At 34.4% G+C, this 44,778-nt stretch carries 35 protein-coding genes; 26 read left to right on the top strand and 9 right to left on the bottom strand.

Annotated elements, in window-relative coordinates:
- Positions 1-394: 394 nt before the first annotated feature.
- Entirely contained in the window at positions 395-1,045 is a 651-nt protein-coding gene (locus AC3E9W_RS22960; RefSeq protein WP_488770212.1) for an NUDIX hydrolase, read from the bottom strand.
- 7 nt (positions 1,046-1,052) lie between these two features.
- Between AC3E9W_RS22960 and pyrE the strand changes: the two genes are divergently transcribed.
- Positions 1,053-1,697: an orotate phosphoribosyltransferase gene (gene pyrE, locus AC3E9W_RS22955; protein WP_071637185.1), complete on the top strand. Its 645-nt coding sequence runs from the start codon at positions 1,053-1,055 to the stop codon at positions 1,695-1,697.
- 170 nt (positions 1,698-1,867) lie between these two features.
- Entirely contained in the window at positions 1,868-2,260 is a 393-nt protein-coding gene (locus AC3E9W_RS22950) for an SRPBCC family protein (RefSeq protein ID WP_488770211.1), read from the top strand.
- Positions 2,261-2,557: 297 nt separating this feature from the next.
- Here AC3E9W_RS22950 and AC3E9W_RS22945 read toward each other — a convergent pair whose 3' ends face one another.
- Positions 2,558-3,286: a biotin--[acetyl-CoA-carboxylase] ligase gene (locus AC3E9W_RS22945; protein WP_488770210.1), complete on the bottom strand. Its 729-nt coding sequence runs from the start codon at positions 3,284-3,286 to the stop codon at positions 2,558-2,560.
- 92 nt (positions 3,287-3,378) lie between these two features.
- Here AC3E9W_RS22945 and rsfS point away from each other — a divergent pair, with 92 nt between their 5' ends.
- The 8 genes from rsfS (at position 3,379) to AC3E9W_RS22905 (ending at position 10,157) form a co-directional block, all read left to right on the top strand.
- Positions 3,379-3,750 carry a ribosome silencing factor gene (rsfS, locus tag AC3E9W_RS22940; RefSeq protein WP_017496527.1) on the top strand — a complete coding sequence of 124 codons (372 nt, stop codon included), beginning with the start codon at positions 3,379-3,381 and terminating at the stop codon, positions 3,748-3,750.
- 15 nt (positions 3,751-3,765) lie between these two features.
- Positions 3,766-5,691 (top strand): ATP-dependent zinc metalloprotease FtsH, encoded by a 1,926-nt coding sequence (gene ftsH, locus AC3E9W_RS22935; protein ID WP_488770209.1) that lies wholly within the window; start codon positions 3,766-3,768, stop codon positions 5,689-5,691.
- Positions 5,692-5,808: 117 nt separating this feature from the next.
- Positions 5,809-6,417: a lactate utilization protein B/C gene (locus tag AC3E9W_RS22930; protein ID WP_306157510.1), complete on the top strand. Its 609-nt coding sequence runs from the start codon at positions 5,809-5,811 to the stop codon at positions 6,415-6,417.
- A 1-nt stretch (position 6,418) separates the two neighbouring features.
- Positions 6,419-7,309 carry a phosphatidate cytidylyltransferase gene (locus AC3E9W_RS22925; protein ID WP_456891886.1) on the top strand — a complete coding sequence of 297 codons (891 nt, stop codon included), beginning with the start codon at positions 6,419-6,421 and terminating at the stop codon, positions 7,307-7,309.
- Positions 7,299-7,952 (top strand): phosphatidylserine decarboxylase family protein, encoded by a 654-nt coding sequence (locus AC3E9W_RS22920; RefSeq protein WP_306157507.1) that lies wholly within the window; start codon positions 7,299-7,301, stop codon positions 7,950-7,952. The genes AC3E9W_RS22925 and AC3E9W_RS22920 overlap by 11 nt, the downstream gene beginning before the upstream one ends.
- A complete protein-coding gene (locus AC3E9W_RS22915; RefSeq protein ID WP_306157506.1) occupies positions 7,953-8,222 on the top strand; it encodes an acyl-CoA-binding protein in 270 nt (89 codons plus the stop codon).
- A 7-nt stretch (positions 8,223-8,229) separates the two neighbouring features.
- Positions 8,230-9,009: a superoxide dismutase gene (locus tag AC3E9W_RS22910; protein WP_488770208.1), complete on the top strand. Its 780-nt coding sequence runs from the start codon at positions 8,230-8,232 to the stop codon at positions 9,007-9,009.
- Positions 9,010-9,086: 77 nt separating this feature from the next.
- Positions 9,087-10,157, top strand: coding sequence for a glycoside hydrolase family 130 protein (locus tag AC3E9W_RS22905; RefSeq protein ID WP_488770207.1), 1,071 nt, complete (start codon positions 9,087-9,089; stop codon positions 10,155-10,157).
- A 137-nt stretch (positions 10,158-10,294) separates the two neighbouring features.
- Here AC3E9W_RS22905 and AC3E9W_RS22900 read toward each other — a convergent pair whose 3' ends face one another.
- Positions 10,295-12,163, bottom strand: a complete 1,869-nt coding sequence (locus AC3E9W_RS22900) for an alpha-amylase family protein (RefSeq protein WP_488770206.1) — start codon at positions 12,161-12,163, stop codon at positions 10,295-10,297.
- Between the two features lie 284 nt (positions 12,164-12,447).
- Here AC3E9W_RS22900 and AC3E9W_RS22895 point away from each other — a divergent pair, with 284 nt between their 5' ends.
- From AC3E9W_RS22895 to AC3E9W_RS22865, 7 genes are all read left to right on the top strand, one after another.
- A complete protein-coding gene (locus AC3E9W_RS22895; protein WP_488770205.1) occupies positions 12,448-14,124 on the top strand; it encodes an OstA-like protein in 1,677 nt (558 codons plus the stop codon).
- A gap of 152 nt (positions 14,125-14,276) precedes the next feature.
- Positions 14,277-15,470: an aspartate aminotransferase family protein gene (locus tag AC3E9W_RS22890; RefSeq protein WP_488770204.1), complete on the top strand. Its 1,194-nt coding sequence runs from the start codon at positions 14,277-14,279 to the stop codon at positions 15,468-15,470.
- A gap of 273 nt (positions 15,471-15,743) precedes the next feature.
- Positions 15,744-17,138, top strand: coding sequence for a tetratricopeptide repeat protein (locus AC3E9W_RS22885; RefSeq protein ID WP_306157494.1), 1,395 nt, complete (start codon positions 15,744-15,746; stop codon positions 17,136-17,138).
- A gap of 2 nt (positions 17,139-17,140) precedes the next feature.
- Positions 17,141-17,893 carry a shikimate dehydrogenase family protein gene (locus AC3E9W_RS22880; protein WP_488770203.1) on the top strand — a complete coding sequence of 251 codons (753 nt, stop codon included), beginning with the start codon at positions 17,141-17,143 and terminating at the stop codon, positions 17,891-17,893.
- A gap of 68 nt (positions 17,894-17,961) precedes the next feature.
- Complete coding sequence (locus AC3E9W_RS22875) at positions 17,962-18,708, top strand: lipid A phosphoethanolamine transferase (protein WP_306157490.1); 747 nt, start codon at positions 17,962-17,964, stop codon at positions 18,706-18,708.
- A 249-nt stretch (positions 18,709-18,957) separates the two neighbouring features.
- Entirely contained in the window at positions 18,958-20,937 is a 1,980-nt protein-coding gene (locus AC3E9W_RS22870; RefSeq protein WP_488770202.1) for a DUF349 domain-containing protein, read from the top strand.
- Positions 20,938-21,198: 261 nt separating this feature from the next.
- Entirely contained in the window at positions 21,199-21,618 is a 420-nt protein-coding gene (locus tag AC3E9W_RS22865; RefSeq protein WP_306157486.1) for an OsmC family protein, read from the top strand.
- Positions 21,619-21,684: 66 nt separating this feature from the next.
- Here the strand turns inward: AC3E9W_RS22865 and AC3E9W_RS22860 are convergent, their stop codons facing one another.
- Positions 21,685-22,953: a tetratricopeptide repeat protein gene (locus tag AC3E9W_RS22860; RefSeq protein WP_306157484.1), complete on the bottom strand. Its 1,269-nt coding sequence runs from the start codon at positions 22,951-22,953 to the stop codon at positions 21,685-21,687.
- Between the two features lie 36 nt (positions 22,954-22,989).
- Complete coding sequence (gene gyrA, locus AC3E9W_RS22855) at positions 22,990-25,635, bottom strand: DNA gyrase subunit A (protein WP_456891867.1); 2,646 nt, start codon at positions 25,633-25,635, stop codon at positions 22,990-22,992.
- A 258-nt stretch (positions 25,636-25,893) separates the two neighbouring features.
- Between gyrA and AC3E9W_RS22850 the strand changes: the two genes are divergently transcribed.
- The 4 genes from AC3E9W_RS22850 (at position 25,894) to AC3E9W_RS22835 (ending at position 31,200) form a co-directional block, all read left to right on the top strand.
- Complete coding sequence (locus AC3E9W_RS22850) at positions 25,894-28,440, top strand: ATP-dependent Clp protease ATP-binding subunit (RefSeq protein ID WP_488770201.1); 2,547 nt, start codon at positions 25,894-25,896, stop codon at positions 28,438-28,440.
- A gap of 141 nt (positions 28,441-28,581) precedes the next feature.
- A complete protein-coding gene (rimK, locus tag AC3E9W_RS22845) occupies positions 28,582-29,949 on the top strand; it encodes a 30S ribosomal protein S6--L-glutamate ligase (RefSeq protein ID WP_125719621.1) in 1,368 nt (455 codons plus the stop codon).
- A 29-nt stretch (positions 29,950-29,978) separates the two neighbouring features.
- Positions 29,979-30,599, top strand: coding sequence for a hypothetical protein (locus AC3E9W_RS22840; RefSeq protein ID WP_488770200.1), 621 nt, complete (start codon positions 29,979-29,981; stop codon positions 30,597-30,599).
- 82 nt (positions 30,600-30,681) lie between these two features.
- On the top strand, positions 30,682-31,200 hold the full coding sequence (locus AC3E9W_RS22835) for a DUF421 domain-containing protein (RefSeq protein WP_488770199.1): 519 nt from the start codon (positions 30,682-30,684) through the stop codon (positions 31,198-31,200).
- 13 nt (positions 31,201-31,213) lie between these two features.
- Here the strand turns inward: AC3E9W_RS22835 and AC3E9W_RS22830 are convergent, their stop codons facing one another.
- From AC3E9W_RS22830 to hutH, 4 genes are all read right to left on the bottom strand, one after another.
- The gene (locus tag AC3E9W_RS22830; RefSeq protein ID WP_488770198.1) at positions 31,214-32,206 is read right to left on the bottom strand and encodes a WG repeat-containing protein; all 993 of its coding nucleotides are present in this window, start codon (positions 32,204-32,206) and stop codon (positions 31,214-31,216) included.
- Positions 32,207-32,382: 176 nt separating this feature from the next.
- A complete protein-coding gene (locus tag AC3E9W_RS22825) occupies positions 32,383-33,723 on the bottom strand; it encodes an inorganic phosphate transporter (protein WP_488770197.1) in 1,341 nt (446 codons plus the stop codon).
- Between the two features lie 30 nt (positions 33,724-33,753).
- Complete coding sequence (locus AC3E9W_RS22820; protein ID WP_125719613.1) at positions 33,754-34,398, bottom strand: DUF47 domain-containing protein; 645 nt, start codon at positions 34,396-34,398, stop codon at positions 33,754-33,756.
- Positions 34,399-34,447: 49 nt separating this feature from the next.
- The gene (gene hutH, locus AC3E9W_RS22815) at positions 34,448-35,962 is read right to left on the bottom strand and encodes a histidine ammonia-lyase (protein WP_488770196.1); all 1,515 of its coding nucleotides are present in this window, start codon (positions 35,960-35,962) and stop codon (positions 34,448-34,450) included.
- Between the two features lie 566 nt (positions 35,963-36,528).
- On the opposite strand from hutH, the gene thrA reads away from it, so the two are divergent.
- From thrA to AC3E9W_RS22790, 5 genes are all read left to right on the top strand, one after another.
- The gene (gene thrA / locus AC3E9W_RS22810) at positions 36,529-38,976 is read left to right on the top strand and encodes a bifunctional aspartate kinase/homoserine dehydrogenase I (RefSeq protein ID WP_488770195.1); all 2,448 of its coding nucleotides are present in this window, start codon (positions 36,529-36,531) and stop codon (positions 38,974-38,976) included.
- 172 nt (positions 38,977-39,148) lie between these two features.
- Positions 39,149-40,072 (top strand): homoserine kinase, encoded by a 924-nt coding sequence (locus AC3E9W_RS22805; RefSeq protein ID WP_488770194.1) that lies wholly within the window; start codon positions 39,149-39,151, stop codon positions 40,070-40,072.
- 421 nt (positions 40,073-40,493) lie between these two features.
- Entirely contained in the window at positions 40,494-41,783 is a 1,290-nt protein-coding gene (gene thrC, locus AC3E9W_RS22800) for a threonine synthase (RefSeq protein WP_488770193.1), read from the top strand.
- Between the two features lie 150 nt (positions 41,784-41,933).
- Positions 41,934-43,139, top strand: coding sequence for a hypothetical protein (locus tag AC3E9W_RS22795; protein WP_488770192.1), 1,206 nt, complete (start codon positions 41,934-41,936; stop codon positions 43,137-43,139).
- A gap of 113 nt (positions 43,140-43,252) precedes the next feature.
- On the top strand, positions 43,253-44,617 hold the full coding sequence (locus AC3E9W_RS22790; RefSeq protein WP_488770191.1) for a hypothetical protein: 1,365 nt from the start codon (positions 43,253-43,255) through the stop codon (positions 44,615-44,617).
- Positions 44,618-44,778 lie beyond the last annotated feature (161 nt).

Genomic DNA, 44,778 nt, shown 5'->3' with positions numbered 1-44,778 from the left:
TTATGGAAGAATTATTACGTAAAAAATCCTATCATTGTAAACCTATAATAGGACTAAAACTCAACTGTAAATCTATTTTAGGATTAAGTATAAATATGTAAACTTTTTTCAGGACGAGACAGCAAAGAGGTCACGAGCGGGACGCTCGCGCCAGCAATAACACAGCAATAGCTTTGAAAAAACTGAAACTTGAAACCTAAAAACTCATGCATAGTTTGCACGCGTGAGGGATAGAGCCAAGCTACCGAAGTAGCAGCGAAAGCCCGACAGCATCCCGATAAGAGGGCGTATATGCGCATGCTATATTTGCCCTCTTATCGGGATGGTGGCACGCCCAAATTACTAAAATTTCAATTTTTAAATTCCAAATTCCAATTTAAACTTTAGAAATAGCTTAATTATTCGAATTTGGAGCCGATCGATAAGCAACAGGCGGTTCGATTTTTTCTGTTGGAGTTTTCTCCTCAAACAATAATTTAATGTTTTCGTAGGAGTTTTTAAGTGCTTCTTTTATTTGTTCAGGATTCAGCCATTCTACTTTTTCGATGCCTTCTTCGGCTTGTCCGTGTGGAATTCCTTCAAAATCGGAGAACATTTCGAACCAATGGGTGATTTTGAGTTTGTATTTTCCGTTGCGTTTAAAAATGTGATAGGTTTTTTCTAGTTTTTTGCCAATTCTTAATTGTCCAACTCCTGTCTCCTCTTCTACTTCGCGCATGGCGGTGTCTTCGATTTCTTCGCCTTTCTCGATTCCGCCTTTTGGGAGATCCCATTTACCGTTTCTGAAGATAAATAAAACCTCGCCTTTTTTATTATATACCAAGCCTCCTCCCGCTTTATTTACGGGAATTTTGGCTTTAAGGGTTTTCATCATGACACTTTCGTCGGGATGATATAGAATGGCTTTTTGAATTTTATTTTGAAAAATTTTAATTATAAGCTGTTCTACATCAATACTCTCCAACAAGAACAATTGGAAATCTGTTTCCTTAGAGATTTCATTTGTCAAAAAAAGTGGTTTGTCGTTTACAAAAACTTTATACATTTGTACTATGATTTTTAATAAAGATACTGCCGAAAAAACAGCCGAATTGCTTTTGCAAATAAATGCAATTAAATTGAATCCCGAAAATCCTTTTACATGGGCTTCTGGTTGGAAATCTCCTATTTATTGCGATAATAGGTTAATTCTTTCATTTCCGAGCATTAGAAACTATGTTCGTGATGAATTTGCTAAAAACATTGAGAAACAATTTGGAAAGCCTGATGTCATTGCCGGTGTTGCTACTGGAGCGATTGGAGTTGGTATTTTGGTTGCCGAAAGTTTGGGTCTTCCGTTCGTATATGTGCGTCCGGAACCAAAAAAACACGGTAGACAAAACCAAGTGGAAGGTTTTTTACAAAAAGGCCAAAATGTTGTGGTTGTTGAAGATTTGATCAGTACTGGAAAAAGCAGTTTAATGGCTGTGGAAGCTTTAAGAAGCGAAGGTGCTAATATTAAAGGTATGGCAGCGATTTTTACATACGGTTTTGGTGTTGCTGAAGAAAATTTCAAAGAAGCTAATATTGATTTATTTACTTTAAGCAATTACGAAAACTTGTTAGATTTAGCGGTTCAAAAACAATACATTACAGAAGACCAACAGTCTACTCTTTTAGAATGGAACGAGAGTCCGTCTACTTGGGGGCAAGAATAAATTGCAGATTTTAGATTGTAGATTTTAGATTTCTCTTAGAGCGAACAGATTTTTGGAATTTGGAATTTAAAAATTGGAATTTTATCAAAGTTTTAGCTTTTCGAACTTTACAATGCTTGCATATTAAAAAAACTTTGCGCACTTTGCGGTAAAAATAAAAAAACAAAATTATGAACTTAGAAAGTCCAAAAGTTACAGTTCAGAAATCAGCTCAGGATTTGTTTGATCAACTGACTGATGTAAAGAATTTCGAAAAATTAATGCCAGACAATATCGCTAAATTTGAAGTGACTGGCGAAGACGCTTTTATTTTTGGATTGAAAGGGATGCCGGAAATCAAATTAAAAATGAAAGATAAAGTTGCGCCAAACAAAATTGTTTTAGGTGCTGCGAGTGATAAACTTCCGTTTACGCTGACTTCAAGCATTGATAGTGTTTCAGATTCTGAAAGTGCTGTTCAATTGTTTTTTGAAGGCGAATTCAACGCGATGATGGCGATGATGGTTAAAGGTCCAATCAGTAAGTTTATTGAAACTTTAGCAAACAATATGAACAAACTTTAATAATTATAAATTATTAATTTTGAATTATAAATGCCTGGCTTTTGTCGGGCTTTTTTTTGCTACGAAGGCGCGATCTTTTTATTTGCAACGAAGGCGCTATGGCACGAAGATTTTTTTAATTGGAGCCGAAAATTTCTCGCAGAGTCGCAAAGATTTTTTGTTTCACGCAGATTTAATTGATCTGAGCAGATTAGGTTAAATTTAGATTACTGTTTAAACTAAAAAAGAAAACTTAGAGTCTTAGCGCCTTCGTGGCAAAAAAACTTATAAGCTTAGCAACTCAGAACCTTAGAAGCTTTAATAAAGCATCTTTACTTCTTTTATTTCAAATTCAGCAACTGAGTCGTCTTCTAGCAAAACTTGCAATTTGCCAACTTTAGAAACTCCTTGAATAATTCCCATAAAATCACTGTTGTTATTATCTCTAAATGCTGTGGGAATACCTTTTTTGAATAACGAATTAAAGTAATCCTTCCAAAAAATCTGCGATTCGCTTTTCCATAACTGGATCTTTTCTTTTAGTTTTTCGACAATTAAAATAGTAAGTTCTTCTTTATCGAAAGTTTTACCCGCAATTACTGCCAAAGAAGAAGCATTGGGCAATTCACCAAAATCGGTTTGATTGACATTAATTCCAATTCCGACAACTGACACGATTCTGCCATCGCTTTTTATGGTATTTTCGATTAATATGCCAACTAATTTCTTATTGTATGACAGAATGTCGTTTGGCCATTTTATACAGATATCAGGAATATTTAAAGATTTTAAGCTTTCTGAAACTGCAAGAGAAACCGCAACACTTAGATTAAAAACTTCTTCGTTGCTAAAGAGAAAATCCTTCACCAATACACTCATAGTTAAGTTCTTACCAGCTTCAGACTTCCATACGCCTCCTACTTGCCCCTTCCCTTTTGTCTGATTTTCAGCTGTTACGACCGTAAAATTCTCCAGTTCATCTTGACTTGCCAATGATTTTAAGAAGTCATTTGTAGAATCTATGGCATCGAGTTTGATTAGTTTCATTAAATAATTTAAATATCTTAATTTAATATTTTGTTAAGGTTCAAAAATAATCACAAAATTTGGTAACTTTACAAATTCATATAAAATAATTCATGGCGAAAAAGACTGTTAATAATGATGTTCTACTGGCGAACATAATCAAAGGGATTGAGGAAGTAAAAGGAAATGATATCGATATTCTTGACTTAAGAGAAATAGATACAGCAGTATGCGATTATTTCGTGATCTGTAACGGTAGCTCAAACACCCAAGTAAACGCCATCGTAAACTCAATTCAAAAAACTGTATCAAAAGACTTAAAAGACAAACCTTGGCACGTAGAAGGAACCGATAACGCAGAGTGGGTTTTAATGGACTATGTACATATTGTGGTACACGTTTTCCAGAAACATATTCGCGAATATTACAACATCGAAAGCCTTTGGGGCGATGCCAAAATAACTACAATCGAGAACAAATACTAAAGAAACTTTCATTAAATGGCTAAAGATAATAATCCAAATCCGAATAAATTTAAAATAAGTCCTTGGTTAATATACACCGCAATACTTTTAGTTTTTTTATTCATAAGTTTTGCAACAGGAGGATCAAGTATGAGCGAACCTGTTCAATTAACGCCACCTGATTTTAATAATCTTTTGGAAAAAGGACAAGTTGATAAAGTTGTTATTTACAACAAATCAGAAACCGAAGTATATTTAACTCCTGCGGCTCTTAAAGATCCAGCAAACAAGAAAGTAGCTGAAGATATTTTCAAACAGCCAAACAAAGGACCACACTATAGTGTGAAAATTGGAGATATTCAGAATTTCGAGAAAAGCTTACAAGCTGCTGTCGCTGCAAAAAAACTGAAAAATTATAAATTTGAAGAAAAAAATAACTGGAGCGATATTTTAATCAGCTTACTTCCTATCATCATCATTGTTGGTGTATGGATTTTCATTATGCGTAAAATGTCTGGTGGAGGCGCTGGAGGTGGCGGACAGATTTTCAATATCGGAAAATCTAAAGCGAAACTTTTTGACGAAAAAACAGATATCAAAACTACGTTTAAAGATGTTGCTGGTTTAGAAGGTGCTAAAGAAGAAATTCAGGAAATTGTTGAATTCCTTAAAAATCCAGAAAAATACACGAATCTTGGAGGTAAAATTCCAAAAGGAGCTCTACTTGTAGGACCTCCTGGAACTGGTAAAACTTTATTGGCAAAAGCTGTTGCTGGTGAAGCTCAAGTACCATTCTTCTCTTTATCAGGTTCAGATTTCGTTGAAATGTTTGTGGGAGTTGGTGCATCTCGTGTACGTGACTTATTTAAACAAGCAAAAGAAAAATCTCCTGCTATCATTTTCATTGACGAGATCGATGCTGTTGGTAGAGCGAGAGGAAAAAGCAATATGTCTGGCGGAAACGATGAGAGAGAAAACACTTTGAACCAATTACTGACAGAAATGGACGGTTTTGGAACAAACTCTAACGTAATTGTTTTGGCTGCAACTAACAGAGCTGATGTTCTAGATAAAGCTTTAATGCGTGCTGGACGTTTTGACAGACAAATTTTTGTTGACTTACCAGACATTCGCGAAAGAGCAGAAATCTTCAAAGTACACTTAGCTCCTATCAAAAAAGTTGAAGGTCTTGATTTAGATTTCTTAGCAAAACAAACTCCAGGATTCTCTGGTGCTGATATTGCTAATGTTTGTAACGAGGCTGCCTTAATTGCGGCTCGTAACAACAAAGCGGCTGTAGACAGACAAGATTTCCTTGATGCTGTTGATAGAATCATTGGTGGTCTTGAAAAGAAAAACAAAATCATTACTCCAGAAGAGAAAAGAGCAATCGCTATTCACGAAGCTGGTCACGCTACTGTAAGCTGGATGTTGGAGCATGCTGCACCACTTATTAAAGTTACAATTGTTCCGCGTGGACAAAGTTTAGGAGCTGCTTGGTATCTTCCAGAAGAAAGACAAATCGTGAGAACAGATCAAATGTTAGACGAAATGTGTGCTACTATGGGAGGTAGAGCTGCTGAAAAAGTAACTTTTGACAGAATTTCTACTGGTGCATTAAGCGACTTAGAAAAAGTAACACGCCAAGCTCGTGCTATGGTAACTATTTACGGATTAAACGATAAAATCGGTAACGTTACGTATTACGATTCAAGCGGACAAAGCGAATACAATTTCTCTAAACCTTATTCTGACGAAACTGCAAAAATCATTGATGCCGAAATTTCAGAATTAATTGAAGGCCAATATCAGAGAGCTATTCAAATCTTAGAAGAAAATAAAGATAAATTAAATCAACTTGCTGATATTCTGATTGAAAAAGAAGTAATCTTTAAAGATGATTTAGAAAACATTTTCGGAAAACGTACTTTTGACAAAAATTTGGAAGAAGTAGTTTCATAAGTAATTACGAAATACGTAATAATTTTTCAAAATCTTAATTCAAAACACCCTTTTGAATTAAGATTTTTTTATCTTTGAACGTTTTCAATTAACATGTAAAGTATTTCATATAAAAAAATGAATTTTTTCAAAAAAATATTTGGTTCCAGTGAATCCGCTTCTGACGAAGAGCACGAAAGCGAATATGCAGGAACATCTTCTGCTCCGAATAGTCATTTGTCTTTAGATGAACAATTCATTTTCAATTTTAAGAAAAATGGAGGGAAATTTCTATACTGTGAAAACGGACAAGAATTGGCAGAGCAATTTGAAAACATTTTAGAAGAAAATGATTGGTTTGAAAATGAGGTTTTGTGTTATGAACCAGCTCTTTTTAGTTTATTAGAAGAAAACAAATTATTCTACATTGCCCCTTCAAATCCTAGATTTCTATTAGCAAGCTGTGAAAACCTTATAGCTGATGAAGGTTCGATTCTATTTTCATCCAAACAAATCAGACAAAATAAACCTAACGAATTACCGGCAAATATTGTTATAATAGCAACTACAAGTCAAATCCTTCCTATGAAAAGTGACGGATTAAGCGCTATTAAACGCAAATACGAAAGAGACATTCCTACTAATATCACTACAATAAAATATTTCGAAAAAGCCAAAGACGAAGATTTTACTCAATACGGAAGTGTTGCAAAAAACCTTTATTTACTGCTTTTAGAAGATCTTTAAGATGAACGAAACACTGAAGAGAACCATTTCTGGTGCTGTTTATATCGCTTTATTATTAACTTCGATATTGTTTTCTACAGAAAGCTTCATTACTCTTTTTGGCGTTTTCCTGATTATTACGATATACGAGTTTTCTAATATTGTAAATTTAAACAAAGTGTTTTCGATTCTATTTGGAACTTTAGTTTATTCGTCGATTATTCTTGTAAGCCATTACAACAAACAGACAACTAAATTTCTAAACGATACTCTTAACTCAAATATTAGTTTAGAAACCAACATCAAACAGCTGGATTTAGTTCTTCTGGCCGTTACACTAGTTGTTTCTATAAAATGTATTATATTCTTATTTTATGACTCGGTTCAAAAAGTAAGCACTTCTTCAAAATATTTATATCTTCTTGGATATATAACACTTCCTTTTGTATTTATCGTAAAGATTTCTTTTGGAACAAACGATTATAATCCGAAGATTATTTTAGGCCTTTTTATCTTAATATGGACCAATGATACTTTTGCTTATTTGGTTGGAAAATCAATGGGAAAACACAAATTATTTGAGCGTGTTTCTCCTAAAAAGACAATTGAAGGATTTATTGGCGGTGCTGTTTTTGCAGCTTTTGCCGGTTTCCTGATTTCTAAGCTATACATTCAGCCAAAACCTGAGTTCAGCAATATGTCAATCATAATCTGGACTACCATTGCCATAATCGTAAGCATTTTTGGAACTATTGGAGATTTAATAGAATCTAAATTTAAGCGAATTGCCGGCATAAAAGACAGCGGTTCGATCATGCCAGGCCATGGAGGTATTCTAGATCGATTAGATAGTGTTATATTTGTAGCACCAATTATATTTTTATTTTATCAAATTTTATATTATGTTTCATAAAGAAGGAGGCCCGTCCATTTTACTAGGTACTGTATTTACAGTAGCTGTACTTTTAATTGCTGATAAATTCATTGATATTGCCTGGCTGAGAATGCTTGTTCAATTCGCAGCGGTTGTAATTTTAATTATTATTTTACAATTCTTCAGAAATCCGAAGAGAATTGCAGTTAGAAACAGCGATCATATCCTTGCTCCTGTTGATGGAAAAGTGGTGGTTATTGAAGAAGTATATGAAGGAGAATATTTTAAAGATAAACGTTTGCAGGTTTCTATTTTTATGTCGCCAATCAATGTGCACGTAACGCGTTACGCAATGGATGGTATCATCAAATTTAGCAAATACCACCCTGGTAAATTCTTGGTTGCTTGGCATCCAAAAGCTAGTGAAGAAAACGAAAGAACTACAGTAGTTATCGAAAACGAAACTTTCGGTGCTATTTTATACAGACAAATTGCGGGAGCATTGGCTCGTAGAATTGTAAATTACGCTAAAGAAGGAATGCAGGTGGTTCAAGGAACAGATGCTGGTTTCATTAAATTTGGATCAAGAGTAGATTTATTTTTACCTTTAGGTACGCCAATCAATGTCGAGTTAAATCAGAAAGCGATTGGTGGAAAAACAATTATTGCTACAAAAGCATAAATGGCTGAAAAAGATTTAGATATTCGCTTTGCTAAAGCTGTAGAAATTGCAATGACAATGACTCAGGCTTCTCTGCCTCAAGATGTGCAGTTAAGACTTTACGCTTTTTACAAACAGGCAACATTTGGAACAGCTGTTTACAATCAATCTGAAAATTTTGATTTAAGAGACGCTTTTAAAACCAATGCTTGGATGCAAATTAGCCATATGTCTGTTGACGAAGCCAAAGAACATTATATCGAAATCATCAATTCATTAACATCAAAATAAAAACATTATGAAGAAAAACGTTGTTCTTTTTAGCACTTTAGCTTCATTTTTACTATTATTTTCCTGTAAAGAAGACAAGCTTGTTGAAGTAGTTGAGGTTCCTCTTCCAACAAAAGAAGAAAAAATCACTATCGGATCGCCAAATGATGTCAAAGCAGATCCTGGCTCTTTTGAAATGACAAAATTGCCATTCAATTATGATGCGCTTGCACCAGACATTAGAACTTTGACCTTAGAAACACATTATTCTAAACATTATTTGTCGTACACCAACAATTTCAACAAAGAGATTGTATCGACTGAATTTGAAAATATGCCAATTGAGGATATTTTAAAAAAGATGGATTTAAATAATGCTAAGCTTCGTCAGAATGCTGGCGGTTATTACAATCATACGCTTTATTTTAATATTCTAACGCCAAAAGAACAGACTCCAAAAGATACACTGGCTGGCTCAATTGCTAAAGAATTTGGTTCTTTTAATAACCTAACCAATCAGTTTAAAGCGCAGTCAGAGAAACAGTTTGGTTCTGGATGGGTTTGGCTTGTTGTAGACCGATATGGTAAATTGCAAATTACTACGACAAATGATCAAGACAATCCGTTAATGAAAAATGCTTTGATTCCGGGAACTCCAATTATGGGAATTGATCTTTGGGAACATGCTTATTATTTAGATTATCAAAACCGAAAAGGCAGTTATATTGATGCTTTTTACAATCATATCAATTGGGAAAAAGTAAACGAATATTACGTCGAAGCTCTCAAAAAGGTTAAAAAAGTATAAAACAAAAAAGCTGATATAGAATTCTGTATCAGCTTTTTTTTATACCTTAATTATCTCATAAACAACAACAAAGAGATATGAAAGATATAGCAACACGTTTTATAGAAAATCCACTTTTAGCGCCTTCCGATTTACCGCCAAGTCGAGAAGGTTTAGAAATTACCTGTCTATTAAATCCCGGCGTATTCCAGTTTCAAAACAAAATCTGGCTGGCTGTAAGAGTTGCAGAAAGACCGAAACAAATTGAAGACATTATTTCTTTCCCTGTATTAACAGAAACTGGAGCAATTCAGATTATCGAAATTTTAAAAAATCATCCTGAACTTATTGCTACAGATGCACGTGTTATAAATTATCAGGGACTTGATTACTTAACGACTTTATCTCATATTAGATTACTGTGCAGCGAAGACGGAAAACAGTTTTATGAACCCGAAAATTACCCGCATTTGGTTGGTGAAGGAATATTGGAAACTTTTGGAATTGAAGATTGTCGCGTTTCTTTAATTGAGGGTAAGTATTATCTAACTTTTACTTCTGTTTCGGACAATGGTGTTGGCGTTGGTTTACGAACCACAACCGATTGGAAGAATTTTCAAAAACACGGAATGATATTACCGCCTCATAATAAAGACTGTGCCATTTTTGAAGAAAAAATAAACGGTTTGTTTTACGCATTACATCGCCCGAGCAGTGTTGACCTTGGCGGTAATTATATTTGGATTGCTTCGTCTCCAGATGGTATTCATTGGGGAAATCACAAATGCATTATCAAAACCAGAAAAGATAGCTGGGACAGTAAAAGAGTTGGTGCCGGAGCTGCACCAATAAAAACAGAATTAGGCTGGCTTGAAATTTATCATGGAGCAAATGATGCTCATCAGTATTGTCTGGGAGCATTTTTAATGGAACTTGATAATCCTACGAAAGTAATTTCTAGAACAATTGAGCCAATTATGATACCTCAAACAGGATATGAATTAAGCGGCTTTTTTGGAAATGTAGTTTTCACCAATGGGCATATCCTTGAGCCTGACGGAGACACTTTAACTGTTTATTATGGTGCTTCAGATGAATTTGTATGTGGCGCTACATTTTCGATTAAAGAAATTATTTCTCTGCTTAAAAAGATTAAAAAAAAAGATTAAACACATAGAAACATAGATTTTTGAGCAAAAAAAGAATACGAAAGAAACTATTCTACACATAGATAAACTATGTGCATTTAAACTAGTGAAACGCCTTTTATAATTTTGCTAAACTATGTTTCTATGTGTTAGAAAATCTAGTTTACTTCGAAAATCAAAGATTCAGAAGGCTTTATTTTTACTTGAGCCGCTCCTTCTCCATTCTTTACATTCAAATAAGTTTTATTTTGCAGATACAGTTTATCTACTAAAACATAAGAACCGTCTTTTAGATTCCATTTTGAAATTATTTCAGAAGGAATTTTCAATTCAAATTCACTTTCTTTTTCAGAAGAAAAATTAGCAACAACAATCAATTTCTGATGATCTGACCAGCGAACAAAAGAATATAACAACGGATCATACGCTTGATTTTGACGGTTTATAGACTGAATTTCTTGAAATTCTCCCATTAAGGCATCACTTTTAATTGTGAAATTCAATAAACGCTTGTAAAAGTCGCGAAGGTGTTTTTCTGAATCTGAAAGCTGGCCTCCATCAAATTTACCATCATTCATCCAGCGCTGGTGATTTGGAACTCCGATATAATCAAAAATTGACGTTCTTGAGCGTTTTCCGAAACCTGCATCTTCATTTCCTGCCTCTCCTACTTCCTGTCCGAAATAAATCATTGTTGGCGAAGTGCTTATGGTTGCCGAAACCACCATTAAAGGTTTTCCTCTTTCTGGCGTTCCTGCAAATTCTGGGCTTGCTAAACGCTGTTCATCGTGATTGTCCAAGAAATGAAGCATATGATGCTCAATATCGGCCATTCCGTTTTGAATTTTAGTTAATTCGTCAGGCGAAGATTTTCCACGGATAATATCTTTCAGCTTATCGTAAGTTTCCACTTTATCATATAAGTAATCCATTTTTCCTAAACGAATATAATTACGGTATTCATTCGGATTATACACTTCTGCCAATAAAAACGCATTCGGATTTTTCATTTTAATCGAAGAGTTCATATAGCTCCAAAATTCATACGGAACCATTTCGGCCATATCATAGCGGAATCCGTCAACACCTTTTGAAATCCAATACAAAGCAATGTCTTTAAACTTTTTCCAAGAATCTGGCACGTCTTTATCTTGCCAAAAAGCAAAATGCTCTTGATACGATTTCTGGTCAAAACCAGCCGGAAGTTCAGGAAAATCTTTGGTTCCGTCTGGGCGCACTCCATAATTTACTTTTACCGTTTCGTACCAATCATTTTGGTCTGGTTTGAATTTTCGAGAACCATTTCCTGTCCATTTTGCAGGATTTTCATCAAACTTTCCATCAATCAATGGATTTTTTTCTCCATTTAAAGGCACATCTCCATCTGGAATTTCAAAATGCTGATTCGGAATATAGTAGAAATTATTGTCTCGTTTGTATTCAACATTTACATCATCGTCTGCACCAAAATCTTTTACACCAGCAGGATTTGATTTTCCTTCGTATTTTCTCGCAATATGATTCGGAACAATATCTGTAATCACTTTTAAACCTGCGGCATGAGTACGTTTTATTAAAGCCTTAAATTCTTCTAATCGTTTTGATGGATCTACCGCCAAATCTGGATTTACGTTATAATAATCTTTTACGGCATAAGGAGAACCCGCACGACCTTTTACCACTTCTGGATCATCATTAGAAATTCCGTACGTCGTATAATCACGCACCAAAGCATGATGCGGTACACCGGTGTACCAAATATAATTGACACCTAAATCTTTAATTTCGTGTAAAGCTTTATCTGTAAAATCATTAAATTTTCCAACACCGTTTTCTTCAATAGTTCCCCATGGTTTGTTAGCTGTATTTTTATTTCCAAAAAGGCGTGTAAAAACTTGATACACCACAACTTTCTTTTCTGTTGCAGGTTTTTCTTTTGTTGTACTCATTTTTAAATCTTTTGTTTTACAGGCCGAAAATAGTACCGTTAATGTAATCCCGGCTGCAATTATTTTTTTACTTATCATATATTTTTGGGCTATTCTTCTTTAGATTTTAAATTTTATCTGCAAAAGACATTAAACTAATTTCTAAATGTAATTCATTTTTTAAAATTCAGGTCATTCTCTTTTCAAAATGCTGTGTTTTAAATCCAAAATATCGCAACTACAACGTGTGAGTTCAATGTTTTGTTGAAAAAATAAATAATAGCGAACTGGTTAATTGAGGTGTTGGCGAGTTATTATAAATTAATCCTAATATCAGCCATAGGTTCTAACCTTTTTTATAAATTTGACAAAAATTTAATCAGTTGAAGAAATCACTCTTTTTCATATTTTGCTGTCTGTTTCTTAGCGTACAATTTATTGCGGCGCAGGCCAAAAAACCGACTCAAACTCCTAAAACTATCGTCATCGAGAATGCTGACTTTTCTGATGTGGATCAGGTTAACGTGCCAGATGCACTTTTGCTTACAGGAAATGTAAAAGTAAATCACGATGGTGTGGTCTTAACTTGCAACAAAGCCTATTTTTTTCAAAAAGAAAATTACCTAAAAGCATTCGGAAATGTACAATTAGTGCAAGGAGATACTTTATTCCTAAATAGTAAATACGCCGAATATAGTGGTAATGAAAAAAAAGCTTTCGCTAAAGGAGATGCAGTTTTAACTTCTCCAGATGCCACTTTGCGTACCGATACCATTAATTTTGATCGAAATATCCAAGAAGCGTTTTACAATACTAAAGGAACAATTGTAAACAAAGACAATACTTTGGTAAGTAAATCTGGAAGGTATTATGTGAAAGAAAAGAAATTCCAGTTTTTGACTGAAGTTACGATTACGAATCCAAAATATGTAATTAAATCCAACCATTTGGATTATTACAGTAATTCTGGGCATACGTATCTTCTTGGCCCTTCAACAATTACCAGTAAAGCCAATTATATCTATACCGAAAAAGGTTTTTATGATACGAAGAAAAATTTAGCCCATTTTCTCCGAAGATCCTACATCAAATATGATGACCGACTTATAGAAGGCGACAGTTTATATTACAATCGAAATATTGAATTTGCATCGGCTACGCGAAATGTAAAAATTACCGATTCGATCAATAAAGGAATTGTTAAAGGCCATTACGCCGAGCTTTATAAACTGAAAGATTCGATGTTTGTGACTAAAAGAGCGGTAGCTATCAATTTGGTTGAAAATGACTCGGTTTACATTCACGGAAAAAAATTAATGGTAACAGGAAAAGAAGGCGAACGAATTTTGCGTGCTTTTAACAATGTTCGTTTTTATAAAACGGATATGAGCGGTAAGTGTGATTCTATACATTCGGATTCTAAATCTGCTTTGACAAAATTGATCGGAAATCCGATTTTGTGGAATGGTGAAAACCAAATTACTGGCGACGTAATGCACTTAATTGGCGACAATAAAACAAGAAAAATTGACTCTTTAAAAGTCCTCAACAATACTTTTGTCCTGTCCAAGGACACACTCGGAACGGGATATAATCAGGTCAAGGGACTCAATTTGTTTGGAAAATTTCGGGACGGAAAACTTCATGATGTTGATGTGATCAAAAATACCGAAGTCATTTATTATATGCGAAATGATACCAATGAACTGATTGGAATCAATAAAAATGTCAGCAGTAAAATCAATATGATTTTGGAAAATAATGCTATAGAAACCATTACTTTCTTCAATAAAGTTGATGGAGATATTTTTCCTGAAGACGAACTTCCAGAAAATGCCCGCAAGCTGCGAGGAATGAACTGGAGAGGTGCTGAACGAATAAAGTCGAAAGATGATATTTTTACCGACGAAGATAACGAACTGAATGAAAAACTGATTAAAGAAGGAAAAGAACAGGAAGAAAAAGGTAAAAACGTTCCGCTGAAAGTCAGGAAGGAAACATTGAATTACGACAAGAAAAATCCAGCTCCGAAGACAGAAGCGAAACCTAAGATTAAGTAGTTTTTTGTTTGCTGCTAGACAAAGCCGAAAAGAAAAAGCTTAAAATCTTAGCACCTCGGCAACTTAGACGCTTTAAAAAAGTTAACCTAAGCATAAAGTAAGGAAACCTTAGAACCTTAGTACCTTTGCTACTTTGAACCTTTAAGAAAAAAATGAATCCAGATTTTATAAAATACCAAGCGCAAACCTCTCCTTACCCACTCGGAATTGAAGTTTCACATGCCATTGGCTCTTACATATACGATACTAACGATAAAAAATATTTAGATTTTGTTGCCGGAGTTTCAGCTTGCACTTTAGGACATCAGCATCCAAGAGTCAATCAGGCAATAAAAGATCAATTGGACAAATATTCGCATGTAATGGTTTACGGAGAATATTCTCAAAGTCCAGCCGTTCAATATTGCAAATTAATGGCTTCTCTCCTTCCAGAGTCTTTAAATAAAACTTATCTGGTCAATTCAGGAACAGAAGCTATCGAAGGTTCGTTAAAGCTTGCAAAACGAGTTACAGGCCGCAGTCAGCTTATCTCGTGTCACAATGCTTATCATGGAAATACGATGGGTTCTATGAGTGTTATGGGATTTGAGGAACGCAAACAAGCTTTTAGGCCTTTGCTTCCAGATGTTGATTTTATCACATTCAATAACGAAGAAGATTTACAGAAAATAACCACTCGAACCGCAGCGATTCTTTTAGAAACCATTCAAGGCGGAGCTGGGTTTATTCAGCCAGAAAACAACTTTTTGGAGAAAGTCCGCAAACGTTGCGATGAGGTTGGAGCCTTAATGATTGTGGATGAAATTCAGCCAGGTTTTGGAAGAACAGGAAAGCTTTTTGGCTTCCAAAATTATGACGTTGTTCCAGACATTGTAGTTATGGGTAAAGGAATGGGCGGCGGAATGCCAGTTGGAGCATTTACTGCTTCTGCCGAAAAAATGGACCTTTTAACGGAAAACCCAAAATTAGGACACATTACGACTTTTGGAGGTCACCCTGTCATTGCGTCAGCTTGTTTGGCTACTTTGCAAGAATTAACTGAAACAAATTTAATGGCAGAAACGCTTGAGAAAGAAAAACTCTTCAGATCGCTTTTGGTACATCCTTTGATTACAGAAGTTAGAGGAAAAGGATTAATGCTTGCCGCGATGACAGAATCGGCAGATATTACAAACGAAGTCATTTTAACCTGTCAAGACAGAGGACTTATTTTATTCTGGCTTTTATTTGAAGGATGCGCGATACGAATTACCCCTCCTTTGACTATTTCTGAAGACGAAATTAGAGAAGGTTGCGCGATTATTTTAGACGTTATGGATGAAATAATAAAAAAGAAGAACAGCTAAAAAAGTTCTTTTTAAAATATTTTCAAAAGCTATTTCAATAAGTAGCGACAGAAATTGACGGTCTATATGTATTTCGATAAAGTTTTTCGACACCATTAAAAAAATGACAAAACCGAAGTTAATCCCTTAGTAATAAGGAATATTTCTTCCCAAAATAGAATAAAAAACGCCATATATTGTTAATTAAATTGTTCAAAACAATTAATTTCTTATCCTTACAACAATTATATGGTTGCCTAAATTTATAACAGGCTAATTTCAAATATACGAAGTATGCAATTAAGCAACGAAGAAGAAGATTATAACCTATCCCTATCCAAATTTGAGTCGATGTTAAAAACCAACAAAGTACTCTTTTTTGATTCTGAAGAATTCGAAGAAATAATTCTCCATTATTTAGACATAGGTAAGGCTAATTTAGCAAAAAAGGCCTTAAAACTTGCATTAGACCAGCATCCAAAATCTACAGGCTTAAAATTAGTACAAGTAGAAATGCTAGTTTATGACGATAAACTCGATATCGCTGAAAAGCTTTTGAATGAGTTGTATGCAATTGAACCCAACAATGAGGAAATCTACATCCAAAAAGCCAATATCTGTTCTAAAAGAGACCAGCACGAAAAAGCAGTTGAACTGTTAAAAATTGCACTTCAGTATACTGATGATTATGCTGATGTATACAATTTGATTGGTATGGAATATCTTTTTATGGATAATCTTGAATTGGCAAAAGAAAATTTCATTAAATGTCTTGAAGAAGATTTAGAAGACCAATCTGCACTTTATAACGTAGTGTATTGCTTTGAGTTTTTGGATCAAAATCAGGAGGCTATTGTTTATTTAAACGAATACATTAACAGAAATCCTTATAGCGAAATTGCGTGGCATCAGCTTGGACGTCTTCATTATGGCGTAAAAGAATATGAAAATGCAATTCGCGCGTTTGATTACGCAACATTGATCGATGATGAATTTTTGGGCGCTTTCATGGAAAAGGCGAAAGCTTACGAACGCCTTAAAAAATACAATGAAGCAATTGAAAGTTATAACAGAACCATCGAATTAGACGATGCAACCTCGTATGCGCTTCTTCGAATTGGTAAATGTTATGAAAAACTTGGAAATTTAGCGAAAGCGATTCAATACTATAACCAAACGGTTCACGAGGATCCGCTTTTAGACAAAGGCTGGATTGCGATTACCGATTTTCACCTTCGCCAGAAAAACTACCAAAAAGCATTATTTTTTGTGAATAAAGCTTTGGCGATTGACAATCAGAATCGTTTGTACTGGAAAAGATATGCGACGATCAACAAACAGATGAATTTCTTTGAAGAAGCCGAATTTGGTTTTAGAAAAGCGGTTGAATTTGGCGATTACGCACTAGACACTTGGTTATTCTGGGTTGATATCCTTCAGTTTTTAGGAGAATTTGAAACGGCAATCCAAACTTTATTGCAAGCGACAGAATATTTCCCAGAGGAAAATGAAATCGAATATCGTTTGGCTGGATTGTATTTTATGATTCAAGACAATACAAAAGCTAAATTTCACTTAAGCAATGGTTTACGTCTAAACTTTGACAATTATATCTTAATTGAGGATTTGTTTCCAGTAGTTTGGGCAAAAAAAACAGTAAAAAATTATATAGAAAAACATCGTAAATAAGAATGGTTGATATTTTATTAAGAAGACGTTTTGGATTATTAGGACGCAACATAAGCTACTCTTTTTCAAAAGGTTATTTTACAGAAAAATTTAATAATGAAGTTTTTGCTGGCAACAGCTATGAGAATTTTGACATTTCTGAAATTAATTACTTCACAGAATTAGTTAAAAACAATCCCGATTTAAAAGGGTTAAATGTTACCATTCCGTACAAAGAGCAAGTTATTCCTTTTCTAGATAAACTATCAAAAAAAGCTACTCAAATTGGTGCTGTCAATACTATTAAATTTACTAAAAATGGTAAGCTAAAGGGTTATAATACCGATTATTACGGATTTAAAAAATCTCTAGAACCGTTATTAGAACCGCATCATAAAAAGGCTCTTATTTTAGGTACAGGCGGAGCTTCTAAAGGTGTTGCTTTTGCCTTGGACGAATTGGGTATTCCGTACACTTTTGTTTCTAGAGAAGCCAAAGAAAACATAATCGATTACGATTTGATTAATGCCACTACTTTTGATAATTTTCAAATTATAATCAATTGCACGCCAGTTGGAACAAGTCCGAATATTGAAGCTTGTCCAAACTTGCCTTATGAGTTTTTTACCGAAAAACATATTGCATACGATCTAATTTATAATCCTGCAGAAACTACTTTCTTACGAAAAGCAAAAGAACAGGGAGCTGTAATTAAAAACGGACACGACATGCTTATTTTTCAGGCTGAAAAAGCTTGGAAAATCTGGAACAAATAAAATAAATAGCAAAAAATAAAATGTTAATGTATTTTTTGTATTTTTAAACTACTTATTAATAGGTAGTTATGACAAAAATACAAATACTTAGCATTTTATTTTTTTTGATTACCTGCCAACTCACGGCGCAGGATACTATCGCTAAAAGTGGTCCATTCTCAGAACCACGCTACCATTATTTTCTCAAAACAATCATTTTTTTTGATGAATATCTAGATACCGACAACGGGTCTTTTAACACTACCCAAGTTCGTGTTTTACTTCCTATAGGCAACAAGGCTTGGAATTTACGTTTTGATCTTCCGCTGATTTCCGCCAGTACGAATTCGATTAACAAAACTGCTATAGGCGACGTGGGTATGGGAGTAAGTTATATTCCGTACATGAAGAACAATAACGGAATTGCGCTACGCACGAGAGTTTATGCTAATACCGCAGCCGATCCGAATTTTGGATCTGGCAAATGGGTCGCTATGCCAGCGGTGATATACGGAAAGTATTTTTACAAGAAAAAGTTTTTATGGCTATCGACCTTAGAATATCAAGGGAGTTTTGCCGGAGCTGATAGCCGAAGCGATATAAGTGTTACGGTTTTTGAAAATGTCGTTTTATATTTTTTTGGAAAAAACTGGGTTGCAGCAGATGCGGCATTTCGGTACAATGACGTTTTGCAAGGTTTTCAGAATAATGCTTTTCTTGAATTTGGACGAAAAATTACACCAAACAATTTAGTGTACATTCATCCAAGTGCTGCTTTTGGAGGCCAGAAAACGTACAATTTCGGTATTGAAGCGGGGCTTTTAGTTTTATTCTGAATTTCATTAAAACCATTTAAACACTATATCTTTTGCGATATTAAAACACATTATCTAAAAAAACGGCGATTCTAAAATTTAAATTTATAATAATAAATCGTTTAAAAATTGTGCGACCTATTTTCAAAAGGCTCTAAATAATAAGAATTTGATCGTAAAAAGAGCATAAACAAAGGATTTATTTTGTATTTAGAAACACCTTTACTATCTTTCGCACTGTTTAAAATAAAAACCTTATACATTTTAAAGATGTTAGAAGAAAAGAATGATAACCTGCTTGACGCAGACGGAAAATCTGGAATCGAAATAAATGATTCTGTAACAAATGAAGCAATTGAAATCTCAGATTCTGAAACTTTGACAGAAGACCAAGTATCAGAAACTGAAAATGAATTAGAAGAACAAGAAAATGCTCATCAAGAAGCATTAGATGTGATTACCAATTCAAATGCTGCTGAAAGTGAAGACGAAACTTTGAAGGAACGTCATGACATTCCTATGCAGGATTACAACACATTTTCGCTAGATGCTCTTGTTGATGAACTTAAAAAATTGGTTAATACAGATAAAGTAATGTCTGTAAAAGATCATATTGAAGAAATCAAAAAAGCTTTCTTGTTGCAATATCATCACCTGATTGAAGAGAAAAAAGAAGAATTTTTAGCTTCTAATCCAGATCCTAATGAAGAATTTGAATATCATCTTCCTTTAAAATCAAAATTTGACGAATACTATAATGTTTTTAGAGACAAAAGAAATGCTCATTTTAAACATTTACAAACAAATCTAAAAAGCAATTTAGAAAATCGTTTGGCTATTGTTGAAGAATTAAAGGAATTAATTAATCCACAGGAAAATATTAAAGATACTCTTAAGCACTTTAATGAATTAAGAGAAAGATGGAAAAATGCCGGAGCAATTCCGAAAGATAAATACAATCACGTTTGGAATAATTACCATTTTCACGTTGAAAATTTCTATGATTATCTTCACTTAGACCGTGAGGCTAGAGATTTAGATTTTAAACATAATTTAGAATTAAAGCAAAAAATCATTGCTCGCGTTGAAGAGTTGGCAAATGATGCCGATGTCAACAAATCTTTCCGTGAGTTACAGGATTTACACAGAATCTGGAAAGAAGAGATTGGACCTGTTTCTAAGGAACACCGTGACACCATCTGGAATCAATTTAGCGAACTGACAAAGAAAATACACGATAAAAGAGAACTTTTATTTGAAAGCCAAAGAGCAAACGAGCAAAAGAATCTTGAAGTTAAAAAAGAGATTGTTGCAAAAATCGAAGTCCTTGGAAGCGAAAAAGTAAATTCTCACTCGCAATGGTTGGTTCAGATTCAGAAAGTGGAAGACTTAAGAAATGAGTTTTTTGCAGCCGGAAAAGTGCCTTCTGAAGTAAATGAAGAAACTTGGGCAGCATTTAAAACTGCGGTTAGAAATTTTAACGCTTTCAAAAATTCTTTCTATAAGGATATCAAAAAAGATCAAAACGATAATCTAAACAAAAAACTGGCTCTTGTTGCAAAAGCAAAAGAATTACAGGAAAGCACTGATTTTGCAGCTACAACTCCTATAATGAAACAGATCCAGGAAGAATGGAAACAGATTGGACATGTTCCTAAAAAATATTCAGACAAAATCTGGAAAGAATTTAAGGATGCCTGCAACCATTATTTTGATAAGCTAAAAGAGCATAAATCGGAAGAAAACGGTGAAGAAGTTGCCGCTTTTGACAACAAAAAAGCATATCTAGATGTATTAAGAGCTTTCCAGCTTACTGGAGATCACAAAACAGATTTAGATGCCATAAAAGCACATATTGAAACTTGGAAAGGATTTGGAAAAGTTCCTTTCTCGAGAAGACATATCGAAGGAAAATTCAATAAAATATTGGATGCCCTTTTTGAGAAATTAAGCTTAAGCAAAAAAGAATCAGAAATGATGCGTTTTGCTAACCGCATTGATTCTTTGTCTGACAGCAATGATACACGTAAACTAGACAATGAAAAGATCTTTATTATGCGTAAGATTGAAGAAGTTCAAAATGAAATTTTCCAGTTAGAAAATAACATTCAGTTCTTTACCAACACTAAAAATGCTAAAAAAGAGAATTCGATTGTTACAGAAGTACGTAAAAACATCGCTATTCACAAAGAAAGCCTTGATGTTTGGAAAGACAAACTGAAACAATTAAGAAACTTGGGACAGGAATAAATATATAGAAAAATTCCAATTCCGGAGCTTCAGGATAAATTCCAAATTCCAATTTCTTTTTAAATTCCAACTTTTTAAATTCCAAATTCCAATTGAGTAAGCGCAATTGGAATTTGGAATTTTATTTTTTTTCAATTTTTAATTTTAATGCTAACAAATTGATAAAGCTGGAATGCAAAATTTTAGGTATATTTGATAGAACACTGTTATTTGATAATCAACCTGATAACAAACCAAATTATTAATTTTAATAACTAAAAAATGAAATTTACAAGAAAAGCACACGCCAACTGGAAAGGAACCGGTATGGAAGGAACAGGAAAAATTAGCACGCAAAGCACAACTTTAGACAATGCTCAGCTGTCTTTTAAAACGAGATTTGCTGATGGCGTTGGTACAAATCCAGAAGAATTGGTTGCTGCGGCACATTCGGGCTGTTTTACGATGCAATTAAGCTTTTTATTGAATGAAGGAGGTTTTACCGCAGATGATTTAACTACAGAAGCGACAGTCACTTTTGAAGACGGAACCATCACTTTAATTCATTTAGATTTAAAAGGTAAAGTTCCATCCATCTCTGCAGAAGAATTTGCTGCTACAGCTGCCAAAGCAAAAGAAATCTGTCCGATTTCAAAACTATTGAATACCACAATTACACTATCTGCTGAATTAATCAGTTAGAACCATAAAAAAAACCATCAGCCGAGACTGATGGTTTTTTTTTTATTTATTTCGAAACAAGAATTATTACATTTTTGCTTTCAAAGCTTTAGCTTCAGCAGTCATTTCAAGAGCACTGTAAACTCCAATTAATGTTTTAGAAACATCTTCGTTTTTAGGATCTAACTCATTCGCTTTTTTAAGGTAAGGAATAACTCCTTTGAAAACAGCTTCTCTCTGAGCTTTTAAAACATCGTAACGTTTCATGTCTTTAGCAGAAGTACCCAATTTGTTCATTTCGTCAATGATTGGTTTTTCAGCCTCTAATTTTAATGCTGCAAGATTTAAGTAAGCATTAGTATAATTAGGATTGATTTCAATTGCTTTTAAGTAATATTTCTCTGCATCAGCATTGTTCTTAGCTCCAGCACTAATTACTCCTAAATTGAATACTAAATCAGCATTGTTTGGATCTTTTTGTAAAGCCTCACCCACTAATTGTTTGTATTTTTCGAAATCTTTAGTCTCTAAGTATAAGTTAGCTTCAGTCAAGATTAAAGAAGAATCATCTGGATTTGCTTTTCTAGCATCAGCGATTGCTTTTTTAGCATCTTCTGTACGTCCTTTTTGAACTAAAATTAAAGCTAAGTTTTTGTAGATTTCTCCTCTTTTTGAAGGAATAGCTTCTGTTTTAGGTTTTTCGTGAGTTCCTAATTTTACAGCTAAATCTCTTTCTTTAGCGTTAGCAAAATTATCTTCGTTTCCGTTAGCTTTGTTTGCAGCTAAGTATAAAGTTCCTTTTCCAGAGTAGTTTAGTTTTTTCAACTCTTCGTACATTGGCAAAGCAAGATCATAATCTTGTGAATTTACAGCTGTAGATGCTGCGTAATACAAGTTGATTGTGTCTTTTTTATCTAAACCATACGCTTCGTATAATTTTTTTGCACCTTCTGCATGCTTGTTTGCTTGTGTATCAGCAATCGCAGAATTAATCAATAATCCTTTGATGTTTGTAATTGAAGCTGCTGCTTGAGATGAATATTTTTGTTTTCCAGAAGCTGTTTCTACATCAATTAATTTTTTGTAGCTATTTGCAGCTGCCAATAAGTTTTTACTTTCTTCAACCTTTTTGTTTGCAAGGTCAAGAAAAGCATTTCCTTGAACAAAATAAAACTGAGCCTGTTCTGTATCTTTAGCGTTAACAACTAAGTTTTCAGCATCTTTTAGTATTGTAATCGCTCCTTGAGCATCACCACTCTTTAATGCCTTTTCAGCGCTTTTAATTTGATCTTTTTGAGCAAACGTAGCTACAGAGATCAGTAATGCTGATGCAAGTATTACATATTTACTTTTCATAATGATATTTATTTGTATTTAATTTTTGTTTTCTACTTATTCTTCAGATTCTTCGTCTTCTGCTTCCGCATCGTCTTCATCCTCTACTTCCTCGTCATCAGAGTCGTCATCATCTTCTGCAGCTCCATCATCTTCAAGAACTTCCAAATCTGGTTTAATTCTCTCAATGCCAGACTCGATTACATTACCGTCTTCATCTAATTCTACTTCTTCTACGTCATCTTTCATTACCGTAGTAACAGCAGCAATAGAATCTTTACCTTTTAAGTTAATCAATCTAACACCTTGAGTAGCACGTCCCATAACACGTAAATCTTCAATTGCCATTCTGATTGTTAATCCAGACTTGTTAATAATCATTAAGTCGTCTGCATCAGTCACAGCGTTGATTGAGATCAATTTACCTGTTTTCTCTGTGATATTAAGTGTTTTAACACCTTTACCTCCACGGTTTGTAATTCTGTACACATCTTCTCCATCTTCATCAACCAATTTAGTACGTTTTCCGTATCCGTTTTCAGTTACAACTAAAATCTGAGATTCTGTAATATCATTTTTGTCAACCGTAACCATTCCGATTACTTCGTCTGTTTCGTCTTTTAAAGTAATTCCACGAACTCCAGAAGCTGTTCTTCCCATCGGACGTGTTTTTGTTTCTTCAAAACGAACCAATTTACCAGACTTAACGGCTAAGATAATTTGACTTTCTCCGTTTGTCAACTGAGCACCAAGTAATTCATCACCTTCTTTAATTGTAATCGCAGCCACTCCATTTGCTCTTGGTTTAGAATATTTCTCTAAAGAAGTTTTCTTCACCTGACCTTGTTTGGTTACCATTACAAGATTATGCGTATTGATGTAATCTTTGTCTTTTAAATCTTGCGTACAAATGAAAGCTTTTACTTTATCATCACTTTCAATATTTACCAAGTTCTGAATTGCTCTACCTTTTGCGGTTTTACTTCCTTCTGGAATTTCATAAACACGCATCCAGAAACATTTTCCTTTTTGTGTAAAGAACATCATATATTGGTGGTTGGTCGCAACGAACATGTGCTCTAAGAAATCCTGGTCTCTTGTTCCAGCACTCTTCTGTCCAACTCCACCTCTATTTTGAGTTTTATATTCTGTTAGGTTCGTACGTTTGATATAACCTGCGTGCGAAATTGTAATAACTACATTTTCATCGGCGATTAAGTCTTCAATACTTACATCTCCTCCAGAATATTCAATTTGAGAACGACGGTCATCGCCATATTTATCGCGAATCTCAACAAGCTCTTCTTTAATCAAATCAGTTCTTAAATTAATATCTGCTAATAACGCTTTCAAATGCTCAATTAACTTCATTAATTCGTCATACTCCGCTCTTAATTTATCCTGCTCCAGACCTGTCAACTGACGAAGACGCATCTCAACAATAGCACGAGCTTGAATATCTGACAACTTGAATCTTTCGATTAATTTCTCTCTAGCTTCGTCCGTGTTTTTAGATCCTCTAATTAACGCAATTACTTCGTCGATATTGTCAGAAGCAATGATCAATCCTTCTAAGATATGCGCTCTTTCTTCTGCTTTACGTAATTCAAATTGTGTTCTACGAACTACAACTTCATGACGGTGCTCGATGAAATAGTGAATCATATCTTTTAGATTCAACATTTGCGGACGACCTTTTACTAGTGCAATATTATTTACACTAAAAGAAGATTGTAATTGTGTGTATTTATATAAAGTATTCAATACTACGTTTGGTGTAGCGTCACGTTTTAGAATATAAACGATACGCATACCTGTTCTATCCGACTCATCGCGAATATTGGCAATACCTTCGATTTTTTTCTCGTTAACCAAATCAGCAGTACGCTTGATCATTTCGGCTTTGTTAACCTGATATGGAATTTCTGTAACGATAATACATTCTCTTCCGTCCACTTCTTCAAAACCAACTTTAGCACGCATTACAATACGTCCTCTACCGGTTTTAAAAGCCTCACGAACGCCTTCATATCCATAAATAATACCTCCCGTTGGAAAATCAGGAGCTTTGATATGAGTCATTAATTCGTCTACTTCAATATCGTTATTATCAAGATACGCCAAAGTACCATTGATAACTTCAGTTAAATTGTGTGGTGGCATATTAGTCGCCATACCAACTGCAATACCTGTAGCTCCGTTAACTAATAAAGTAGGAACTCTTGTTGGCATTACTTTTGGCTCATATATAGTATCGTCAAAGTTCAATTGAAAATCAACTGTTTCTTTTTCGATATCGGCCATAATCTCTTCAGAAATTTTACGCATTCTGGCCTCAGTATAACGCATTGCTGCTGGGCTATCACCATCTACAGAACCAAAGTTACCTTGACCATCAACTAATAAATAACGCATGCTCCATTCCTGCGCCATACGTACCATTGCATCATAAACAGAGGTATCACCGTGCGGGTGGTACTTACCCAGAACCTCCCCTACGATTCTCGCAGACTTTTTGTGGGCAGATCTTGATGTTACACCTAAATCATACATTCCGTAAAGAACTCTTCGATGCACTGGTTTCAAGCCATCTCTAACATCAGGAAGTGCTCTCGATACAATTACTGACATCGAATAATCGATGTAAGCTGACTTCATTTCATCCTCTATGTTAATAGGAATTAACTTTTCTCCTTCAGACATAAGTTGTTATATTAAATAATTATATTAGTTTTCAAAGCGTGCCAAGATACGTTTTTTTGAAGATTTTTCCGCTAATAACTTATACTAATTTCAAGGATTTATTAACAACTTTATTTTGGGTTTTAGTTAATAAATTAAGCGTTTTTTAACTCTTTTATTGTCTTTTTTTTCGTCTATTAGCTGACAGGACATTCTGATGGGTACGGTTTTTGTTTTTAAAACTGTAATTCACTAAATTTACAATACCAATTATATATTATGGATGATAATTTTTCACCAAGAGTAAAAGATGTTATTACGTACAGTAAGGAAGAGGCTCTTCGATTGGGTCACGACTTTATTGGTACCGAACATCTTATGCTAGGTATTTTAAGAGATGGTAACGGAAAAGCTATTCATATACTTAATAACCTAGCTGTCGATTTAGATCATTTACGCAGAAAAGTAGAAATACTGAGCCCAGCCAACCTGAGCGTTGAAGTAAATGCAGAAAAGAAAAACCTTCATCTTAGCCGACAGGCCGAAAGAGCCCTGAAGACCACTTTTCTTGAAGCAAAAGTATTTCAAAGTTCATCGATAAGCACGGCACACCTGCTATTGTGTATCTTACGAAACGAAAACGATCCAACAACCAAGCTATTGAATAAACTAAAAATAGATTATGACGTAGCTAAAGAACAGTATTTAAATATGACTCCAAACGAAGAAGAATTCTTAGAAAACTTGCCAAGAAACGAATCGTATAATGACGATTCAGGACAAGATGACAGTCTTAAAGAAAGCAGTTTTAATAATCCCGCCAATAAGTCAAACAAAAAATCTAAGACTCCTGTTTTAGATAATTTTGGGAGAGATTTAACAGAAATGGCAGAAGAAGGGAAATTAGACCCAGTTGTAGGACGAGAAAAAGAAATTGAGCGTGTATCGCAAATTTTAAGCCGTAGAAAAAAGAACAATCCGCTTCTTATTGGAGAACCTGGAGTTGGTAAATCTGCTATTGCAGAAGGACTTGCTCTACGTATTATCCAAAAGAAAGTATCTCGTATTCTTTTCAACAAACGTGTTGTAACTCTAGACTTGGCTAGCTTAGTTGCTGGAACAAAGTACAGAGGACAATTTGAGGAAAGAATGAAAGCCGTGATGAACGAGCTGGAGAAAAACGACGATATTATTCTTTTTATTGATGAGATCCATACTATTGTAGGTGCTGGAGGAGCAACAGGTTCACTTGATGCTTCGAACATGTTCAAACCTGCTTTAGCAAGAGGAGAAATTCAATGTATTGGCGCTACTACTCTTGACGAGTACAGACAATATATTGAAAAAGACGGAGCTTTAGAAAGACGTTTCCAAAAAGTAATTGTAGAACCAACTTCTGTTGAAGAAACGATTGCGATTTTGAACAACGTAAAAGACAAATACGAAGACCACCATAACGTAACGTATACGCCAGAAGCTATTGAAGCCTGCGTTAAATTAACCAACAGATATATGTCTGAGCGTTTCTTACCAGACAAGGCAATCGATGCAATGGACGAAGCTGGTTCTCGCGTGCACATTACCAACATTGATGTTCCGAAACAAATTTTGGATTTAGAACGTCAGTTGGAAGAAGTTCGCGAAATGAAAAATATGGTTGTTAAAAAACAAAAATATGAAGAAGCAGCCAAACTTCGCGATGATGAAAAACGTATTGAAAAAGATCTTGCTTTAGCTCAAGAACAATGGGAAGAAGATTCTAAAAACAACCGTATTGAAGTTACAGAAGATAACGTAGCCGATGTGGTTTCTATGATGACTGGAATTCCTGTAAACAGAATTGCGCAAACAGAAAGCAACAAATTGGCTCATTTACCTGAATTAATTCAGAATAAAGTAATTGGGCAAAATGAGGCGGTTCTAAAAATTGCACGTTCTATCCAGCGTAACAGAGCCGGACTTAAAGATCCAAACAAACCAATTGGTTCGTTCATTTTCTTAGGTCAGACTGGTGTTGGAAAAACACAGTTGGCTAAAGTTTTAGCAAAAGAATTATTTGATTCTGAAGATGCTTTAGTTCGTATCGACATGAGTGAATACATGGAGAAATTTGCGATCTCTCGTTTAGTTGGAGCGCCTCCAGGATACGTAGGTTACGAAGAAGGAGGTCAATTGACTGAAAAAGTTCGTAGAAAACCTTATTGCGTGGTTCTTTTAGATGAGATCGAAAAAGCACACCCAGATGTATTCAACATGATGCTTCAAGTTTTAGATGACGGATATTTGACAGATAGTTTAGGTCGTAAAATTGACTTCAAAAACACTATCATTATCATGACATCTAACGTTGGTGCTCGTCAGTTGAAAGATTTCGGACAAGGTGTTGGATTCGGAACTGCTGCAAGAACAGCTCAAGCTGATGAAAACTCAAAAAGCATTATCGAAAACGCTTTAAAGAAAACTTTTGCTCCTGAATTCTTAAACAGAATTGATGATGTAATCGTGTTCAACGCGCTAGAAAAGTCTGATATTGATTTGATTATCGAAATCGAATTGAAAAAACTATATTCTCGTATTGCAGAGTTAGGCTACAAACTAAGCTTAACTGATAAAGCAAAAGCATTTATCGCTGAAAAAGGTTTTGACAAACAATTTGGAGCAAGACCGCTAAAAAGAGCAATTCAGAAATACGTTGAAGATTTGTTAGCTGAAGAAATCATTACTTCGAAAATACATTCTGGTGATGAAATTATGATGGATTTAAAAGATGATTCTCAAGAATTATCTGTTGAAATTCACAAAGCTGAAGAACCGACTAATCAATAAATTAGTCAAAAATTATAACACTAATAACCTGCCCGTTACGTTTTCATAACATAACGGGCATTTTTTTTTGTAAAAATCACTATCTTTAGTAAAAGCAAATAGCTATTTTTGAATTTTAATACTATAATAAAGAAACAAAATATGCTTCAAAACAAAGTCATTTTAGGCAGCGAAGAATGGTGCTCATTTCCAGAACTAGGAATCCCGACAATCAAGGCTCGTGTGGATTCTGGCGCTAAAACTTCGGCAATGCACGCATTAAACATAGCTCCTTTTATAAAAAATGATGCCAATTGGGTTAAATTCGACATTAATCCGATTCAGAATAATATTAAAACTATTATTCACTGTGAAGCACCGCTGGTCGACAAAAGAATTGTGAAAAGCTCTAGCGGTTTTAGAGAACATCGTTACGTTATTCAAACTAGTTTAAAGATTGGAGATGCAAAATGGCCGATCGAAATGACTTTGACGAACCGTGACTCAATGGGTTTCAGAATGCTTTTAGGACGCGAAGCTATGAGCGGAAGGGTTTTGGTCGATCCAGAACAAAAATACCTTTTAGGACAGCCCACAGCAGAATCTTTAAAAGAATTGTATCAGAACTCTGAAAAAGCAAGTTCTGGTTTACGAATTGGTGTTTTAGCCAGTAACCCTGAACTTTACAGCAACAAAAGAATTATGGAAGCCGGCGAAATGCGCGGGCACGAAATGCATTTTTTGAATATCAAAGAATGTTATATGAAGCTGGATGCCAAAACTCCAGAAATTCACTACAGAGGCGGTAAAATCCTAAATCAGTTTGACGCCATAATTCCTCGTATTAGACCAAGCATTACTTTTTATGGCTGCGCACTTACGCGTCAGTTTGAAGCTTTGAAGGTATTTTGTTTGAATTCAGCAACGGCTATTACACAATCTAGGGATAAACTATATTCATTACAATTGCTTTTGAATAGCGGCATCGATATTCCAACAACGGGATTTGCCAATTCTCCGCTTGATACAGACAATTTAATTAAAATGGTGGGCGGTTCACCTCTAATTGTCAAATTATTAGAAGGAACGCAAGGAAAAGGCGTTGTTTTGGCTGAGACTAAAAAAGCTGCAGAAAGCGTTATCAATGCTTTTAAAAGTTTAAATGCCAACATCTTAGTTCAAGAATTTATTAAAGAAGCTAACGGAAAAGACATTCGCTGTTTTGTAATCGACGGAAAAGTAGTTGCCGCAATTCAGCGTGAAGCGATGCCGGGCGAATTTAGGGCTAATATTCACCTTGGGGGAACGGCTTCTGTAATCAAAATAACTCCTGAAGAGAAAAAGATTGCAATAAAAGCCGCAAAAGCAATGGACTTAAAAGTAGCGGGTGTAGATATTATCCGTTCTTCTAAAGGACCCTTATTGCTTGAAGTAAACTCTTCTCCAGGTCTTGAAGGAATTGAAGGCGCAACCAATAAAGACGTTGCTGGAGAAATGATTAAAGCAATTGAAAAGAATTTTAAACTGTAATTAGAAGACGCTTTTCAAATACCTTATTGATGAAAAAATTTACAATCTTTCTAATTTTAATCATAATTGGATGCACTAAAAATGATTGCACTGAAAATGAAAAGATTAGAAAGATTGAAACCGATAAAATCATAGAAGCTTTTATCAAACTAAACCATTTAGAGAATTCTAAAGATTCTTATCCCGTTTGCACCAGTTTTAAAAAACTCAAGATTAGCACCGAGAGTATATACGCAGAACCTACAAAAGAACCAGCAATTGTAAAACTTCCACAGCATTTACCAAAGATTTTTGAGAATACGAAAATTTATATTGAAATGCTGTTGAACGCCAGTTTAAAAGGAGAAAAAATATTCAGCCACAAGGATTCCCTAAACTTTGTAGAACAAAACAATTGTTTTTTAAAATACACATTACCAAAAAAAATATCAAAAAAACTCAAGACAATCTCAGCATCAAAAATTGATAAAGCTGAAGAATATATACTATTATCAATTCCTATATTTTCTGAAGACAATAAAAAAGCCTATATGGAAATTGATTGCTATCGAAAAGAATTATCTTACGGAATATCAGTATATTTAGAAAAGAAAGGCAACATTTGGCAAGTAATTCATTATAAAGATAATTGGGTCAAATGTTCAGGTTAAAATAACAATAACCACTTATAAAGCTTTGTCAAAATTTTAGAACTTTGGCAAAGCTTTTTTATTTAACTTTAAAATAAAAAATATGACTTTTCCCTATCTAGATATTGTTTTAAGAAGTATTGCCGTTTATTTCTTTATGACCATCGCTTTGAGAATATTCGGTAAAAAAGAGCTTTCCCAATTAAATACCGCCGACGTAATCTTGATTTTACTTATTAGCAATTCCGTTCAAAACGCAATGGTTGGCCCAGATACTAGTTTAATAGGAGGTTTAATAGCCGCTTTGGTTCTATTTATCATCAATTACATTATAAAAAAATTAATCCGCAGATATAAAACGATTAGTGATTTACTATTAGACAAACCTCAAGTTCTAGTTCATGATGGAAAATTAGACTTTCAAACCTTAAGCCGACTAGATATTTCTGATGAAGAATTAAAAGAAGCTATGAGAGAACACGGCATCGAATTTTTCAAAAACATAAAACTGGCCATGCTCGAAATAGACGGAACAATCAGTATTATTTCTGAAGATCAAAAAAATCTAAAACAGACGCATTATAAACGCAAGCATAATCGTAAAAACCTTCAGAAGTCTTGATATCTCAATAGAATTAATTCTTAACAGCCCTAACAGCCGCCATTCCATCAATAAAATTATCTGCTTTATCGTATTTTGGCGTAACAATTTCTTTGCCTTCTTTATCAATAAAACCGTATTTACCATTTAGTTTAATTCCTGCAATTCCATCTTTAAAAGATTCGATCCAATCGTATTTAGGAGGAGTTATTTCTTTTCCTTCTTTAGTAATCAGACCGTATTTATTTTCCAATTTTATCTGAATCAAGTCACCATTTATAACCATGAACTCGTATTTTACTGGTGCGATTTCTTTTCCTTCGTTGTCCAAAACGCCGTATTTATCATCCAGTTTCACAATTGAAATACCATTCGTAAAATAAAAATTCATATCGTACTTAACAGGAATTACAATTTTACCATCTTCATTAACCACTCCGTATTTGCCGTTAGATTCTACTATTGCAACACCTTCTTTAAAATTCTGAACACGATCATAAATTGGAGGAACAATCTCTTTTCCTATCTGATCTACAATTCCATATTTAGCATTCAATTTGACAACAGCAAATCGGTCTGAGAAATCATTTATTTCATCGAATTTTGGCGCAATCTCCTCGCCTATAACATCTATAAAACCCCATTTATTTTTCCATTTTACGGCAGTTATTTCTGGAGACAACGTTTTTGCTTCTTCATATTTTTTCGACAATAACGCATCCGAAGACTTTACCAAATATTGCGGCTTGGCATTTTTATTATTGATTATAATCCAATTTTGCTTGTTTATTATGGCATCATTCGTGCAGCGAACAACTTCTTTGCCTGTTTTGTCTACCAAACCAAATTTACCATTGATTTGCACCACCGCAAAACCGCTTAAAAACGCTTCAAGTCCGTCATATTTGCAAGGAACTATTTCTTTCCCAGTTTGATCTACAAAACCATATTTAAAAGATGCATTATTGGATTGAGCAAAACTAACTTTGACCGCCAGCATCAAAACCAGCAAGATTATTTTCTTCATATTACAATATTAACTACTTACAAAAATCGATAAAATCTTCTGCACTTACAGCCTTAAAAAGCTTTTATTCTTTCATTTTAAAACAAATTAAAAATAAAAAAAACCGATTTCAAATTGAAACCGGTTTTTATATATCGTTAAAATAAGATTTACTCCTATTTTACAAAATTCATTTTTTAAATAAACACGCTTAAAACAAAGTAAACCAAACCTGCTAATATTGCTGAAATTGGAATAGTTAAGATCCAAGCCCAGATTAAACTTACTGTAACTCCCCAGCGAACTGCAGAAACACGTTTTGTTAATCCAACTCCAATAATAGAACCTGTAATGGTATGTGTTGTACTTACTGGAATTTTTAAGTGCTCTGTAAAGTAAAGTGTCAAAGCTCCTGCAGTTTCTGCCGCAACACCTTCAAACGAACTTACTTTAGTGATTTTAGATCCCATTGTTTTTACAATTTTCCATCCACCACTTAAAGTTCCAGCTGCAATTGCAGAGTAACATGCTAACGGGATCCAACTTGGCATAACACCTTTAATTCCTGCATCCTCATTTGGCAAAACTACATCTAGCCATTCAGCCATGTGTACACCAGGATTTGTATTGATATAAACCGCAACAGCTGCAGCGATAATACCCATTACTTTTTGAGAATCATTTCCTCCGTGACCTAAACTAAATGCCGCAGAAGATAACAATTGCATTTTCTTTAAAGCTGCATCTGCCTGATGAAGATTTAAACTGCTGAATATTAAACAACAGGCACTAACAGTTAGAATAATAAAGGCTACTAAAAACCATTTAATATTATGAGAATCAAATATTACACTCCAAAAATGAGATTCAAAACGAGGTTTTCCGTGCTCTAAAATTTCTTCATAAGAAACCATTTGGTAGTATACGAAAACAATCGTAGCGATCATTAAAGCTACAGTAAAGATTTTTGGTCCCATTGTTTTTCGAGAAGCATTTAAAAGCCAGATCGAAATTAAATAAGAAGCCAATGCTCCAATTAATGGCGCCAAAACAATAAATGCAATAATGATAAGAACTCCCGAAGGCATTCCGCCATCTTTTCCGGCTTTATACCAGCTTACAATTTCGTACCAGTAGTGTGTTGCGCCATCTTCTCCAACATATCCAGAGAATCCATGAACTGCGATAGCATGCGCTACAGCCGCTCCAGCAAAACCTCCAATAAGTGTATGCGAAGAACTTGAAGGAATTCCTAACCACCAAGTCAATAAATTCCAACAGATTGCGGCAATAACTCCGGCTAAAATTACAACTAGGTTAATTTCCATGGTATGCGCTGTTTTAGCAACAGTATCTGCAACACCAAATCCGAAAACCCAATAAGCCAGAAAGTTAAAAAATGCTGCCCAGACCACGGCCTGAAAAGGTGTCAAAACCTTTGTAGCAACAACAGTCGCTATAGCATTTGCCGCATCATGAAAACCATTGATGTAATCAAAAATTAAGGCTAATACTATAATTAATATAAGTAGCGTCATAAAATTATAACTTCAGATTGAAAAATTGAATTAAGAATGTTTTACAGAAATAGATTCTAGTATGTTCGCAACACTCTTACATTTGTCTGTTGCTGATTCTAAAACAGATAATACTTCTTTATATTTAATAATATTTTTAGCATCTGTTTCGTTTTCAAAAATTTCAAAAACTGCTTTGTTATATACGTTATCAGACTTGTTTTCTAGTTTATTGATTCTAGCACAAGCTTCTTTAATAACATTGATATTTTTTAAGTTGCTTAACTCTTTTACCGCACTATCAATGTTTTGACAAGCTTCAAGGTTAATTTCTGTCATCTTTCTGATAGATTTTGTAATCTTATCAACTTGATACAGTTTCATACGGCTTGCAGCTCCGTGAAGGTAATCTGCAACGTTATCAATAGAAGTAATTAAGGTGTGGATGTCTTCTCTATCGAATGGAGTAATGAAGTTTCTACTCAATTCTAAATTGGTTTGACGTGTAATGTCTTCTCCTTTTTGCTCTAATTCGTCAATTTTTTGAAAAAGAACTTCTCTCTCTTTTAATGGTAAATTTACAGCTTCGTGTAAGTTAGAAGCTAATTCAATTAAATTGCTTGAAGCTTCTTCAAAAAGTGGAAAGAATTTTTTGTCTTTCGGCACTAAAAATTGGAAAATACTGTTTATTGACATTGTTTTATTTTTGATAGCGCAAAATTACCTTCAATAACACGTTTCAGTGTTAAGCCATTGTTAACAAATCGTTTTCAATTTGAAAACTCGCAAGGAATAAAACCGTGTTTTCTATGTCATTATGTAAGATTCTGTCTTCTTTTACCAAAGGCACAACTTCTCTGTAACTATTCAAAAACATTTCGATAAAATCGCTTGATTTTAGAGGCTCTCTGTAGGCAATCGCCTGTGAAGCATTTAACAATTCGATTGCTAAAATACGCTCTAAATTATCTAAAATTCGTAAGGCTTTTGTAGCGCCGTTTGCTCCCATGCTCACGTGGTCTTCTTGACCGTTGCTAGAAACAATGCTGTCAATACTTGACGGAGTCGCCAATTGCTTGTTCTGACTCGCGATACTTGCCGCAGTATATTGCGGAATCATAAATCCTGAATTCAATCCTGGATTATCAACCAAAAACGCTGGAAGATTTCTTAATCCTGAGATTAACTGATAGGTTCTTCTCTCCGAAATGCTTCCTAATTCTGCCAAAGCAATCGCCATAAAATCAAGAGCTAAAGCTAAAGGTTGTCCGTGGAAATTTCCCCCCGAAATAATCTGATCGGCTTCAATAAAAATATTTGGATTATCGGTTACCGAATTGATTTCTGTTTTGAATACTTTTCGAACATAATCAATGGCGTCTTTTGAAGCGCCATGCACTTGCGGCATACAACGGAAAGAATACGGATCTTGTACATGTTTCTTTTCTTGAGTGATAATTTCACTTCCGTCCAAAAATTCAGTGATTCGCTGTGCGGTTACGATTTGTCCTTTGTGCGGACGTATATAATGTATCAATTCATTAAAAGGTTCGATTCTTCCGTCAAATCCTTCTAAAGAAATCGTTCCGATTAAATCGGCTAGATACGAATATTTGTAAGCTTTAATTAAAATGTGTGCTCCATAAGCGCTCATAAACTGAGTTCCGTTTAATAAAGCCAAACCTTCTTTTGACTGTAACACAATTGGTTCCCAGTTAAAATGTTGTAAAACTTCAGCAGAAGCCACTTTTTTTCCTTCAAAAAGAACAATTCCTTCACCTATTAAAGGCAAAGACAAATGTGCCAAAGGAGCTAAATCTCCAGAAGCTCCAAGTGAACCTTGCGTATAAATAATAGGCAGAATATCATTATTATAAAAATCAACTAAACGCTCCAGTGTTTGCAACTGAATGCCAGAGTGACCATAACTCAAAGATTGGATTTTCAGCAAAAGCATCATCTTCACAATCTCAGCAGGAACTTCTTCTCCAGTTCCGCAAGCGTGCGATTTAACTAGGTTTTCTTGAAGTTTAGATAAATTTTCATTCGAGATTTTTACACTATATAAAGAACCGAAACCAGTATTGATTCCATAAATAGGCGCTGTGTGCGATGCCATTTTCTTATCTAAATAATCACGGCATTTCTGAACATTGACTTTAGCCTCTTCAGACAATTCTAATATTTTATTCTGACTTAGAATCTCCTGTAGTGTTTCTAAAGTAATCGTTTCTGAACTTATATAATGGATCTCTCTCATGATGATTTGAAATTTTAAACGCCAAAATTCAACAAATCAATATTAAAAAGCAAAAATTTATCACAATAATTAAGATTTTAATAAAAGCTGTTTCTGTACTTTAAATATCTTTTTGAAATAAAACTTCCAATTTTCTCCTGCTTTTTAGCTCTTTTTAATTAAACATCAATCTTTTGAACAATTGAAATCTTAAAAAAGCACATTCCGAAATATATCAAAACATCAATTTAACATACCCAATTTTAACAAATGCTCAATATTGAATTGCGAAGATTTGAATTATTAAAATATTCGCAAAAAGGCTTTTTAAGTTTTTAACTCTTATAAAAAGCTGTACTTTTGAAAAATCAAAAATGAAAAGTAACAGCATAAAATATCAATCTACAATTATTACAGCTCAAACAGGAGTTGCAATTGCTGCTACCATTATTTCTACTACAACAACTACTACCCCTTAGGGGTATACATTTTTACATATAATCTTAGGTCATCTATACTTTTTTCTTAAAAGAAGAAAAGTAATGGGTACATAAAAAATAGTTGCAAAAGAAAAAATATCACACAAAATGAAAGTATTAAAATTTGGCGGAACTTCGGTAGCCAATGCTCAAAATATAAAACTCGTTCTCGAAATTGTTAACCAAAAAGCAAAACAAGACCAGTTAGTTGTTGTCGTTTCTGCTCTAAGTAAAGTAACCGATTTACTGCAGTCAGCAGCGGCAAAAGCAGCGGCAAACGACGAAAGCTTTAGAGAGGTTGTAGCTGAAATCGAGAAAAAACACCTTGATACTTTAAAAGAACTGATTCCTGTAAGCGAACAAAGCAGTCTTTTAAGTCATGTAAAAAGAATCATCAACCATTTAGAAACTTTATTGGACGGCTGTTTCCTTTTAGGCGAATTGTCTCCAAGAACGGCTGATACTATTTTAAGTTTTGGAGAATTGCTTTCTTCGTTCATAATCGCGCAGGCATTCCAGCAAACTGAAAAAGATGCTGTTTACAAAGACAGCCGCGAATTGATTAAAACGGATAATAATTTCGGAAAAGCTGCTGTAAACTTCGAAGTTTCAAATCAGTTAATAAAAGAATATTTCGCTCAAAACAAAGCTAAAATCAATATTCTGCCTGGATTTATTGCGCAGACAATTGACGGAATCACTTCGACTTTAGGCCGAGGCGGATCTGATTATACTGCTGCCATTATCGCGGGAGCAATCGACGCTGAACAATTGGAAATCTGGACAGACGTAAACGGAATGTTTACTGCTAACCCAAAAATCGTTAAACAAGCGCAGCCAATTGCGAATATTTCGTATCAGGAAGCAATGGAGTTGTCGCATTTTGGAGCCAAAGTTTTATATCCGCCGACAATTCAGCCCGTTTTAAGAAAAAATATTCCGATTTTAATTAAAAACACTTTTGAGCCAGAAGCTGAAGGAACTTTAATTTCTGATGTGGTTTTATCAAAAGACACTGTTGTAAAAGGAATTAGCCATATCGATCATATTTCGCTTCTAACACTTGAAGGCCCTGGAATGATTGGAGTTGCGGGCTCGTCTAGACGTTTATTTGAAGTATTGTCTCAGGAAAAAATCAACGTTATTTTCATCACTCAAGCTTCTTCTGAGCACTCTATTTGTATCGGAATTTTGAATTCGGATGCTGATAATGCAGAAGCTGCCATTAACCGTGCTTTTGAAATTGAAATTTCGCAGAACAAAATCGATCCTTGTTATGTAGAAAAAGACCTTTGCATTATTGCTTTGGTGGGCGAAAACATGAAAAATCACCAAGGTTTAAGCGGAAGAATGTTCAGCACTTTAGGGAAAAACAACGTAAACATTCGTGCGATTGCGCAAGGTGCTTCTGAAAGAAATATTTCGACTGTAATTAACGAAAGAGACGTTAAAAAAGCGTTGAACACGTTACACGAAAACTTCTTTGAAGAAAACACTAAACAGCTGAATTTATTTGTAATGGGAGTTGGAAATGTGGGTGAGAAATTCATCGAGCAAATTCACAATCAGAGAAAATTCTTAAAAGATGTTTTAAAGATTAATGTTCGCGTAATTGCTTTATCAAACTCAAGAAAAATGATTTTTGATGAAGACGGAATTTCTCTTAAAAATTGGGATGCCGCTTTAAGTGAAGGTGAACCAGCAAGTATTGAAGAATTCATCAAAAAAGCGAAAGAATTGAATTTACGTAACAGTATTTTTGTGGATATTACAGCAAATGCAACCGTTTCTGAAGCTTACGAGAAATTCTTAAAAGAAAGTATTGCGGTTGTAACTTGTAACAAAATTGCGTGTTCTTCTGCTTACGACAATTATAAAAAACTAAAAAGCTTATCGCGTCAGTACAACGCTCCGTTTTTGTTTGAAACGAATGTTGGTGCGGGATTACCGATTATAGATACTGTAAAAAATCTGATTGCATCTGGAGATAAAGTGCATAAAATTCAGGCCGTTTTGTCGGGAAGTTTGAATTTTATTTTCAACAATTTCGATAAAAACAATTCTTTTCACGATGTGGTGAAAGAAGCCGGAGTTCAGGGTTTCACAGAACCAGATCCGAAAATCGACTTGAGCGGAATCGACGTAGCTCGTAAAATCCTGATTTTAATTCGCGAAAGCGGTTACGAAATGGATATTGATGCCATTGCAAACGAATCGTTCCTGCCTGCTGAATGTCTGGCAACAACAAACAACGATGATTTCTTTGCTTCGCTAATCAAACACGCTTCTCATTTTGAGAACATTTACAAAGAAGCTTTAGCAAAAGATTCCAGATTGAAATACGTAGCGCAGTTCGAAAACGGAAAAGCAAGCGTTGGTCTGCAATTCATCCCGAAAGATCACCCTTTCTATAACTTAGAAGGAAAAGACAATATCGTGCTTTTCTACACCGATCGTTACGTAGATCAGCCATTATTGATCAAAGGAGCCGGAGCCGGTGCTGCGGTGACTGCTTCAGGAATTTTTGCAGATGTCATTAGAATAGGAAACATATAATTTTTGTTTCAGGATTAAAGTTTAACCGCAAGGTACGCAAAGGATTACGCAAGGTTCGCAAAGTCTTGTTTTTTCATTGCGAACTTTGCGAAAAAACCTTGCGAACTTTGCGGTTAAGCTCACAAAGTTTGGCAACTTGAAACTTTAAACCTGAAACCTGAAACAACCAAAAATGAAAGAAATAAAATTATTCTGTCCCGCAACAATCGCAAATCTTTCGTGCGGATTTGACGTTTTGGGACTTTGCTTAGACAATGCGGGTGATGAAATGATTGTTAGAAAATCAGATCAGAAAGGCGTTCGAATTACTAAAATCGTCGGTGCCGATTTACCGCTTGAAACAGAAAAAAACGTTTCGGGTGTGGCAGCTTTAGCGATGTTAGCGACTTTAGACGAATTGGATTTTGGTTTCGAAATCGAAATCTATAAAAATATAAAAGCTGGAAGCGGAATCGGAAGCAGCGCTGCAAGTTCTGCCGGAGCGGTTTTCGGAATCAACGAATTATTGGGAAGACCATATTCCCGTAAAGATTTGGTTCAGTTTGCGATGCAAGGCGAGAAATTAGCCAGCGGAAACGCGCATGCCGACAACGTTGCTCCTGCCCTTTTAGGCGGATTTACTTTGGTAAGAAGTTATGCTCCGCTAGATATTATCAGAATTGACAGTCCAGAAGAATTATTCGCAACGGTGGTTCACCCACAGATTGAATTGAAAACTTCAGATGCCCGTTCGGTTTTAAAACAAAATGTTTCCCTAAAAAGCGCCATCACGCAATGGGGAAATGTAGGCGGATTAGTTGCTGGTCTTTACACCAAAGATTACGAATTAATCGGACGTTCGCTTCATGACGAAATCGTCGAGCCTTTAAGAAGTGTTTTGATTCCAGGATTTGACCAAATCAAACAAACCGCGTACGAAAACGGCGCTTTAGGTTCTGGAATTTCAGGTTCTGGCCCGTCGATTTTTGCATTAAGTCGAGGAAAAGAAACCGCCGACCAAATCGCCAAAGCTATGAGTGAAGTCTACGAAAAAATGAATTTACCATATGAAATTCACGTTTCGAAGATTAATCCTGATGGTGTGAGAATTATCTAAAATAAATAAGATAAAACCATATAAGCAATATAAGTTCATTTAAAGGTAACGTTTGCCAGGCTGAGCGGAGTCGAAGCCCACGCAAAGAGCTGACACAACGAAAAAACACAAAGCTTTGTCAGGCTGAGCCCTTCGTTCCTCAGGATAAACTCCGTCGAAGCCACGCAAAGTAAAGACACACAGTTTGTCATTTCGAGGAACGAGAAATCGCACTAGAGACTCGACAAAGATTGGCGAATTACTGTGAGGAATCACAAGTGCGATTTCTCCCTTCGGTCGAAATGACAAAGATTGCGGAATTACTGTGCGGGGCTTCGACTCCGCTCAGCCTGACAAACGGAAAATAACAATCAAAACAACAACGAACTATTGGAATTTGGAATTTCAAAAATTGGAATTTGTTTCCAGAAAATCTAAAATAATGAAATACTACAGTTTAAACCATAATGCCCCAAAAGTTTCTTTTCAGGAAGCTGTAATACAAGGATTAGCGAGTGACAAAGGATTATATTTCCCAGAAAGCATTACGCCACTTGATCCTTCCTTTTTTGATAAAATCGAAAGTTTAAGCCACGAAGAAATGGCGTATGAAGCGATTAAACAATTCGTAGACGACGAAATACCAGAAGCAAAACTAAAAGAAATCATTGCCGAAACTTTGGTCTTTGATTTTCCTGTTGTAAAAGTCGAAGACGGAATCTATTCGTTAGAGTTATTCCACGGTCCTACAATGGCATTTAAAGACGTTGGAGCGCGATTTATGTCACGTTGTTTGGGTTATTTCAATAAAGACAAAAAAGACGCTAAAAATACCGTTTTAGTAGCAACTTCGGGTGATACAGGCGGAGCCGTTGCAAGCGGATTCCTTGGCGTTGACGGTGTAGATGTTGTCATTTTATATCCGTCTGGAAAAGTGAGTGATATTCAGGAAAAACAATTGACGACTTTAGGGCAGAATATCAAAGCCTTGGAAGTTGACGGTGTTTTTGACGATTGTCAGGATATGGTGAAAAAAGCGTTTTTAGATGAAACTTTAGCGCACAAAAACCTGACTTCGGCAAACTCTATTAATATTGCGCGTTGGTTACCGCAAATGTTTTATTTCTTCTTTGCTTACAAAGCGTTGAAGAGCCAAAACAAACCATTGGTTTTCTCTTGCCCAAGCGGAAACTTCGGGAATATTTGTGCTGGAATTATGGCAAAGAAATTAGGTTTGCCAATTGAGCATTTTGTAGCTTCGACAAACGTAAACGACACGGTGCCAAGATTCTTAGAAAACGGAAAATACGACCCGAAACCGTCTAAAGCAACAATTTCTAACGCCATGGACGTTGGAAACCCAAGTAACTTTATTAGAATTCAGGAATTGTACAATAATGATTTAAAAGCTTTCGAAAAAGATTTTTCTTCTTACAGCTACACAGACGAACAAACTCTGGAAGCGATGAAGAAAATTTACAAAACCGACGGTTACATCGCAGAACCTCATGGCGCTGTTGGTTATTTAGGTCTCAAAAAAGAACTTGAAAGACTTCCTAGCGCAATTGGTATTTTCTTAGAAACCGCTCACCCAATTAAATTCTTAGATGTGGTTGAACCGGCGCTAGGAATTACACTACCGATTCCAACTCAGATTGAGAGTGTTATTAATGAAGAGAAAGTTAGTGTGAAGATTGGGACTTATGAGGAGTTGAAGAGTTTCTTGGGGTAAGAAACATATAATAATGATTAAAGCGAGTAATTTTTTACTCGCTTTTTTTGTTGCTACGGAAATCCGTAAAAATTAGCAATGAAAAACACATATATTTGAAAAAACAAAACACTAATTACCAACATCTTATCAAATTTAAACTTAAATAGAATGAAATCATTTTCAGGTATTTCTTGGTTGGATTTTCCAGCACAACATTTTGGCAAAATAAGGGAAGAAATATTATCCAAAGGAAAAGATTATATCCTTAAAATCGATGAGGATGAATTTATTGAATATTTAGTTGAAAAATATAAAGTTGAACCATTACATATCTATTTGGAAACTGAATCCATTTCAGAACCTAAAAAAAAAATAGAACAAAGAAGCGATCCTTGGGGATATTATTTTGATGCTGAAGTATATTACTTTACTGTGAGCTATGAATTTTCAGGAAGCGAAGAATTATTTTTTGTCCAACCAAATCCTAGAACTACTTCCAGCTATGATATACATGTAAAAAATAATAGCGTTTCATTTTCAATTTCAATTTATCAACAAGATGCTAGAGAATTTAATAGAGTAAAGTCAGAAGCATATTCTTATGCTTTTAATAACTTAGAGAGAATTAATAATAATGTACAATCTATAAGTGATAGTTTTGAAAGTGCCGTGAAACGAACATTTCAAATTGAAAAAAATAAATTCCAACAGGAAAATGATTTTTTTGCAGCTATAAATGTTAACGTTAATAAAGATACTGCATCAGTTTTTACAATTCCAACAATTACTAAGAAAGATATTCCACAACCTAAAGTATCCAAAAACAAAGAGTTTTCCAGCGAACCAACTGTGTCAATGAATATGTATAACGATATTCTGAAAGTAATTTACGATGTAGGTAAAAGCATGGAGAAAAAACCTTCAACATATCAAAATAAAGATGAAGAAGCTTTAAGAGATCAAATCTTAATGTTTTTAGAAACTAGATATGATGGAACAACTGCTACAGGAGAAACCTTTAATCGTGGAGGAAAAACAGATATTATACTTAAATATGCTAATGACGGCAGTAATTTATTTGTTGCGGAATGCAAATTTTGGCACGGTACTTCAGAATTTTTAAAGGCAATTTCACAATTATTCGATAGATACTTAACGTGGCGCGATTCAAAAACCGCTTTAATTTTATTTGTTACAAACAAAGACTTTAGTAACGTATTAAGCACAATTAAAGATGAAGTTATAAATCACGAATATTTTGTTAGCTCAAATGGAGAAAAAGGAGAATCATCATTTAGTTATGTATTTAGACTTCCTCAGGATGAAAATAAAAAAGTTTTACTTGAAATAATAGCATTACATTATGACAAATAGCAAAGCTTTCTGATTTTGAAAACAAAGAATTTTAAAAACCAATTGAAACGTTCGTAAGCGAGACGCTCACGCTAGTAAGGAAAGTTAGAAACAAGACCCAAAAAACATTAACAATGGAAACAAATGAACATTTAAAAAAATTTGAAGAAAAAGTAAAAGATATTTTTTTTTACATCGCAAGATATGGTGTATTTAAGATGTTTAAAGGTCAAGAACTTCCCGAAAAATTTGATGCCGAAAAACTCAACAGGCTTTGTTTTGAAGGTTTTAAAATTGCTCAAACTAAAATAGTGATTGAGCTTAAAGAATTACAAGTAAAAATAAAAGAAGTTCAAGATAATTTGAAGCAAGCAAAAAGAGAACGTAATAAAAAATTAGAGCAAGAATTATCAGAACAAATTAATCTTTTAGATTATCAATCAGACATATATAGAAATTTAGCTGATAGTATAGCTTGGCAGTTATTAAATGGTCAACACTATTTGTATCGAAGGCTATATACCCACGAAACAGGAGACAAAGATTTAATTGATAAATCATTTGATTACGTAATTGAACATTCCGAAAACATTAATTCCAATCCCGACAGCTTCTGCTTAATAGCTGACATAACCAACAATATACAACTTGGCGATTGCTTAATTGTTGATAAAGATGGTATAAAAGTTTCTGAGATAAAATCCGGAGAAACAAACTTTAAAGCTTTAGATGTAATCAAAACTGAAAAATTAAAAGAAGAAAATTTCAAAGAAGAAGAGCTTATCAAAAAATTTGACGAAAAATTTGTTAAGCAATTAAAAAGAATGGTTACTCAAAATGCTAAAACACAAAGAGCTGCAAAAATTATTCAAGAAAATAAAGGAGAAGATCCAAAATATAAAGACGCAGTTGTTAGGATTGTTGAAAATGATTTTAAAATATCAACATATCATAATACCCTAAATGAATTAATAAAAAGATTAAATGAAAAAGATTGGGCTTATGATTGCGTTGAAGGAATTGTTCATTTAGGGGTTTATAAAAACGATTGGAGGTTATATGGGCAAGCAACAATGAAAGGTTTATGCGACCCATATCCATTTAGAGATCTTATGACCGGTCGAGGTGTAACCATATGCGAGCCAATATTTTTAAAACCAATGTTAGACGATAAAATCTTAGACATTGTGTTAGGTAGAATTAAAATTTACATAGGTATTGACTTTGATAAATTTATAGAACTTTGCAATACTTTAGGAATAAAAGCTTCTTGGTCAACATCTAAAGAATTGCATAAATATTTGGAAAGTGTGAAATACAACTCTAAAGAAATATTTTCCTTTAAAAACAAAGGAATTAAAATGGAAATTGATGGAAAAGAAGTGTTTTTAGGACATGGCTTTTTTATTAAAATCATTTTTGATAATATTTTACCGTCAACAATGATATTAAAATATCAGAATACTTTAAACGATTTAAATGAACCAAACGAAAAATAAAACCTCGCCAGCGCGAGCGTCCCGCTCGTGAACTCAAAGATGTCTCGTCCTGAAAAAAGTTTACATATTTATACTTAATCCTAAAATAGATTTACAGTTGAGTTTTAGTCCTATTATAGGTTTACAATGATAGGATTTTTTACGTAATAATTCTTCCATAA

It is taken from the genome of Flavobacterium sp. 38, from assembly GCF_057799715.1.
This window is presented reverse-complemented; position numbering and strand designations above follow the sequence as displayed.

Excerpts from the sequence above, each read along its gene's own strand:
- AC3E9W_RS22835 (WP_488770199.1), top strand. The coding sequence starts at position 30,682 with ATGACTTTTCCCTATCTAGATATTGTTTTAAGAAGTATTGCCGTTTAT.
- AC3E9W_RS22870 (WP_488770202.1), top strand. The coding sequence starts at position 18,958 with ATGTTAGAAGAAAAGAATGATAACCTGCTTGACGCAGACGGAAAATCT.
- AC3E9W_RS22905 (WP_488770207.1), top strand. The coding sequence starts at position 9,087 with ATGAAAGATATAGCAACACGTTTTATAGAAAATCCACTTTTAGCGCCT.
- thrA (WP_488770195.1), top strand. The coding sequence starts at position 36,529 with ATGAAAGTATTAAAATTTGGCGGAACTTCGGTAGCCAATGCTCAAAAT.
- AC3E9W_RS22910 (WP_488770208.1), top strand. The coding sequence starts at position 8,230 with ATGAAGAAAAACGTTGTTCTTTTTAGCACTTTAGCTTCATTTTTACTA.
- AC3E9W_RS22920 (WP_306157507.1), top strand. The coding sequence starts at position 7,299 with ATGTTTCATAAAGAAGGAGGCCCGTCCATTTTACTAGGTACTGTATTT.
- pyrE (WP_071637185.1), top strand. The coding sequence starts at position 1,053 with ATGATTTTTAATAAAGATACTGCCGAAAAAACAGCCGAATTGCTTTTG.
- AC3E9W_RS22950 (WP_488770211.1), top strand. The coding sequence starts at position 1,868 with ATGAACTTAGAAAGTCCAAAAGTTACAGTTCAGAAATCAGCTCAGGAT.
- AC3E9W_RS22885 (WP_306157494.1), top strand. The coding sequence starts at position 15,744 with ATGCAATTAAGCAACGAAGAAGAAGATTATAACCTATCCCTATCCAAA.
- AC3E9W_RS22925 (WP_456891886.1), top strand. The coding sequence starts at position 6,419 with ATGAACGAAACACTGAAGAGAACCATTTCTGGTGCTGTTTATATCGCT.
- AC3E9W_RS22945 (WP_488770210.1), bottom strand. The coding sequence starts at position 3,286 with ATGAAACTAATCAAACTCGATGCCATAGATTCTACAAATGACTTCTTA.
- AC3E9W_RS22850 (WP_488770201.1), top strand. The coding sequence starts at position 25,894 with ATGGATGATAATTTTTCACCAAGAGTAAAAGATGTTATTACGTACAGT.
- gyrA (WP_456891867.1), bottom strand. The coding sequence starts at position 25,635 with ATGTCTGAAGGAGAAAAGTTAATTCCTATTAACATAGAGGATGAAATG.
- AC3E9W_RS22865 (WP_306157486.1), top strand. The coding sequence starts at position 21,199 with ATGAAATTTACAAGAAAAGCACACGCCAACTGGAAAGGAACCGGTATG.
- AC3E9W_RS22860 (WP_306157484.1), bottom strand. The coding sequence starts at position 22,953 with ATGAAAAGTAAATATGTAATACTTGCATCAGCATTACTGATCTCTGTA.
- rsfS (WP_017496527.1), top strand. The coding sequence starts at position 3,379 with ATGGCGAAAAAGACTGTTAATAATGATGTTCTACTGGCGAACATAATC.
- AC3E9W_RS22830 (WP_488770198.1), bottom strand. The coding sequence starts at position 32,206 with ATGAAGAAAATAATCTTGCTGGTTTTGATGCTGGCGGTCAAAGTTAGT.
- AC3E9W_RS22915 (WP_306157506.1), top strand. The coding sequence starts at position 7,953 with ATGGCTGAAAAAGATTTAGATATTCGCTTTGCTAAAGCTGTAGAAATT.
- AC3E9W_RS22890 (WP_488770204.1), top strand. The coding sequence starts at position 14,277 with ATGAATCCAGATTTTATAAAATACCAAGCGCAAACCTCTCCTTACCCA.
- AC3E9W_RS22795 (WP_488770192.1), top strand. The coding sequence starts at position 41,934 with ATGAAATCATTTTCAGGTATTTCTTGGTTGGATTTTCCAGCACAACAT.
- AC3E9W_RS22820 (WP_125719613.1), bottom strand. The coding sequence starts at position 34,398 with ATGTCAATAAACAGTATTTTCCAATTTTTAGTGCCGAAAGACAAAAAA.
- ftsH (WP_488770209.1), top strand. The coding sequence starts at position 3,766 with ATGGCTAAAGATAATAATCCAAATCCGAATAAATTTAAAATAAGTCCT.
- AC3E9W_RS22880 (WP_488770203.1), top strand. The coding sequence starts at position 17,141 with ATGGTTGATATTTTATTAAGAAGACGTTTTGGATTATTAGGACGCAAC.
- AC3E9W_RS22930 (WP_306157510.1), top strand. The coding sequence starts at position 5,809 with ATGAATTTTTTCAAAAAAATATTTGGTTCCAGTGAATCCGCTTCTGAC.
- AC3E9W_RS22840 (WP_488770200.1), top strand. The coding sequence starts at position 29,979 with ATGAAAAAATTTACAATCTTTCTAATTTTAATCATAATTGGATGCACT.
- hutH (WP_488770196.1), bottom strand. The coding sequence starts at position 35,962 with ATGAGAGAGATCCATTATATAAGTTCAGAAACGATTACTTTAGAAACA.
- AC3E9W_RS22960 (WP_488770212.1), bottom strand. The coding sequence starts at position 1,045 with ATGTATAAAGTTTTTGTAAACGACAAACCACTTTTTTTGACAAATGAA.
- thrC (WP_488770193.1), top strand. The coding sequence starts at position 40,494 with ATGAAATACTACAGTTTAAACCATAATGCCCCAAAAGTTTCTTTTCAG.
- AC3E9W_RS22805 (WP_488770194.1), top strand. The coding sequence starts at position 39,149 with ATGAAAGAAATAAAATTATTCTGTCCCGCAACAATCGCAAATCTTTCG.
- AC3E9W_RS22790 (WP_488770191.1), top strand. The coding sequence starts at position 43,253 with ATGGAAACAAATGAACATTTAAAAAAATTTGAAGAAAAAGTAAAAGAT.
- AC3E9W_RS22825 (WP_488770197.1), bottom strand. The coding sequence starts at position 33,723 with ATGACGCTACTTATATTAATTATAGTATTAGCCTTAATTTTTGATTAC.
- rimK (WP_125719621.1), top strand. The coding sequence starts at position 28,582 with ATGCTTCAAAACAAAGTCATTTTAGGCAGCGAAGAATGGTGCTCATTT.
- AC3E9W_RS22875 (WP_306157490.1), top strand. The coding sequence starts at position 17,962 with ATGACAAAAATACAAATACTTAGCATTTTATTTTTTTTGATTACCTGC.
- AC3E9W_RS22900 (WP_488770206.1), bottom strand. The coding sequence starts at position 12,163 with ATGATAAGTAAAAAAATAATTGCAGCCGGGATTACATTAACGGTACTA.